This is a genomic window from Pseudomonas sp. MWU12-3088, assembly GCF_023242405.1.
GTDB lineage: Bacteria > Pseudomonadota > Gammaproteobacteria > Pseudomonadales > Pseudomonadaceae > Aquipseudomonas > Aquipseudomonas kribbensis.
In genome coordinates, this window is record NZ_JALJEA010000007.1 from 55,404 (window position 1) to 110,309 (window position 54,906).

60 protein-coding genes and 1 pseudogene (2 of these 61 running past the window's edge) are annotated in these 54,906 nt (G+C 60.5%); 30 read left to right on the plus strand and 31 right to left on the minus strand.

The window, feature by feature from the left end:
• Positions 1–485, plus strand: partial view of a PQQ-binding-like beta-propeller repeat protein gene (locus M5B98_RS17520; protein ID WP_248743421.1) — the 3' portion only. The gene continues 148 nt to the left of window position 1, outside the view; the window shows 485 of its 633 coding nt (coding positions 149–633); its start codon lies beyond the left edge, outside the window; its stop codon occupies positions 483–485.
• Positions 486–489: 4 nt separating this feature from the next.
• Here the strand turns inward: M5B98_RS17520 and M5B98_RS17525 are convergent, their stop codons facing one another.
• On the minus strand, positions 490–1,356 hold the full coding sequence (locus M5B98_RS17525; protein WP_248743422.1) for a CAP domain-containing protein: 867 nt from the start codon (positions 1,354–1,356) through the stop codon (positions 490–492).
• A 140-nt stretch (positions 1,357–1,496) separates the two neighbouring features.
• On the minus strand, positions 1,497–2,267 hold the full coding sequence (locus tag M5B98_RS17530) for an alpha/beta hydrolase (protein ID WP_248743423.1): 771 nt from the start codon (positions 2,265–2,267) through the stop codon (positions 1,497–1,499).
• A 112-nt stretch (positions 2,268–2,379) separates the two neighbouring features.
• On the opposite strand from M5B98_RS17530, the gene M5B98_RS17535 reads away from it, so the two are divergent.
• Both M5B98_RS17535 and M5B98_RS17540 read left to right on the plus strand, forming a co-directional pair.
• Entirely contained in the window at positions 2,380–3,324 is a 945-nt protein-coding gene (locus M5B98_RS17535) for an aldo/keto reductase (RefSeq protein WP_248743424.1), read from the plus strand.
• A gap of 162 nt (positions 3,325–3,486) precedes the next feature.
• Positions 3,487–3,696, plus strand: a complete 210-nt coding sequence (locus M5B98_RS17540) for a hypothetical protein (RefSeq protein ID WP_085708661.1) — start codon at positions 3,487–3,489, stop codon at positions 3,694–3,696.
• 42 nt (positions 3,697–3,738) lie between these two features.
• On the opposite strand, the gene M5B98_RS17545 is transcribed toward M5B98_RS17540, so the two are convergent.
• Positions 3,739–4,011 (minus strand): hypothetical protein, encoded by a 273-nt coding sequence (locus M5B98_RS17545; protein ID WP_114882235.1) that lies wholly within the window; start codon positions 4,009–4,011, stop codon positions 3,739–3,741.
• Between the two features lie 230 nt (positions 4,012–4,241).
• Here M5B98_RS17545 and M5B98_RS17550 point away from each other — a divergent pair, with 230 nt between their 5' ends.
• Positions 4,242–5,306, plus strand: coding sequence for a hypothetical protein (locus M5B98_RS17550; protein WP_248743425.1), 1,065 nt, complete (start codon positions 4,242–4,244; stop codon positions 5,304–5,306).
• An 18-nt stretch (positions 5,307–5,324) separates the two neighbouring features.
• Positions 5,325–5,678: a DUF1428 domain-containing protein gene (locus tag M5B98_RS17555; protein WP_085708658.1), complete on the plus strand. Its 354-nt coding sequence runs from the start codon at positions 5,325–5,327 to the stop codon at positions 5,676–5,678.
• Positions 5,679–5,693: 15 nt separating this feature from the next.
• Here the strand turns inward: M5B98_RS17555 and M5B98_RS17560 are convergent, their stop codons facing one another.
• Positions 5,694–5,888, minus strand: coding sequence for a hypothetical protein (locus M5B98_RS17560; protein WP_248743426.1), 195 nt, complete (start codon positions 5,886–5,888; stop codon positions 5,694–5,696).
• 107 nt (positions 5,889–5,995) lie between these two features.
• Between M5B98_RS17560 and thpR the strand changes: the two genes are divergently transcribed.
• The gene (gene thpR / locus M5B98_RS17565; protein ID WP_248743427.1) at positions 5,996–6,535 is read left to right on the plus strand and encodes an RNA 2',3'-cyclic phosphodiesterase; all 540 of its coding nucleotides are present in this window, start codon (positions 5,996–5,998) and stop codon (positions 6,533–6,535) included.
• A gap of 125 nt (positions 6,536–6,660) precedes the next feature.
• Here thpR and M5B98_RS17570 read toward each other — a convergent pair whose 3' ends face one another.
• From M5B98_RS17570 to M5B98_RS17590, 5 genes are all read right to left on the minus strand, one after another.
• Entirely contained in the window at positions 6,661–7,758 is a 1,098-nt protein-coding gene (locus M5B98_RS17570) for a polyamine ABC transporter substrate-binding protein (RefSeq protein ID WP_085708656.1), read from the minus strand.
• 101 nt (positions 7,759–7,859) lie between these two features.
• A complete protein-coding gene (locus M5B98_RS17575) occupies positions 7,860–8,744 on the minus strand; it encodes an ABC transporter permease subunit (protein WP_085708655.1) in 885 nt (294 codons plus the stop codon).
• The gene (locus tag M5B98_RS17580; RefSeq protein ID WP_248743428.1) at positions 8,741–9,655 is read right to left on the minus strand and encodes an ABC transporter permease subunit; all 915 of its coding nucleotides are present in this window, start codon (positions 9,653–9,655) and stop codon (positions 8,741–8,743) included. Before M5B98_RS17580 ends, M5B98_RS17575 begins: the two co-directional genes overlap by 4 nt.
• Entirely contained in the window at positions 9,652–10,794 is a 1,143-nt protein-coding gene (gene potA, locus M5B98_RS17585) for a polyamine ABC transporter ATP-binding protein (protein ID WP_007957110.1), read from the minus strand. The genes M5B98_RS17580 and potA overlap by 4 nt, the downstream gene beginning before the upstream one ends.
• A gap of 219 nt (positions 10,795–11,013) precedes the next feature.
• Entirely contained in the window at positions 11,014–11,775 is a 762-nt protein-coding gene (locus tag M5B98_RS17590; RefSeq protein WP_085686390.1) for a gamma-glutamyl-gamma-aminobutyrate hydrolase family protein, read from the minus strand.
• Between the two features lie 282 nt (positions 11,776–12,057).
• On the opposite strand from M5B98_RS17590, the gene M5B98_RS17595 reads away from it, so the two are divergent.
• The 5 genes from M5B98_RS17595 to M5B98_RS17615 all read left to right on the plus strand — a co-directional run bounded on the left by M5B98_RS17595 (position 12,058) and on the right by M5B98_RS17615 (position 18,478).
• Positions 12,058–13,434, plus strand: a complete 1,377-nt coding sequence (locus M5B98_RS17595) for a glutamine synthetase family protein (RefSeq protein ID WP_085708652.1) — start codon at positions 12,058–12,060, stop codon at positions 13,432–13,434.
• A gap of 78 nt (positions 13,435–13,512) precedes the next feature.
• Positions 13,513–15,003, plus strand: a complete 1,491-nt coding sequence (locus M5B98_RS17600) for an aldehyde dehydrogenase (protein ID WP_248743429.1) — start codon at positions 13,513–13,515, stop codon at positions 15,001–15,003.
• A gap of 52 nt (positions 15,004–15,055) precedes the next feature.
• Entirely contained in the window at positions 15,056–16,339 is a 1,284-nt protein-coding gene (locus M5B98_RS17605) for an NAD(P)/FAD-dependent oxidoreductase (protein WP_085686396.1), read from the plus strand.
• A gap of 205 nt (positions 16,340–16,544) precedes the next feature.
• Positions 16,545–17,093 (plus strand): cupin domain-containing protein, encoded by a 549-nt coding sequence (locus M5B98_RS17610; protein ID WP_011333561.1) that lies wholly within the window; start codon positions 16,545–16,547, stop codon positions 17,091–17,093.
• 329 nt (positions 17,094–17,422) lie between these two features.
• Complete coding sequence (locus tag M5B98_RS17615; RefSeq protein WP_248743430.1) at positions 17,423–18,478, plus strand: hypothetical protein; 1,056 nt, start codon at positions 17,423–17,425, stop codon at positions 18,476–18,478.
• A gap of 187 nt (positions 18,479–18,665) precedes the next feature.
• Here the strand turns inward: M5B98_RS17615 and M5B98_RS17620 are convergent, their stop codons facing one another.
• The 3 genes from M5B98_RS17620 to M5B98_RS17630 form a co-directional block, all read right to left on the minus strand.
• The gene (locus M5B98_RS17620) at positions 18,666–19,574 is read right to left on the minus strand and encodes a hypothetical protein (protein WP_248743431.1); all 909 of its coding nucleotides are present in this window, start codon (positions 19,572–19,574) and stop codon (positions 18,666–18,668) included.
• Positions 19,568–19,930, minus strand: coding sequence for a hypothetical protein (locus tag M5B98_RS17625; protein WP_248743432.1), 363 nt, complete (start codon positions 19,928–19,930; stop codon positions 19,568–19,570). Before M5B98_RS17625 ends, M5B98_RS17620 begins: the two co-directional genes overlap by 7 nt.
• A gap of 255 nt (positions 19,931–20,185) precedes the next feature.
• Positions 20,186–20,467, minus strand: a complete 282-nt coding sequence (locus M5B98_RS17630) for a fructose-bisphosphate aldolase (RefSeq protein ID WP_248743433.1) — start codon at positions 20,465–20,467, stop codon at positions 20,186–20,188.
• A gap of 590 nt (positions 20,468–21,057) precedes the next feature.
• Here M5B98_RS17630 and M5B98_RS17635 point away from each other — a divergent pair.
• From M5B98_RS17635 to M5B98_RS17655, 5 genes are all read left to right on the plus strand, one after another.
• Positions 21,058–21,483, plus strand: coding sequence for a hypothetical protein (locus M5B98_RS17635; RefSeq protein ID WP_248743434.1), 426 nt, complete (start codon positions 21,058–21,060; stop codon positions 21,481–21,483).
• A gap of 201 nt (positions 21,484–21,684) precedes the next feature.
• Positions 21,685–22,074, plus strand: a complete 390-nt coding sequence (locus M5B98_RS17640) for a hypothetical protein (protein ID WP_248743435.1) — start codon at positions 21,685–21,687, stop codon at positions 22,072–22,074.
• 14 nt (positions 22,075–22,088) lie between these two features.
• A complete protein-coding gene (locus M5B98_RS17645; RefSeq protein WP_064382327.1) occupies positions 22,089–22,511 on the plus strand; it encodes an HD domain-containing protein in 423 nt (140 codons plus the stop codon).
• Positions 22,512–22,539: 28 nt separating this feature from the next.
• Entirely contained in the window at positions 22,540–23,559 is a 1,020-nt protein-coding gene (locus M5B98_RS17650) for an AbrB family transcriptional regulator (protein WP_248743436.1), read from the plus strand.
• 292 nt (positions 23,560–23,851) lie between these two features.
• Positions 23,852–24,637: a DeoR/GlpR family DNA-binding transcription regulator gene (locus M5B98_RS17655; RefSeq protein WP_248743437.1), complete on the plus strand. Its 786-nt coding sequence runs from the start codon at positions 23,852–23,854 to the stop codon at positions 24,635–24,637.
• A gap of 50 nt (positions 24,638–24,687) precedes the next feature.
• Here M5B98_RS17655 and M5B98_RS17660 read toward each other — a convergent pair whose 3' ends face one another.
• The 8 genes from M5B98_RS17660 to M5B98_RS17695 all read right to left on the minus strand — a co-directional run bounded on the left by M5B98_RS17660 (position 24,688) and on the right by M5B98_RS17695 (position 32,256).
• Positions 24,688–25,971, minus strand: a complete 1,284-nt coding sequence (locus M5B98_RS17660; RefSeq protein WP_248743438.1) for an NAD(P)/FAD-dependent oxidoreductase — start codon at positions 25,969–25,971, stop codon at positions 24,688–24,690.
• 33 nt (positions 25,972–26,004) lie between these two features.
• A complete protein-coding gene (locus tag M5B98_RS17665) occupies positions 26,005–27,369 on the minus strand; it encodes a glutamine synthetase family protein (RefSeq protein WP_248743439.1) in 1,365 nt (454 codons plus the stop codon).
• 423 nt (positions 27,370–27,792) lie between these two features.
• A complete protein-coding gene (gene chrA / locus M5B98_RS17670) occupies positions 27,793–29,139 on the minus strand; it encodes a chromate efflux transporter (RefSeq protein WP_248743440.1) in 1,347 nt (448 codons plus the stop codon).
• Positions 29,140–29,210: 71 nt separating this feature from the next.
• Positions 29,211–29,672, minus strand: coding sequence for a molybdopterin synthase catalytic subunit MoaE (gene moaE, locus M5B98_RS17675; RefSeq protein WP_248743441.1), 462 nt, complete (start codon positions 29,670–29,672; stop codon positions 29,211–29,213).
• A gap of 3 nt (positions 29,673–29,675) precedes the next feature.
• A complete protein-coding gene (locus M5B98_RS17680; protein WP_248743442.1) occupies positions 29,676–29,927 on the minus strand; it encodes a MoaD/ThiS family protein in 252 nt (83 codons plus the stop codon).
• Positions 29,924–30,409 carry a cyclic pyranopterin monophosphate synthase MoaC gene (gene moaC, locus M5B98_RS17685; protein ID WP_248743443.1) on the minus strand — a complete coding sequence of 162 codons (486 nt, stop codon included), beginning with the start codon at positions 30,407–30,409 and terminating at the stop codon, positions 29,924–29,926. The genes M5B98_RS17680 and moaC overlap by 4 nt, the downstream gene beginning before the upstream one ends.
• Complete coding sequence (gene fdhD, locus M5B98_RS17690) at positions 30,406–31,248, minus strand: formate dehydrogenase accessory sulfurtransferase FdhD (protein ID WP_248743444.1); 843 nt, start codon at positions 31,246–31,248, stop codon at positions 30,406–30,408. Before fdhD ends, moaC begins: the two co-directional genes overlap by 4 nt.
• Positions 31,249–31,356: 108 nt before the next feature.
• Positions 31,357–32,256, minus strand: a complete 900-nt coding sequence (locus M5B98_RS17695; protein ID WP_085708636.1) for a LysR family transcriptional regulator — start codon at positions 32,254–32,256, stop codon at positions 31,357–31,359.
• Positions 32,257–32,554: 298 nt separating this feature from the next.
• On the opposite strand from M5B98_RS17695, the gene moaB reads away from it, so the two are divergent.
• Together moaB and glp are read left to right on the plus strand one after the other, a co-directional pair.
• On the plus strand, positions 32,555–33,094 hold the full coding sequence (moaB, locus tag M5B98_RS17700; RefSeq protein WP_248743445.1) for a molybdenum cofactor biosynthesis protein B: 540 nt from the start codon (positions 32,555–32,557) through the stop codon (positions 33,092–33,094).
• Positions 33,091–34,296 (plus strand): gephyrin-like molybdotransferase Glp, encoded by a 1,206-nt coding sequence (gene glp / locus M5B98_RS17705; RefSeq protein ID WP_248743446.1) that lies wholly within the window; start codon positions 33,091–33,093, stop codon positions 34,294–34,296. Before moaB ends, glp begins: the two co-directional genes overlap by 4 nt.
• A 6-nt stretch (positions 34,297–34,302) precedes the next feature.
• On the opposite strand, the gene M5B98_RS17710 is transcribed toward glp, so the two are convergent.
• Together M5B98_RS17710 and M5B98_RS17715 are read right to left on the minus strand one after the other, a co-directional pair.
• Entirely contained in the window at positions 34,303–35,100 is a 798-nt protein-coding gene (locus M5B98_RS17710; RefSeq protein WP_248743447.1) for a MipA/OmpV family protein, read from the minus strand.
• 100 nt (positions 35,101–35,200) lie between these two features.
• Positions 35,201–35,689, minus strand: coding sequence for a GFA family protein (locus M5B98_RS17715; protein WP_134827287.1), 489 nt, complete (start codon positions 35,687–35,689; stop codon positions 35,201–35,203).
• 233 nt (positions 35,690–35,922) lie between these two features.
• Between M5B98_RS17715 and M5B98_RS17720 the strand changes: the two genes are divergently transcribed.
• The 3 genes from M5B98_RS17720 to M5B98_RS17730 all read left to right on the plus strand — a co-directional run bounded on the left by M5B98_RS17720 (position 35,923) and on the right by M5B98_RS17730 (position 39,122).
• Entirely contained in the window at positions 35,923–36,807 is an 885-nt protein-coding gene (locus tag M5B98_RS17720; RefSeq protein ID WP_248743448.1) for a LysR substrate-binding domain-containing protein, read from the plus strand.
• A gap of 99 nt (positions 36,808–36,906) precedes the next feature.
• On the plus strand, positions 36,907–38,022 hold the full coding sequence (aguA, locus tag M5B98_RS17725) for an agmatine deiminase (RefSeq protein WP_248743449.1): 1,116 nt from the start codon (positions 36,907–36,909) through the stop codon (positions 38,020–38,022).
• Positions 38,023–38,024: 2 nt separating this feature from the next.
• Positions 38,025–39,122 (plus strand): extracellular solute-binding protein, encoded by a 1,098-nt coding sequence (locus M5B98_RS17730; RefSeq protein WP_248743450.1) that lies wholly within the window; start codon positions 38,025–38,027, stop codon positions 39,120–39,122.
• 13 nt (positions 39,123–39,135) lie between these two features.
• On the opposite strand, the gene M5B98_RS17735 is transcribed toward M5B98_RS17730, so the two are convergent.
• The 3 genes from M5B98_RS17735 to M5B98_RS17745 are packed head-to-tail and all read right to left on the minus strand — an operon-like array spanning position 39,136 to position 41,668.
• Positions 39,136–39,762, minus strand: coding sequence for a DNA-3-methyladenine glycosylase family protein (locus tag M5B98_RS17735; protein ID WP_248743451.1), 627 nt, complete (start codon positions 39,760–39,762; stop codon positions 39,136–39,138).
• Positions 39,763–39,765: 3 nt separating this feature from the next.
• The gene (locus tag M5B98_RS17740; protein ID WP_248743452.1) at positions 39,766–40,563 is read right to left on the minus strand and encodes an isocitrate lyase/PEP mutase family protein; all 798 of its coding nucleotides are present in this window, start codon (positions 40,561–40,563) and stop codon (positions 39,766–39,768) included.
• A gap of 22 nt (positions 40,564–40,585) precedes the next feature.
• On the minus strand, positions 40,586–41,668 hold the full coding sequence (locus tag M5B98_RS17745; protein ID WP_248743453.1) for a bifunctional transcriptional activator/DNA repair enzyme AdaA: 1,083 nt from the start codon (positions 41,666–41,668) through the stop codon (positions 40,586–40,588).
• Positions 41,669–41,777: 109 nt separating this feature from the next.
• Here M5B98_RS17745 and M5B98_RS17750 point away from each other — a divergent pair, with 109 nt between their 5' ends.
• Positions 41,778–42,191 carry a VOC family protein gene (locus M5B98_RS17750; protein ID WP_248743454.1) on the plus strand — a complete coding sequence of 138 codons (414 nt, stop codon included), beginning with the start codon at positions 41,778–41,780 and terminating at the stop codon, positions 42,189–42,191.
• Here the strand turns inward: M5B98_RS17750 and M5B98_RS17755 are convergent.
• The gene (locus M5B98_RS17755) at positions 42,188–42,808 is read right to left on the minus strand and encodes a LysE family translocator (protein ID WP_114882264.1); all 621 of its coding nucleotides are present in this window, start codon (positions 42,806–42,808) and stop codon (positions 42,188–42,190) included. The genes M5B98_RS17750 and M5B98_RS17755 overlap by 4 nt on opposite strands.
• Before the next feature lie 273 nt (positions 42,809–43,081).
• Here M5B98_RS17755 and M5B98_RS17760 point away from each other — a divergent pair, with 273 nt between their 5' ends.
• Both M5B98_RS17760 and M5B98_RS17765 read left to right on the plus strand, forming a co-directional pair.
• Positions 43,082–43,687, plus strand: a complete 606-nt coding sequence (locus tag M5B98_RS17760; RefSeq protein ID WP_248743455.1) for a biliverdin-producing heme oxygenase — start codon at positions 43,082–43,084, stop codon at positions 43,685–43,687.
• On the plus strand, positions 43,684–45,921 hold the full coding sequence (locus M5B98_RS17765) for an ATP-binding protein (protein WP_248743456.1): 2,238 nt from the start codon (positions 43,684–43,686) through the stop codon (positions 45,919–45,921). The genes M5B98_RS17760 and M5B98_RS17765 overlap by 4 nt, the downstream gene beginning before the upstream one ends.
• Here the strand turns inward: M5B98_RS17765 and M5B98_RS17770 are convergent.
• Positions 45,899–46,684 carry a type 1 glutamine amidotransferase domain-containing protein gene (locus tag M5B98_RS17770; RefSeq protein WP_248743457.1) on the minus strand — a complete coding sequence of 262 codons (786 nt, stop codon included), beginning with the start codon at positions 46,682–46,684 and terminating at the stop codon, positions 45,899–45,901. The genes M5B98_RS17765 and M5B98_RS17770 overlap by 23 nt on opposite strands.
• Positions 46,685–46,825: 141 nt before the next feature.
• On the opposite strand from M5B98_RS17770, the gene M5B98_RS17775 reads away from it, so the two are divergent.
• Complete coding sequence (locus M5B98_RS17775; RefSeq protein ID WP_248743458.1) at positions 46,826–47,413, plus strand: LysE family translocator; 588 nt, start codon at positions 46,826–46,828, stop codon at positions 47,411–47,413.
• Positions 47,414–47,770: 357 nt separating this feature from the next.
• Positions 47,771–48,142, plus strand: a complete 372-nt coding sequence (locus M5B98_RS17780) for a DUF6124 family protein (RefSeq protein WP_248743459.1) — start codon at positions 47,771–47,773, stop codon at positions 48,140–48,142.
• A 41-nt stretch (positions 48,143–48,183) separates the two neighbouring features.
• On the opposite strand, the gene M5B98_RS17785 is transcribed toward M5B98_RS17780, so the two are convergent.
• Both M5B98_RS17785 and M5B98_RS17790 read right to left on the minus strand, forming a co-directional pair.
• The gene (locus M5B98_RS17785; RefSeq protein WP_248743460.1) at positions 48,184–49,014 is read right to left on the minus strand and encodes an AraC family transcriptional regulator; all 831 of its coding nucleotides are present in this window, start codon (positions 49,012–49,014) and stop codon (positions 48,184–48,186) included.
• A gap of 35 nt (positions 49,015–49,049) precedes the next feature.
• Positions 49,050–49,553, minus strand: coding sequence for a VOC family protein (locus tag M5B98_RS17790; RefSeq protein WP_248743461.1), 504 nt, complete (start codon positions 49,551–49,553; stop codon positions 49,050–49,052).
• Positions 49,554–49,701: 148 nt separating this feature from the next.
• Here M5B98_RS17790 and M5B98_RS17795 point away from each other — a divergent pair, with 148 nt between their 5' ends.
• From M5B98_RS17795 to M5B98_RS17805, 3 genes are all read left to right on the plus strand, one after another.
• Positions 49,702–51,048, plus strand: a complete 1,347-nt coding sequence (locus M5B98_RS17795) for an FG-GAP repeat protein (protein ID WP_248743462.1) — start codon at positions 49,702–49,704, stop codon at positions 51,046–51,048.
• A gap of 165 nt (positions 51,049–51,213) precedes the next feature.
• Positions 51,214–51,462, plus strand: a complete 249-nt coding sequence (locus M5B98_RS17800; protein ID WP_248743463.1) for a transmembrane sensor/regulator PpyR — start codon at positions 51,214–51,216, stop codon at positions 51,460–51,462.
• Between the two features lies 1 nt (position 51,463).
• The gene (locus M5B98_RS17805; RefSeq protein WP_248743464.1) at positions 51,464–52,618 is read left to right on the plus strand and encodes an NnrS family protein; all 1,155 of its coding nucleotides are present in this window, start codon (positions 51,464–51,466) and stop codon (positions 52,616–52,618) included.
• Between the two features lie 3 nt (positions 52,619–52,621).
• On the opposite strand, the pseudogene M5B98_RS17810 reads toward M5B98_RS17805, so the two are convergent.
• Both M5B98_RS17810 and M5B98_RS17815 read right to left on the minus strand, forming a co-directional pair.
• Positions 52,622–53,337: pseudogene (locus M5B98_RS17810) on the minus strand (class I SAM-dependent methyltransferase).
• 38 nt (positions 53,338–53,375) lie between these two features.
• A complete protein-coding gene (locus tag M5B98_RS17815; protein WP_248743465.1) occupies positions 53,376–54,524 on the minus strand; it encodes a GGDEF domain-containing protein in 1,149 nt (382 codons plus the stop codon).
• A gap of 109 nt (positions 54,525–54,633) precedes the next feature.
• Here M5B98_RS17815 and M5B98_RS17820 point away from each other — a divergent pair, with 109 nt between their 5' ends.
• Positions 54,634–54,906: the 5' portion of a GFA family protein gene (locus M5B98_RS17820; protein ID WP_192553292.1), read on the plus strand. 120 nt of this gene lie beyond the right edge of the window; only the first 273 of its 393 coding nucleotides appear in the window; it begins with the start codon at positions 54,634–54,636; its stop codon lies beyond the right edge, outside the window.

Consider the following 54,906-nt stretch of genomic DNA (forward strand, 5'->3'; position numbering starts at 1 on the left):
TGCGCACGATCAAGACCGGAGCCGATGGCGGCACGGCATTCGACGGCAAGCATCTGTATCAGATTGCCGACCGCCGTATCCACAAGATCGATCCGGCCACCGGCAAAGTGCTCCACACCATCGCGGCTCCTGGCGGTGGTGGCGATTCGGGCATGGCCTGGGCCGAGGGCACGTTGTGGGTCGGACAGTATCGCGAGCGCAAGATCCATCAGATCGACCCGGAAACCGGCAAGATCCTCCGCACGCTGGAGTCAAACCGCTTTGTCACCGGCGTGACCTGGGTTGACGGTGCGCTGTGGCATGGGACGTGGGAGGGCGATGAAAGCGAGATCCGGCGTGTCGATCCGGGCAACGGCGAAGTTCTCGAAAGCCTCGCGTTGCCCAGCGGCATCGGCGTCTCGGGACTGGAGGCCGATGGCGGTGAACGCTTCTACTGTGGCGGCGGGGATACCAGCAGCGTACGGGCGGTGCGCCGGCCGAAGTGAGGCGTCAAGGCGCGCCGAACAGCATCGTCCAGTACACACCGTTGTCACTGCGGGCATCACTGGCAAAACCGGCGCCGACCTGGGTGAACATCGGGTTCATCAGGTTGGCGCAGTGCCCGGGGCTGGCGAGCCAGCCGGCCATCGCGCTGCCGGGAGAACTTTGCCCGGCGGCGATGTTCTCGCCGATCTGCCGGCCACGGTAGCCGGCGGATCGGGCACGGTCGGCCGGCATGTCACCGTCCGGGTCCTGGTGAGCGAAGTAGTTGCCGTAAGCCATGGCCTTGCTGTGGCCCTGGGCGGCGGCGCTGAGGGACGGGTTCCAGCTCAGGGGCCGGGCGGCGGCGAAACGCTGGCGTCCGCACATCCGGGGCCGGGCGCGGGCGGCGTTGACTTGCGCCAGCAGGGCCTTGCCGACGCTGCGGTTGTCGCCCATGCGACTGTCGATCACCGGCCGCGCCAACACTACTTGCCATTCACTGCGAGCGCGGCTGATGCCGATGTCGGCGTACTGCGCGTCGATCAGTGCGCTGCAATGTTCGTCCTGCAATTGATCAAACGCCTCTTCGGCATCCTCGGCCCCGACAATGCGGATGCTGCGCACGGCCACCGCCGCATAACCGGACGATTTCAACTGCTCGCGCAACCCGCCGCCGTAGCCATAGCCGATGGGCAACGCAATGTTCTGCTTGAGCGCCAGCGGCGCCAGGCGTTGTCCCGCACGCCGGTCACAGCGTTGCGGATGGGCGCGCAGGTCATTGATGGCGGCCGCCAGTTGTCGTTCCGCGCCGGCATGGGCGGAGGGGGCGAGCAGAGGAGAGAGGATCAACAGGCACAGCGATACGAAGCGAGACGAACGAACGGCGTGGCGCATGGGACGCAGGACTCTGAAAAAAGACAGCGCTGACAGGGAGTTAACCGCGAATGCGGCGCGAGTAGGACTGGCCTTTCTGCACTTGGTTCACGGGGCGCCCGTGGCTTTGTCCGGACGCCGACGAACTGCGCAGTGGCCGCTCACCGGTTCAACACTTCCTTCATCCATTGCAGGTATTGCGGGCGTTCGGAAATCGAATTGTGCGTCGCCTCCGGCACCACTTTCAGTATCGCCACGCCATTCGGGAAATTGCGCAGCAGGCGTTCGCTGCTGTCCCGTGGCACCACCTCGTCATCGCTCGCCGCCATCAGCAGGGTCGGCGCGCGGATATGCTCGGCGTATTTGCCGGATTCGTAACGCTCCTTGAGCAGCCATTTCACCGGCACCCACGGGTAATGCCGGACGGCGAGTTCCTGGAGGCTGTTGTAGGGTGTGACCAGAATCAGCCGGGTCACCGGCCGCTGACTGGCCAGCCGCACCGCGACGCCGGAGCCGAGGCTGCGCCCGATCAGGGCAATCTGCGGATGCCTGGAAAACACCTGATCGAACAACCCCAGGGCGTCCCGGGCAATCGCCTCTTCGGACGGCGAACCGCCGCTGCCGCCAAAACCGCGATAGTGCAGCAGGTAGATCGCGTAGTCGGGAAAGGCTTCGGCAAACGCCGGCAGATTGCGAGAAACGTCCTCGGCATTGCCACCGAAATAGATCAACGCCCGTGCCCCGGAATGCTCGCGGACACTGACGCGAATGTCCGCATCGGCCATGGTCAGGGTCATCCGCGATTCCGCCGAATCCACTGAGCCCGCCTGCGGAAAATAGATCAGCGAGCGCTGGAACACGAACAGCGCTGCACACAGGATCAGGTACAGGGCCAGCAGCAAAGCGACGAGTGACATCAGGATTCTGGACATTCGACTAACTTTAACGGGGCGTGAGGGCTTGCCCATGCAGTGTAGTTGAGCCTTCCCCGGTGACCGCCGCTGCACACAAGGTGCAACAGATCCACCCGACAGAGAAGCCAGCATGAGCCACACTGAGGGCTATTCCCGCCGCCGTCTGCTCGAACTGGCGGCGGGGGTAACGACCGTTTTCACGTTTGACCGGGCGTTGGCTGCCGCCACGTCGTCGAGTGCCCCAGGAGGCCAGACCATGCAGACCCGCGCCATCCCTTCCAGCTCCGAGCTGCTGCCGCTGGTAGGGCTGGGCACCTATCGCGGCTTCGACGTCGCGCCCGGTGAACCGGCCTATAAACAATTGCCGGCGGTGCTCGATGAGTTGTTCAGGAAGGGCGGCACGCTGATCGACAGCTCACCGATGTATTGCCGCGCCGAAGAAACCACCGGCGAGCTGTTGTCGATTCACGAACCGCGTTCCCCGGCGTTTCTGGCGACCAAGGTGTGGACCCGCGGGCGCGAGGAGGGCATCGCGCAGATGGAAAACTCCTTTCGCCTGCTGCGCACCGACCGCATCGACCTGATGCAGATCCACAACCTGCTGGACTGGCAAACTCATCTGCCGACCCTGCGCGAATGGAAGGAACAAGGGCGCATCCGCTACATCGGCATCACCCATTACACGCCCTCGGCCTACGAGGAAGTGGAAGCGGTGTTGAAGGCCGAATCGCTCGACTTCCTGCAAATCAATTACGCCCTCGATGACCGTGGCGTGGAAAAACGCATCCTGCCGTTGTGTCGTGAACGGGGTGTGGCGGTGATCTGCAATCGGCCGTTTGGCGGTGGCGGGCTGTTGGCCCGACTCAAGGGCAAACCCCTGCCGGGCTGGGTGTCGGACGTGCAGGTCAACAGCTGGCCGCAACTGGCGCTGAAGTTTTTGCTCTCGAACACGGCGGTGACTTGCGTAATCCCCGGCACCGGCAATCCGCGTTACATGGCCGACAACGCCGGCGCCGGGTTCGGGCCGATGCTGACCGATGCGCAGCGGCAGCAGTTGATTGCCTTGGTGAGTTAACCGTCTCCAGGTCATTTGCAGTGGTTCTTACGGGACAGACCGGACGATGAACGGTCGTCGGTGTTCAGTGAATCATCGTTCTTTTCCCCGGTCGTATCAGTGGCTGCGCGCACTGCGCTGACCACTTCCGTCGTCAAGACCTTGGTTTTAGGGAAATTCTGAATGATGCGTGCAACAAGCCTGTTGCTGACAGTTTCTGCCGCCGTACTGCTGGGCGGTTGTGTGGCGGACTTTGATGATGACTACCGCCATGGCCGGCATTACGACCGTGATCATGGCCGTTATTACGACCATGACCGGCGCTGGGATGATCGCGACTATGACCGTCGCGACGGGCGTCGCTATCATCGCGGCGATAACGACGACCAGTAATGAGCAAAAAGGGGCGTTCCCTCACGGGAACGCCCCTTGGCATTAAAAATGAGCGTTCGCCCGGACGCTGGATCGCGCAGGCACGGAGGCCTCGATGTCCAGCAAATGGGTGGCGAGTATGTCGCTCAGAAAACGGAACTGATCGTTGAGGCCCACCACTTCATTGCTGAAGTGATTGCTCGCAGCGGGCATCAGCAGATCTTCGAAATCTTCGTTGAACACCAGCGGCTGTGTCTTCAGCGACACCGGATGCTGGTCGTAATAGTTGTTGCCGAAGACCGGGAAGCTCACGGCGAGGGTGACGGTATGACTCATGATGTGAACTCCTCGTGGTGTGTGTCTCGGATGGGTGAATCCTGCGCCGGACGCGTCTGATGCGGAAGGCAATCGTCGTAATGGTGATCATCGACGTCAGTGATGGTTGGAACAAAAGCTGAAATCCCGCGCCCGGATCGAGGATCGATACAACCGGACAAACGGCTGAAACCCGCACCTATACTCAAGTCGTTACCTCCAGATCTGACCCACCAAAGGACACCGCCACCGTGAACCTGCGTGCGCTGCTCGTCGCCGCACTGATGTTGCTGGCCGGTTGCGCGACTTCGGCGCGGGGCCCGGCGAGCGCGCCGGCGGTGGTGGTTTCGCCGGCCACCTGGCAGCAGATCGACCGGGATATCGTTGTGGCTTCCCGGCAGTCCACCGAACAGGTCAAGGCTTTTGCCCGCGGTTCGATGGAACATTGGCGCATTCGCGTCTATGAGCAAACTGAAGAAAAATTCATCCCGTGGTTCAGCAGTTACTGGACCCAGGAATGGCTGTCGATGAAAGTCAGCTGGTACACCCTCAGCGCCGGGGGCGAGCAGGATGCTTCGTCCAAGCGCCTGGCTGCCTATTTGCTGGAGCAATATCAGGAGCGGGTGCTGGTGCCCGTGGCTCAGGAGATCGATCCGGACGCGATCCTCGCCCAGTCCACTGCGTTCTACGCGCAACTGATGGCGCAGCAGATGCCGGTCATCGCCCAGCGCTACGGCGTGCCCGTTGCCCAGCTCAACGGGCACTTGCAGAAAATCCCCGCCATTGCCCTCGGCCCGCCGCCGGCCCGGGATGCCTCGCTGTATCAGGTCGTCAGCACCGAGCCGTTGAACACCTTACCGGCCTATGCCGCGCTGATCGACAAGATCCACACCGAAGGCGGGGCCAAGGGCATCGCCTCGACCGATGCCGGCATGGCCCCGGTGGCCAAGCGTGCCAGCCAGCGCATGGAGGCGGAGATGGCGCCCCGGGGCGCGGCCAGTGCGGTGGCGGCGGCGGCCGGCAAACTTGTCGGCGGGGTGATCTCGGTCGGCGTGGCGGGCATCCGCGCCATCCTTCAGGCCAATGATCGCCCGGACAGCGAAGCGCTGATCCGCAGCAGCCTGGGCAACACGTTCGACAAGGCCTGGCTGAAACTGGTGCAGAACCCGACGACCGGCGTGATGGCCGGTACCTTGCACATGGCGGCGCAGGTCGAGGGCAATCTGGGCGGGGGAGAGCAACCGTCGGTCGGATTGGGCGCCACACCTGTCGAATGGCATCCGCCCGAGTCGACTACTCAGCAGATCGATCCCTAAACCCGCAGGAGCACGACCATGGCTTACATCGATGTTTTTGTCGCACCCGTTCCGAACGCCAATCGCGAACAGTACAAAAAACACTGCGAAATCGCCGAGAAACTGTTCAAGGAATACGGCGCCCTGGAGGTGGTTCAAGGCTGGGGCGATGACGTGCCGGACGGCAAGGTCACCTCATTCCCGATGGCGGTGAAACTCAAGGAGGGCGAAACCGTATCGGCCGGTTGGCTGGTCTGGCCGGACAAGGCCACCCGCGACGCCGGCATGGGCAAAATGATGGAAGATCCGCGCATGCAGCCGGACGTCAATCCGATGCCATTCGATGGGATGCGGATGATCTTCGGTGGCTTCAAGAACATTCTCGAGTCTTGAGGCAGAACAGCCGGATCACTCCGCCGACGGGGTGATCCGGCAGCCTTTGCGGTTGCGAATCTGCTCGTCCGTCGGCCGCTCGCGCACGAATTCGAAACGCGGTTCTCCCTCGCTGTAGTGCACCAGCCAGCCCCATTCCAGTTCGCTCTCATCCTGTCCGGGATTCGGTGGCCGAGCCCACCAGGGTTCTTTGCTGAGGATTGCGCGCATGACGTCCTCCGGTTGATGGCAATCGTTGAACTATAAACCCCATGCCGGGAGTCGCCAGAAACGGGCGTGTAGAATCCAGGGATCTCGACGAACGAAGGAGGGTGGCCATGACGGACGAAACACGCGGCGATCAACCGTACAAGCGGCTGTTCTTTGCCCTCGACTGCCCGCCGGCGCAGCGCAAGGCGATTGCCCAGTGGCGCAGCGAACTGGGTTTGCGTACCGGCAAACCGGTGCCGGCGGACAATTTTCATCTGACGTTGCTGTTTCTCGGCGCGGTGCCGTTGGCGCAGATTGGTGAGGTCTGTGAGGCGGCAGCGAAAGTGCGCACGCCGGGCGAGGCGCTGAAAATTTCGCTGGATCGTTTGCAGGTCTGGCATCGTGCCGGGGTGTTGTCGCTGGCGCCGGAGCAGGCACCTGCGGGATTGTTGCGACTGGTTTACGGACTGGAGCAGGCGATGCTGCCGTTCGGTTTTGAAGAGGCGACGCGTGAGTATCGTCCGCACCTGACGCTGGCCCGGGACTATCGCGCGCCGGAGCCGGAATCCGCCACGCCACCGGAGTTCTTCCTGCGGGCTGAACGCTTTGCGCTGTTCGAATCCCACAAGGGCCGTTATCGAATTGTTCAGGATTGGCCGCTGACCTGAGCCCACAAAAAAAAGGCGCCCGAGGGCGCCTGAATTCACCTGAACCGAGGGAGGCCAGGTGAGGCCGTTCAGAGCGAGGGTGCAGCGGTGGTAAGGCGCTGCGTGAACGGGAAATCGATGTGTGTTTACTTGCCGAGTTTCACCCGGGTCCAGCCCCGGGTCATGATCCGTTGCGTGGCAATCGGTTGATCCGGCACCGCGTACAGCGTGGCCATCACTTCCTGCGACGGGTACGAGCCCGGGTCGTTGCGGATCGCTTCGTCCACCAGTGGCGTGGCGGCTGCGTTGGCGTTGCTGTAGCCGTTGCTGTTGGTGATCTCGGCGATGATGTCCGGACGCATCAGGAAGTCCATGAACAGGTAAGCGTTCTCGACGTTCGCCGCATCGCGGGGGATGGCGACCATGTCGTAGAAGCTGCCGGCACCTTCTTTGGGAATGCTGTAGTCGATCACCACGTTGTTGCCCGATTCCACCGCGCGGGCCTTGGCCTGCAGCACGTCACCGGAGTAACCGACCGCCACGCAGATGTTGCCGTTGGCCAGGTCCGAGATGTATTTCGACGAGTGGAAGTACGCCACGTTCGGGCGAATCTTCATGAACAGCGCTTCGGCTTCCTTGATGTGCGCGGTGTCCTTGTCGTTCACCGGATAACCCAGATAGTGCAGGGCGGCCGGGATCATTTCGGTCGGCGAGTCGAGGAAGCTGATGCCGCAAGCCTTGAGCTTCTCGGCGTTCTCCGGTTTGAACAGCAGGTCCCAGGAGTTGGTCGGCGCATTTTTGCCGAGCACTTCCTTGACCTTGGCCGGGTTGAAACCGATGCCGATCGAGCCCCACATGTACGGGAACGCGTGAGCGTTGCCCGGATCACTGGCGGAGGCGTTTTTCAGCAGCACCGGGTTGAGATTCTTCCAGTTTGGCAGCTTCGATTTGTCCAGGGTCTGGTAGACCCCGGCCTTGATCTGCTTGGCCAGGAAACTGTTGGACGGCACCACGATGTCGTAGCCGGACTTGCCCGCGAGCAGGCGTGCCTCGAGGGTTTCGTTGCTGTCGAACACATCGTAGGTCACGCGGATGCCGGTCTCGTCTTCGAACTTCTTGACGGTGTCCGGGGCGATGTAGTCCGACCAGTTGTAAACGCGCAGCACCTTGTCGTTGGCCTGGGCGCCCGTGGCGATTGCGCCCAATAAGGACAGTGTCAGCAGAGTCCTGCCAAACATTTTCATCGGTACAACTCCATTCTTTTTATTCAAAAGCTTCATTCAAAACACAAAGCGGAATTTCAGTGAATCGGTGGCGAGGGAGAGCCTCCCTCGCCACCCGGTACTCAGGCTGTCGCTGCCACTCGTTGAGGTTGCGGTTGCTGCCACGATTCGTTGGCGGTCTGATCCATCGCTTCCTGAATCGCCCGCTTGCGGTTGGCTTCTGCCTTGCGGCCGAAGTACCAGACCAGGAAGGTCACCAGCGACACCGCCAGCAGAATCAGGCTGGCCACGGCGTTGATCTCGGGCTTCACACCCAGACGCACGGCGGAGAACACTTCCATCGGCAGGGTGGTGGACCCCGGCCCCGATACGAAGCTCGCCAGCACCAGATCGTCCAGCGACAGGGCGAACGACATCATGCCGCCCGCTGCCAGCGACGGCGCGATCATCGGAATGGTGATCAGGAAAAACACCTTGAACGGTTTCGCGCCCAGATCCATCGCCGCTTCTTCGATCGACAGGTCCAGCTCACGCAAGCGGGCGGAGACTACCACCGCCACATAAGCGGCACAAAACGTGGTGTGGGCGATCCAGATCGTGACGATGCCACGCTCCTGGGGCCAGCCGATCAGTTGCGCCATCGCCACGAACAGCAGCAACAGCGACAGACCGGTAATCACCTCAGGCATCACCAGCGGCGCGGTCACCAGACCACCGAACAATGTACGACCCTTGAAGCGCGTCACGCGGGTCAGCACGAACGCGGCGAGGGTGCCCAGTGCCACTGCCGCGACAGCGGTGTAGCAGGCGATTTCCAGCGAGCGCACCACCGAGCCCATCAACTGAGTGTTGTCGAGCAGGCCGACGTACCACTTCACCGACCAGCCACCCCAGACCGTCACCAGTTTCGAGGCGTTGAACGAGTAGATCACCAGAATCAGCATCGGCAGATAGATGAACATCAGGCCGAAGATCAGCATGAACTTTGAAAATCCGAAGCGTTTCATCCCCGTCCCTCCATCTCTTTGGCCTGGCTGCGGTTGAACAGCAGGATCGGCACAATCAGGATCAACAGCATCACCACCGCCAGGGCGGACGCCACCGGCCAGTCGCGGTTATTGAAGAACTCTTGCCACAGCACGCGACCGATCATCAGGGTCTCCGGGCCACCCAGCAGTTCCGGAATCACGAACTCGCCCACCACCGGAATGAACACCAGCATGCAGCCGGCGATGATGCCGTTCTTGGCCAGTGGCACGGTGATTTTCCAGAAGTTGTTGAAGTTGCTCGAACCCAGATCCTGCGCGGCTTCCAGCAGGCTGCCGTCGTGCTTCACCAGGTTGGCGTAGAGCGGCAGCACCATGAATGGCAGATAGGCGTAAACCACGCCGATATACACGGCCGTGTTGGTGTTGAGAATCTCGATCGGGTGATCGGTGAGCCCGGTCCACACCAGGAACGCGTTGAGCAGACCGTTGTTGCTGAGAATGCCCATCCACGCGTAAACGCGGATCAGGATCGCGGTCCAGGTCGGCATCATGATCAACAGCAGCAGGACGTTTTGCGCTTCTTTGCTGGCCTTGGTGATCGCGTAGGCCATCGGGAAACCGATCACCAGGCACATCATCGTGCTCAGAGCCGCGACCTTCAGCGAACCGAGGTAGGCCGACAGGTACAGCTCGTCTTCGCCGAGCATGGTGTAGTTGCCGATGTTCAGGAACAACTGGAATTTCTGTTCGGCGTAGGTGTAGATCTCCGAGTACGGCGGGATCGACAACGCGGCTTCCGAGAAGCTGATCTTCATCACCAGGAAAAACGGCAGCATGAAGAACAGGAACAGCCAGATGAACGGGATGCCGATGACGAACTTTCGCCCGCTGGGCACCAGGCGCAGGAATTGCTGATTGAAGGTTCTCATGAGCGCAGTACCACGCCGCTGTCGTCTTCCCACCAGACGTAGACCTTGTCGTCCCAGGTCGGACGCGCGCCACGGCGTTCGGCGTTGGCCATGAACGACTGGACGATCTTGCCGCTCGGCAATTCGACGTAGAACACCGAATGGCCGCCGAGGTAGGCGATGTCATGCACCTTGCCTTCGGACCAGTTGTAGCGGGTCTCCGGCTTGATCGTGCTGACCAGCATTTTTTCCGGGCGGATCGCGTAGGTGATCGACTTGTCCTGCACCGAGGTGCTGACGCCATGACCGACGTAGATCTTTTGCTGCAAGTCCGGGCTGTGAATGATCGCGTGACCTTCGAGGTCCTCGACCACGGTGCCGTCGAAGGCGTTCACGTTGCCGATGAATTCGCAGACCATGCGGCTGACCGGTGCTTCATAGATGTCGACCGGGCTGCCGATCTGGGCGATCCAGCCCAGGTGCATGATCGCGATGCGCTCGGCCATGGTCATGGCCTCTTCCTGGTCGTGGGTCACCATCACGCAGGTCACGCCGACGCGCTCGATGATTTCCACCAGCTCCAGCTGCATCTGCGAACGCAGCTTTTTATCCAGTGCGCCCATCGGTTCGTCGAGCAGCAACAGCTTCGGACGCTTGGCCAGGGAGCGGGCGAGGGCGACGCGCTGACGCTGGCCGCCGGACAATTGATGCGGGCGGCGCTTGGCGTATTGGGTCATGTGGACGAGGCGCAGCATCTCTTCGACGCGGGCGTCGATTTCGCTGGCCGGCAAACGGTCCTGCTTGAGGCCGAAGGCGATGTTCTGCGCAACAGTCATGTGCGGGAACAGGGCGTAGGACTGGAACATCATATTGATCGGCCGCTCGTATGGCGGCATGTCGGTGATGTCGACACCGTCGAGCAGAATGCGTCCTTCAGTCGGCCGTTCGAAACCGGCGAGCATGCGCAGCAGGGTCGATTTGCCCGAGCCGGAGCCGCCGAGCAGGGCGAAGATTTCGCCCTGATGGATCTCCAGGGACACATCGTCCACTGCGGTGGTTTCGTCGAACTTCTTGGTGACTCGATCGACTTTCACCAGAACCTTTTTCGGTTGCTGATGACCTTCAAGAGCCTTCCTGTAAGTGCTGGAGGCGTTTGCCATGTGAAACTCCCAACAGGTTTCAGTCGCCGGGCCAACGCGGCCTGGCTTAAGAGTGGATTGCAGACCCGCACCGTGCGGGTTGTTCGGCGCCGCCGTCCTGGCTGCCGGGTGGTGCTTTTTGTTTTCGCGGTGTGTTGCTGATCGCGGATGACGGATGCGCAAGCGCGCAGCCGCCGACCCCGCGGGGGCAGTAAATGGTTTTGCAATCGTTGGGTGGCGTCAGCGCTGGTTGCGTCGCGCCGCACGCTGGCGGCAGGCCTCGCCGAACGCCTGGAAAATCCGCAGGTAGTTCGGGTTGTCCAGCACCTGCCATTCCGGGTGCCATTGCACGCCGAGGGCGAAGGTCGGGCTGTGCTCCACCGAGACCGCCTCGATCAGGCCGTCCGGCGCCACGGCTTCGGCACGCAGGCCGGGAGCGAGGCGGTCGATGCCCTGACTATGAATCGAGTTGACCTGGAATTCACCCGGCAGCTCCAGCGCTTCGAACACGCCACCGGGCAGTACCGACACGGCGTGGGCCGGGGCGTATTGCACGGCGACATCCGGGCTGTCGGCTTCGCGGTGATCGAGCATGCCCGGCAGCTCATGCACCTTCTGGTGCAGGCTGCCGCCGAACGCCACGTTCATTTCCTGGAAACCCCGGCAGATGCCGAGTACCGGAACGCCCGCCGCGATGGCTGCACGCAATAGAGGAAGGGTGGTGGCATCCCGCGCCGGATCGTGATCGGTGCCGGGAGCGCTGTCCGGGCCCTGATAGTGGAAGGGTTCCACGTTGGACGGCGAGCCGGTCAGCAACAGACCGTCGAGCTGACCCAGCAGGTCTTCGATTTCAGTCAGTTTGCCAAGGGAAGGAATGACGACGGGCAACCCCAGCGCCGCAACGCTGACAGCGCGAACGTACTTGTCGCCGCTGATGTGGTAGGGGTGCAGGCCAATCTGTTTGACGCACGCAGTAACGCCGATCAATGGCTTGAATGCCATTTTTATTCACCTCGAAGTTTGACACTTGAACGAGCTTTTCCGGAGCTTAGCCTCGTTGATTTTAATTAACAACTCCCATGTAAAAAATTCTAAACGCCGTTCATCAAATCTTCATCAAGACCGGGGCTCTGGCACCTGCGTTGGCACGAGAGTGTTAAAAAAAGCCCGAAAAATAAACGCTGAACGGCCATGTGTTCGCTATTGACTTCACTTTGCCGTTCGGGTTGACTGGCTCCGCGAAACAGCAGTGAACATAATAATTAACAGCTAAATAGGTGCATCATGTCGGTCCCTCTGCGTGCCGTTCAACTCAACGAAGCAAACGCATTCCTTAAGAAACATCCTGAGGTTTTGTACGTCGACCTTCTGATTGCAGACATGAACGGTGTGGTGCGCGGCAAGCGCATCGAGCGCACCAGTCTTCATAAGGTGTACGAAAAAGGCATCAACCTGCCGGCCTCGCTTTTCGCCCTCGACATCAATGGCTCCACGGTGGAAAGCACCGGCCTGGGCCTGGACATCGGCGACGCCGACCGTATCTGCTACCCGATCCCGGGCACCCTGAGCATCGAGCCCTGGCAGAAGCGTCCGACCGCTCAACTGCTGATGACCATGCACGAACTGGAAGGCGAGCCATTCTTCGCCGACCCGCGTGAAGTGCTGGCCAACGTGGTGCGCAAATTCGACGAACTGGGCCTGACCATCTGCGCCGCGTTCGAACTCGAGTTCTACCTGATCGACCAGGACAACGTGAACGGCCGTCCGCAATCGCCGCGTTCGCCGGTGTCGGGCAAGCGTCCGGTATCGACTCAGGTTTATCTGATCGACGACCTCGACGAATACGTCGACTGCCTGCAAGACATCCTCGAAGGCGCGAAAGAGCAGGGCATTCCTGCTGACGCCATCGTCAAGGAAAGCGCCCCGGCGCAGTTCGAAGTCAACCTGCACCATGTTTCCGATCCTGTTAAAGCGTGCGACTACGCCGTCCTGCTCAAGCGTCTGGTGAAGAACATCGCCTACGACCACGAGATGGACACCACCTTCATGGCCAAGCCGTATCCGGGTCAGGCGGGCAACGGTCTGCACGTGCACATTTCGATTCTGGACAAAGAAGGCAACAACATCTTTGCCAGCGAGGATCCCGAGCAGAACGCCGCGCTGCGCCACGCGATCGGCGGTGTGCTGGAGACCCTGCCTGCGCAAATGGCGTTCCTGTGCCCGAACGTCAACTCGTACCGTCGTTTCGGCGCACAGTTCTACGTGCCGAACTCGCCGAGCTGGGGCATCGACAACCGCACCGTGGCTGTCCGCGTACCGACCGGCTCGGCAGACGCCGTGCGCATCGAGCACCGTGTCGCCGGTGCCGACGCCAACCCGTACCTGCTGATGGCTTCGGTGCTGGCCGGTATTCACCACGGCCTGACCAACCAGATCGAACCGGGCGCCCCGGTCGAAGGCAACAGCTACGAGCAGAACGAACAGAGCCTGCCGAACAACCTGCGCGACGCCCTGCGTGAGCTGGACGACAGCGAAGTCATGGCCCGCTACATCGACCCGATGTACATCGACGTGTTCGTCGCGTGCAAGGAAAGCGAGCTGGCCGAGTTCGAAAACTCGATCTCTGACCTTGAGTACAACTGGTATCTGCATACCGTCTGACGCTCAAGCGTTTACCTCGCAAGCACCGCCGCTCCCATGTGAGCGGCGGTCACCTCTTTCACTGTGTGAGTCACCCCCATGACCATGACCCGCAACGACTGGGAACAACGCTTCCAGTCCCTGACCCTCGAATCCCGCGCCTTCATCAATGGCGAATACCGCCCGGCCATCAGCGGCGACACCTTCGAATGCCTGAGCCCCGTCGACGGCCGTTTCCTGGCCTCCGTCGCCAGCACCGATGAAGCCGACGCCAACCTCGCCGTCGAAGTCGCACGCCAGTCCTTCAACTCCGGCGTGTGGGCGAACAAGGCCCCGGCCGAGCGCAAGCGCATCCTGATCCGCTTCGCCGACCTGATCCTGCAGCACCAGGAAGAACTGGCGCTGCTCGAAACCCTCGACATGGGCAAACCGATCAGCGACTCGATGAGCATCGACATCCCGGCGACCGCCAACGCGATTCGCTGGAGCGCCGAGGCCATCGACAAGATCTACGACGAAGTCGCCGCCACTCCGCACGACCAGCTCGGCCTGGTGACTCGCGAACCAGCAGGTGTCGTCGCGGCCATTGTGCCGTGGAACTTCCCGCTGATCATGGCCAGCTGGAAATTCGCCCCGGCGCTGGCGGCGGGTAACTCGTTCATCCTCAAGCCTTCGGAAAAATCCCCGCTGACCGCGATCCGCATTGCGCAGCTCGCACTGGACGCCGGTATTCCGAAAGGCGTGTTCAACGTCCTGCCAGGCTTCGGCCACACCGTCGGCAAGGCGCTGGCGCTGCACATGGATGTCGACGTGCTGGCCTTTACCGGCTCCACGGCGATTGCCAAGCAACTGATGATTTATGCCGGCCAAAGCAACATGAAACGCGTCTGGCTCGAAGCAGGGGGCAAGAGCCCGAACGTGGTGTTTGCCGACGCACCGGACTTGCGCGCGGCAGCACAAGCGGCGGCCGGCGCCATTGCGTTCAACCAGGGCGAAGTCTGCACCGCCGGCTCGCGCCTGCTGGTGGAGCGTTCGATCCGCGAGCAATTCATCCCGCTGCTGGTGGAAGCGCTGCAAGCGTGGAAACCGGGTCACGCCCTCGATCCGGCGACCACCGTCGGTGCTGTGGTCGATCAGCGTCAACTGGACAACGTGCTGCGTTACATCAGCATCGGCCGGGAGCAGGGCGCCGAACTGATCGCCGGCGGCCGCCGCACTCTCGAAGAAACCGGCGGCACCTACATCGAACCGACGATTTTCGACGGCGTGACCAACGCCATGACCATCGCCAAAGAAGAAATCTTCGGCCCGGTGCTCTCGCTGATCACCTTCGACACCGCTGAAGAAGCGCTGCAGATCGCCAACGACAGCATCTTTGGCCTCGCCGCCGGGGTCTGGACCAGCAACTTGAGCAAGGCCCACACCTTCGCCCGTGGCCTGCGCGCCGGCAGCGTGTGGGTCAACCAGTACGACGGCGGCGACATGACCGCGCCGTTCGGTGGTTTCAAACAGTCGGGCAACGGTCGCGACAAATCGCTGCACGCGTTCGACAAGTACACCGAGCTGAAAGCGACCTGGATCAAGCTCTGACTCTTTTACAGCGGTGGTTGCCTGCAACCGGCGACCCTCGGAGAATAAAAAAATGAAACAACAACACGTGAACAGCTACTACGCCGCCACCCGCAACGAAGTGATCGATTTCCCGGTCCTCGAAGAATCGGTGGAGTGCGATGTCTGCATCATCGGCGCCGGCTACACCGGCCTGTCCTCGGCACTGTTCCTGAGCGAAGCCGGCTACAAGGTGACGGTGCTGGAAGCGGCGAAAGTCGGCTACGGCGCCAGCGGTCGCAACGGCGGTCAACTGGTCAACTCCTACAGCCGCGACGTCGACGTGATCGAAGAGCGCTACGGCGACAAGACCGCGGAAATCCTCGGCAGCATGATCTTCGAAGGCGCCGACATCATCCGTTCGCGCATCAAGGAGTACGACATCAAGTGCGACTACCGCCCGGGCGGCATTTTCGCAGCGATGAACAACAAGCAGCTCAAGGGGCTCGCCGAACAAAAACGTAGCTGGGAACGTTACGGCAATAAAAACCTGAAGATGCTCGATGCTGCGGACATCCGTCGCGAAGTCGGCTCCGACGCCTACGTCGGCGGCCTGCTGGACATGCAGGGCGGTCACATCCACCCGCTGAACCTGGCCCTCGGTGAAGCTGCTGCCATCGTGCGCCTGGGTGGCAAGATCTACGAGCAATCCGCCGCCGTTGAAATCAAATACGGCGAGCCCAACGTCGTGCGCACCGCCAAAGGCCAGGTCCGCGCCAAGTACCTGCTGATCGCCGGCAACGCCTACCTGCCGCAAGGCCTCGACAACCGCGTGACCGCCAAGAGCATGCCGTGCGGCTCGCAGATCTGCGTCACCGAACCGCTGACCGAAAAGCAGGCCCGCAGCCTGATCACCAACAACTATTGCGTCGAAGACTGCAACTACTTGCTCGACTACTACCGCCTGACCGCCGACAACCGTCTGCTCTACGGCGGCGGCGTGGTCTACGGCGCCCGTGAACCGGACGACATCGAAACCCTGATCCGCCCGAAGATCCTCAAGACCTTCCCGCAGCTCAAGGACGTGAAAATCGACTACCGCTGGACCGGCAACTTCCTGCTGACCATGTCGCGCATGCCGCAATTCGGCCGCATCGAGAAAAACGCCTACTACATGCAGGGCTACAGCGGCCACGGCGTCACCTGCTCGCACCTGGCCGGCAAACTGATCTCGGAAATGATCCGTGGCGACGCCGAACGCTTCGACGCCTTCGCTTCGCTGCCACACATGCCGATGATCGGCGGCCGTACCTTCTCGGCCCCGCTGACCGCCCTCGGCGCGGTGTATTACTCGCTGCGCGACCGTTTCGGCATCTGATTTACCTCGCCGGCGGCGCCCCCGAAAAGGGCGCTGCCGGCTTTTTCATGTGCCGTCCATCGAACCTGCTGAGCAACACCGACAAACGTGATTTAATAGCCGCCTTTCACGGTTCCGGGACACGGGAGCAACGTGATCCGCGCGCCTTGCGCGGCACCCGCCACCCACCCCCATTACCCTTAAGTCGTTCTCACATAAGGCTGTCATGGATACGGGTTCTCGACTCAAACTAGTACGCGAAAGCTACAAACTCTCCCAGCGCGAGCTGGCCCGGCGTAGCGGCGTGACCAATGCCACCATCTCCCTGATCGAACAGAATCGTGTCAGTCCTTCCGTCAGCTCACTGAAAAAGCTGCTCGAAGGCATCCCGATGTCCCTGGCCGACTTCTTCACCTTCGACCAGCCGCCCCGCGAACACCAATACGTCTTCCGCGCCAACGAACAACCCGACCTCGGCCGCCACGGCCTGCGCCTGCTTCTCATCGGCGCCTCGGTCCCCAGCCGCCAGATGCGCCTGCTGCGCGAGCAATACGCGCCGGGCGCGAGTTCGGGGGAAGAGCCGATTGTGCACGCGGAAGGTGAAGAGTGTGGATTGGTGACGCGCGGCACCGTGGAGTTGACGGTGGACGGGCAGGTGAGCGTGTTGAGTGCGGGGGACGGGTATTACTTCCCGACGACGCTGCCGCACAAGTTCCGGAATATCGGGGCGGATGAGGCGGAGATTATCAGTGCGAATACGCCGGCGAATTTTTGAGTCTGATTTTTCGTAGCGCTTTCGAGTGAACTATAAAAAACCGCAGAAGTGCGGTTTTTTTGTGCCTGATTTTCAGTACCCCGTTTCGGTTCATGTGATAAATTTGGCGATGTCCATATGCCATCATTTAGGGCGAGAGCGAAGATAATCGCTAAGGCTCGCGATAAAGGCGCGTGATTTATTGCCCTCGTTGCTGCGGCTTCCACGTGTAAGGTCTTGAGAAAGTGGACGTGGTGATCGATTGGAATGAAAGCGACGAAAAGCTTCTTCACGGGTTTTCGGATTGTTGAGTCAGTGGGTTTTGATTGAATTTGTAATTGGGGTGAGTCTTGCTTGGGAAAATTGCTGGTTTGTTAGGGATCGTGAGTAAAGACAGATCAACTCCAGCTGTCATACTTAATACAAGGCGACTCAATCGTTTCTCGAAAGGTTTGTTGTGTTTTTCTTTTTTTCTGACGTTGATGGCCTATTTACTCTGGATTTATCCAGTATTTGAAGAAGTCGATATCACAAACTCGGCAGTGGTGGGTGTTGTGACTTCGAAGGAGTATCAATCGATCACCAATGGGCAGTTTGAAAAGCTCGCTTCTTATAATGAAGGGTCTTTAAGTGAAAATGATTTTGTAAGATATGACCTTCATGGGGTTCAGAGTTTTAAAGGTGTGGTTGTAAAGTTTGACCTTAATCTTGTTCCTGTGTCGGAAGAAAGGTCTGGAGGAGGGCATAAATACAAGTATGAGAGTGTTTACAGGTTGAGTTTGAACTTCGTTCACCTCGTTGTGTTTTTGATCATTGAAGCCTGTATTTTGTTGTTTGGCTGGTATTTTCTTCTTTGGAAGCCGCCTGCGGCGCAGATTGAGTTTGAAGAAGATGTGTTAAGGAACTTCTTTGCTTTTGAAACGGGTGAAAACGCCTCCAGCAACTTGAGCGTGGAAGATCGTGTAGAGTTGCTTCTTCGGAAATTTCATCGTTTCGCGAAAGACTTGAGTGTACGCAAGCAAAAACGTCCGGCACTTTTGGTGGAGGATGAGTATGATGTTCAGTATTTAGTTTTTGCGTTGTTGAGAATGTATTTTTCAAATGTTAAATCAGAGGAGGTAGCTCCTAGTGTCTTGGGAGGTGGGTCAAGGATGGACTTCTTGGTACCAGAAGAGGAGTTGGTAGTAGAGGCCAAAATGGCACGGGCGGGTATGAGTGATCGAACCCTTGGTGATGAGTTGATTCGTGATGTTGCAAGGTATCATTCGCACCCGGCTTGCAAAACGATTATCTTCTTTGTGTATGACCCAAATGGTCGCATAAGAAATCCGACTGCCTTGAAAGAGGAGTTTCGGGCGGCTTCGGATAAGTTGAAGGTTATCGTTGTGTTTGCTCCTGAATACTAAATATATTTTGTAAGGGTGACTGTTTTGTCACCTTTACACGCTATTTATTTCGGATATTCATCATCAGATTTATTTGTGTGATGCTTTTTACGGGATTTACCGAAAGTGAAAGGATCTCATGGGGTACTCTGGTAGCAGGCAATTCAGAAATTACTTTGTTCAGCGCTGTTTTGAAGGTTTTTAGTTGTCAAGTTGTTAGTTTTGCATACATTACGCAGGATAACGCAAAGACTGCGCCGCAAATTTGCAAAATTAGATTGAGCGTGCTGGCTGTCGCGGTTACAGAGTCTTTCGCTATCGCACGGAGTGCAATTTCTTCTGGTTGCTCTGGGATTACGCCTAGTCTTACTAGATTTTTTGCTAATAAAAGTGTTTCTTTTATGATGAGGTCTCCAAGCGCTGATTGAAGTTTGTTGAAGCCTTCCAAGCCAATGTAAGATATAAATGAAGCAACTATGATGAACAATAAGATTGCCGCGTTGTAGGAGACCCCGTAAGTCGATAGTTCTGATTTGAAATGTGCGCTGTTGATGGAGGTGTCAAGTGTGTATGTTACTAGTATGGTTAAAATTGAAACTCCCGGCATGATGTAAGGGTTTAGTTTTTGCTTTATCGTCTCGTCATGCTCAAATGTATTGCCTATTAGGGCGACTAGGAAAGAGGCAAATAGTAATGGTGGTATTAGGAAATTAAATGATTCTGGTATTATGTTTAAAGTAATGAGTAGTAAGAAAAATATAATGCTAGTCCAAAATGACACTGTTTTTTTTACTGTGTGGCTTTCTAGTCTCTTTATTTTCGGCCAGTTTTTTTTGAAGTATGTGTGAATTTTTAATCTGAATTTATACTCGGAGAGGAAATCTTCGGTTAGGTTTACTGAGTCTTGTTTGTCAAGTAGCGTGCTTAATGATTTTGTTTGGTTAATGAACCATGTCAGTGCTGCAAAGAATATACAGGATGTGGCAGAAATAATTGCTATAAGCATGAGTCGTCTATATGGGAAAAATAAAAGTTGGAAAAAGAGAAAAGGTGACAGATTTATTTGTGTGGTGTTTTGTAGATCTGTCACCTTTAAGTTTCGTACTTTAACTACCATGTAAGGTTTTTGTTCTTGGCTTCAAAATTTTTCTTATACATCATCCATATGGTGCTGTAATTACACATGTCAATTTTCTCGCAGTAGTCATGAATTACTGCGTTCATTATTTTTCGATCAGTGGCTTTAGTCGCTTCTTTGAAGGAGTCAAGATTCTTCTTTTCCATCATGCGAAGAGTGCTTTCCTGACACATGTCGATTTTTTCGCAGTAGTCCTTCCTCACCGTTGCGGTGATGGAATCAATGACCTGTTGTTTCTGTGCTTCTGAACCGTCGAAATCCATCGGATTGAGAATTGTCGCGGCGGTGCAAGAAAATGAGCTGAAGAGTGTGAGAATGAAGAGCGATTTTTTCATGGAGATGTCCTTTCCTCGTCTACTGTTGCCGTGATTGTCGCTGATCAGGATCGAAGATCCTCAGTACACCGATCAATTGCCGGATGTCAGAGTGCCACTAAGTTTTTGTCAGTGGAAGACGTTGAGACCAAAGTCGCTAGCCGGCGGAGCCTCAGCCGATTTTGCGACTGAGTTTTTACTCCGACCCATCCAAGGGACTAAAAAACCGCGATATCGCGGTTTTTTATGGTTTCAAAGGAAAACAGAGCAGGTGGGTCAGGATTCTATTGCTCGTTGCCCAATTACCCGAAATACATCCCTCACGTCCTGCACCAGGATTCTCGCGATCGTGGTGATGGTGCTGATGTCGTGTTCGGAATGGTCGGGGAGGCTGGTGCACGCCATGAGATCTAAATACTTGAGGACTGCCTCGAGGCGTTCGGATGCGCAGGCATGTAGGTCACTCAAGGGGGCTTCGGCATTAATCAGCAGGACAGGGTGATCCGAAGCCGGATAGGACATGTCAACGCAGTGGTAGAGCAATTTTTTGTTCGTCATGGTGCTAATCCTTTTAATGAGAAGAATTGCCACCGTCCTGCTGCGAAACAAAATGGGTGGCAGCTATGCGCGGGTTCGCAGACCGGAGGATTAACACCAAGACCCGGCAGACCCGAAGGTCTCCCACGCACAACCGCCATAAAATTTGCGCAGCCGGGAGTCGGCCGTGCCAGACGGAACAGGGTGTCAATCTTAAGGGCTGCGAAACCCTATCGCCAATTTCGTTCGGCGACAGGCTCACTCTAGGCATCGATCCCCACCGTCGCAATCAGCCTGTAGGACGCGAAATAGCCGCGACTGGCCAGCGATTTTGCTCTAGTTCGGCTGCTCAGCAGGCGTAAATCAAGGGCTACAGAGTGTCAGAGGAAAATGACTTTCCGGGTTTAGGCCTGCTTCGCAGCCCAGCGGGAGCAAGCTCCCTCGCCACGGGTGGTGATTTCCTACGGGGTTTTCAGATTTCGATTTTCAAGCGCTCTTTTTCGTCTTGGAACTTTCCCCAAAACCGATGTCAATTTGATGGCGTGTCGCGACGCTCATTCATCGGCTAAAGCAGTGCCAGGCTGGTTCCTGGTCAACCATGGAAGTGTGTGATGAGACTATTTCTCGCAATGTTGTTGATGTTCAGCGGCTACAGCTTTGCCAGTTGCGGCAACATTGATGACCATGATCAACGTGCCTATTGCAATGCAAGAGAGAGCGGCAGCAGTTGCGGCAACATCGATAATCACGATTTGCGGGCGGCCTGTAACGCGGAGATGGGCGGCAGTTCCTGCGGCAACATTGACGACCATGACCAGCGCGCCTATTGCAACGCCAAAAAGAGCGGCAGCAGTTGCGGCAACATCGATGATCATGACCTGCGTGCGCGGTGCAATGCGGAGCAGGGTGGCAGTTCCTGCGGCAATATCGATGACCACGACCAGCGTGCCTACTGCAATGCCACGACGGGCGGCAGCAGCTGCGGGAATATCGACAACCACGATTTGCGCGCGCGGTGTGAGGCGATGAAACGCTGATTCACCGACCTGATTCCAAACGCAAAAAGGGACACCCAACGGTGTCCCTTTTTCGTAGGCGCCTGAAACGGAATCCCCGGACCACTCAGTCAATCTTTTCACTTGCCACAACCCGGCTCATCGCCAAAGGTTTCCCCCATCCGCACCACGTCGTAGACTGCGAAACAAGTTGTAACGCCTCTCCCACGGACGGAACCGCGCATGATTCAGATCGGCCATCGCAACAACGCCCCCACGCCGCAGCACAAGACCCAGGACATCTACATCTTCAGCATCGACCTGTCCCGACCGGCGACGCCGTTCTGTTTCGAGCAATCGATTGGCGGCGGGCATGTCGAGCAGGGTGGTGCGCGGTGGCTGGCGCTGGATGAGCTGGATGGCTGGCCCGGGGAGTGGCGCGAGCATTTGAAGAAGGCCAATTGCGCCTGGGTGGCGGAGTTGCTGGATGCGCATCCAGGCAAGAGGCAGGAGGAACTGGTCTCGCTGATCCTCCAGCGCTACGCCGAGCCCGCGCAGCCGACCGGGCGTTTGCAGGCGATCGGGCGCTGGTTCAAGCGTCATTTCTATATTGGCGGCCGGTACGGCGTCTGACCCGAGGAAACGCCATGACTCAGACTCTGGAACGCGCCATCGCCATTGCCGCCACGGCCCACGCAGGGCAGGTAGACAAGGGCGGGGCGCCGTACATTTTGCATCCGCTGAAAGTCATGCTACGCATGAGCAGCCTGGAAGAACGCATCGTCGCGGTGCTGCACGATGTGGTCGAGGATTGCGGCATCAGCCTCGAAGATTTGCGCAAGGAAGGCTTCAGCGAAGCCGTTTTGTCGGCTATCGAATCTGTGACCAAAGTGCCGGGCGAATCCTACGAGGACTTCGTCGAGCGCGCGGCGCAGAACCCGATCGGGCGGGTGGTGAAACTGGCGGATCTGGAAGAGAACAGCGACCTGTCACGGATTGCCTCGCCGAGTTGGGAGGATCTGGAGCGGATCGAAAAGTATCGGCGGGCGATTGGACGGTTGCGCGCTTAACGTCATTTGAATAGCCAGGAAGGCGACCATGAAATCCATTCTGTGTCTGTTGATCGCTGCCGGATTCGGCGCGCTGTTGCAGTTCGAGGGCGTGCCCCACGGGTTGCTGTTGGGCTCGATCCTGGTTACGGCACTCGCTGCCACTAAGTTCGGTTTTGCACCCAAAACCCCCTATGGCCTGGGTTACATCCAGGTCACCCTGGGCATCGCCACCGGGCTGATGTTCGAGGCCTGGGACAGTGCGACCGTCTCGACAATGTTGCCAAGCCTCGGCCTGTTGCTGCTGTGCCTGACAGTGCAAGTGGCGCTGTCCGCCTGGTGGCTGGCGCGCGGGGCAGGGTGGAATCGCACAGACGCCTTGCTGGCGGTGTATCCGGGGGCGTTGGCGGCGGTGTTTGATTTGCTGGAATCGCATCAGGCGTCGAGCAAAGTCATCATCGTGCACCTGATGCGTTTGCTGCTGATCACGGTGCTGGTGAGTTTGCTGATTCCCGGTCAGGCAGCGGTCGCGGTGGCCGAAGTCGATCCGTTGTCCACGGGCATGGCGTTGACCGTGTTCTCGCTGATCATTTCGAGCGTGGTGGTCGGGCGATTGCTGCTGGCGATTGGTGTACCGGCGCCGTTCATGTTGACGGCGATTATCCTGACCGCCGTGTTCCTGAAATCGGGATGGCTGCACGGTTTTCACATGCCGGACTGGAGCCTGAATCTGGCGGCGTTGATTCTCGGTGTGCGGATCGGCTCACGCGTCCAGGGCCTTGGGCTCGCGGAACTGGGACGTCATGGGCGCACGGCACTGGTCTCGGTGGGTTTGATGATCCTGATCGCGGCGGGGTTTGCCGAAGTGGCGGCGCGGTTGCTGGGCAGTGATGCGTTGTCGCTGTGGCTGGCCTACATGCCGGGAGCAATCGAGACCATTGCCATCGTGGCGTTTGGTGGCGGGTTGAACGTGGTGTTTATCCTGACTCACCATCTGGTGCGGATGGTGCTGCTGCACTTTGCGCCGGCGTTGCTGGTGCAGGTGCGTAGAGCGCGGGAAGAGGTTTGATCCGTTTGTGCTCCCGAACCTGCTGTGCGGGAGCGTGCCACTGAATCACGCGTGTCCGAGGGCAATCGCAAACGACACGACGATCATGCACGCAAACGCAAAATTGAGATTCATGAGCTGTTCATCCTGAGCCTTATTAAAGTGGGGCCATTGTGAACAGGCCGGATGCAAAGAAAAAATTCGGCTTCATGATTTCAAAGATCGAAACAATTGATATCAGCCGGTTTGTGTTTGGCAGATGCATTGGTTAGGCTCGCCAAACCTGCAATTACAAGCACAAACAGGCAAAACCATGCACGATCATTCCGCTTCCGAGCTTCCCTCCCTGCGTCGGCAGAAAATCCTGCTGATCCTCGAACGTGACGGCAAGGTCATGGCGTCCGAGTTAAGCCAGCACTTTGCGGTGTCCGAAGACACCATCCGCCGCGATCTCGCCGAGCTGGACAACGCCGGGCTGGTGCAGCGGGTGCATGGTGGGGCGCTGCCACGGCCGAAGGACACCGGCAAGGATTACTTCACGCGGATCAGTGAAACCGACGAGGTAAAGACCAGCCTTGCGCAGCTCGCGGCGGGGCGAGTGAAGGACGGGCAGATCGTGCTGTTCGATTCCGGAACCACCACGTTGCAGATCGCCCGTTCGTTACCCTCGGATATTTCGATCACTGCCGTGACCACCTCACCGATGACGGCGATCACCCTGGCCGAATACAAGGGAGTCAAAGTGATTCTGGCGGGCGGGCAGTTGAATCTGGCGACGATGTCGGTCAGTGGCCACGAGACAGTGCGACTGCTGCAAAGTATCAAGGCTGACTTGTTGTTTACCGGGGTTTGCGCGATTCATCCGGAGGTGGGGTTGAGTTCGCTGTATTTCGATGAAGTGCCGGTGAAGCAGGCGTTGTTCGACAGTGCGGCGCAGGTGATTGCCGTGACCACGGCGGACAAGCTCGGGGCGGTGGAGCCGTTTGTGGTGGCGCCTTGCAGTCGGGTGCATACGTTGATTACCGAGCGGCATCTGGCGTCGGGGAATGCCGAGGATTATCGACGGTTGGGGATTGAGGTCGAACAGTTGCAGGACTGACCTTTTGCAGCGAAAAAAAGACCCCATCGCCAGCGATGGGGCCCGTTCAATCAGCGCAATTTTTCCAGCATCTGGTAGTACCACATGCCGGCCACGAGCATCGGATTCCCCAGCAGATCCCCCATCGGCACACGAATGTGCGAGCACGCGGCGAACGTGTCGAACTGCTGCATCTGCCCGGTGATCGCCCGGCTCATGATTTCGCCCATGATGTGGGTCGTGGCGATGCCATGGCCGGAGTAGCCCTGGCAATACCAGACGTTGTCCGAGAGCTTGCCCAGTTGCGGGATGCGGTTGATGACGATGCCCATCGCGCAGCTCCACTGGTAATCGATCTTCACCCCTTTGAGCGCCGGGAAGGTCTGTTCGATGCACGGCCGCAGTTCTCCGGCGATGTCCCGTGAGTCCTTGCCGCTGTAATTGGCGCCGCCGCCGAACAGCAGGCGGCCGTCGGCGGTGAGGCGGTAGTAGTCGAGGACGAAGCGGCAGTCGTATACCGCGAGGTCTTCAGGATTGATCTGTTTGGCCAGGTCCCCCAGGGGCTCGGTGGTGACGATGCCGCCCATGGCCGGGAAGATCTTGCCCTTGAGCTGGCCCGGTTCGAGTTTGTGATAGACATCGCCGGCCAGCAGCACCTGATTGGCGTCGATCCGGCCGTGAGCGGTGCGAACACCCGGGTTGTCGCCGTGAATGATCTCCAGCACTTCGCTGTTTTCGAAGATCAGCGCGCCGAGGCTTTCCGCCGCCCGCGCCTCGCCGATGCACAGATTGAGCGGGTGCAGATGCATGTTGCGGGTGTTCTTGATTGCGCCGTGATAGAGGTCGCTTTGCAGCAGATCGCGCACTTGGCTACGGTCGAGCAGGCTGACGTCATCGCCCATGCCGCGACGTACGGCTTCGTCGTAGTCGCTGCGCAAACCGGCCATGTGGCTTGGCTTGTACGCCGCATGCAAATGGCCGTGTTTGAGGTCGCAATCGATTCCGTATTTCTCGACACGTTGTTTGATGATTTCGTGGCCGCGCCAGCGCAGGTGCCAGATGAAGTCGTCGACGTCATCGCCCAATGTGTTGCGCATCTGTTTGCGCATCGCGCCGTCTCCGGACAGGCTGCCGGTGACTTGGCCGCCATTGCGCCCGGTGGCGCCCCAGCCGATCTTGTGGCTTTCGACGATGGCGACTTTCAAGCCTTTTTCGGCCAGTTCGACAGCGGTGGCGACGCCGGTGAAACCGCCGCCGATGATCACCACATCGACCTTGTGCCGGCCTTGCAGGGGCGGGTAGTCGGTGTCGCGGTTGAGGGTCGCGGTGTAGTAGGAATTGCTGCGTTCAGTCATGTCGGTATCCAAGGCAAAAAGAGGAAAAAAGGATCAGGCTTCGGTCAGGTACCAGCGCCAGTCCTGCTCACCCACTTCGGCCATGAACTGCCGGTATTCCGCACGCTTCACTGCCAGATACACCCCGAGAAATTCCTGCCCCAGCGCATCCCTTGCCCACGCTGATTTTTCCAGTGCCGTGAGCGAAGTCAGCCAGTCGGTCGGCAGCAATTCCTTCGCCTGCGCATAGCCATTGCCTTGCACCGGTTCGCCCGGATCGATGTCTTCTTTTATGCCGCGATGAATGCCCGCGAGGATTGCCGCCGCCGCCAGATACGGGTTGGCATCGGCGCCGCAGATGCGGTGTTCGATGTGCCGGGTGTTGGCCGGGCCGCCGGGCACGCGCAGGCTGACGGTGCGGTTGTCGACGCCCCAGGTCGGCGCCAGTGGCGCGTAGCTGTTGGCCTGGAAGCGACGGTAGGAGTTGGCGTTGGGGCAAAACAGCAGCAGCGAATCGAGCAACGAGGCGAGCATCCCGCCAATCGCGGTGCGCAGCAGCGGGGTGCCGGCCGGATCCTCGGAGGCAAACAGATTGCGCCCCTCGGCATCGGCGAGGCTGACGTGCATATGCATGCCGGTGCCCGCCAGATCATCGAAGGGTTTGGCCATGAACGTTGCCTGCATGCCGTGCTTGTGCGCCACGGCTTTGACCAACCGTTTGTAGCGCACGGCCTGGTCCATCGCCTCCAGCGCATCGCCGTGTTCGAGGGTGATTTCCACCTGGCCCGGCGCGTATTCCGAGATCGCCGTGCGCGCCGGAATGCCGTGCAGTTTGCAGGCGCTGTAGAGGTCGGCGAGGAACGGCTCGATCTGCTCCAGCTCACGCAAACCGTAGACCTGGGTGTGCCTCGGTCGACCGCCGTCGGCATCCAGCGCCGGTTGCGGGCGGCCATTGTGATCGCGTTTCGCGTCGAGCAGATAGAACTCCAGCTCGCAGGCCATCACCGGGTGGTAACCCTCGGCCTTGAGGGCGTCGATGACCTTGATCAGCAGGTGACGCGGATCGGCAATGCTCGCCGGCATGCCTTGTTCCGGGTGCATGCTGACCTGCACCGCAGCGGTGGGAATCTGCCGCCATGGCAGGCGTACCAGACTGCCTTCCAGCGGGTAGGCGCGGCAGTCGATGTCGCCGACGTCCCACACCAGACCGGAGTTTTCCACGTCCTCGCCGTGCACGGTCAGGCCGAGGATGGTGCTCGGCAGTGGGCGACCGCTTTCGTACACGGCGAGCAGTTCTTCACGGTGCAACAGCTTGCCGCGCGGCACGCCGTTGGCGTCGAGGATGAACAGCTCGATCATGCCGATGTCGGGGTTCTGATCCAGAAAATTGCGTGCGTCTTCAATGGCTGCGAATTTCATAATCAATCACTCACGATGGCGCCGCACAGGCGCGCATATTCGGGCCGGACGCAGCTCGGCAAAAGGCGCGGGCGTCCTGGCAGGGATATCGAAAAAAGAGGGGGAGCTGTCGCGATTTTTAACGGCGCGATCAGACGGACAGGCAGATATCCGGCGGGCGTGCGGAGTGACGCAGCTTGGAACGGCTCAGGGCCATGGGGAGATTGACGATGCGATTCATGCGCGGCCCCTGTGAAGGAGGGCGCACAGTGCAGAGACGTTCAACGATTCTGATTGTTGTAGTGACGTGCTCATGACGCGTGTTTCCGTTGGCGGAAAACGTCGGCGGCGGGAGTGTCCCGCCATGCCGGTGTGGCTGGATAGTAAGGGGGAAGTCCGGGATAAGTAAACGCCTGATTCCGATGCGCGCGGCAAGCCAGCGGCTCAGCGCAACAGATGAAACCCCAGCCCGACGAGGGCGCAAACGATCAACACCTCGATCACCCCGCGCTTGAAAATAAACAGCCCGAGGGTGGCGGCGAGGGCGAGCAACAGCGCAAAAAAATCAGGCTGTGCGGCAAAACCCTTGGGCCAGAACACGTGGTAAGCAAAGAAACACGCCAGATTGAGGATCACCCCGACCACGGCTGCGGTGATCGCCGTCAGCGGTGCGGTGAACTTCAATTCGTTGTGGGTCGACTCCACCAGCGGCCCGCCGGCAAGGATGAACAGGAACGAAGGCAGGAAGGTGAACCAGGTCACCAGCGTCGCGGCCAGCGCACCGGCGGCGAACGCATGTTCCGGGCCGAACGTCGGTTGCACATAAGCCCCGACGAACCCGACGAACGCCACCACCATGATCAGCGGCCCCGGCGTGGTTTCGCCCAAGGCCAGTCCGTCGATCATCTGCGTCGGCGTCAGCCAGCCGTAATGCCCGACCGCTCCCTGATACACGTAGGGCAGCACCGCATAAGCGCCGCCGAACGTCAGCAATGCCGCTTTGGTGAAGAACCAGCCCATCTGGGTGAAGGTGCCTTCCCAGCCGAACAATGCTGTCAGCAGCGCCATCGGCAGACACCACAGCAACGCGCCGATCAACACCAGACGCAACAGCCTCGGGAGACTGAATCGCGCATGTTCGGGTGGTGGGGTGTCGTCATCGATCAGCGCCGGGCCGAAGGACTTTTCGCTGCTTCGATGACCGCCATTGTTGAACCGCTGCGGCGCCCAGCGTCCGCCGAAATACCCGATCAATGCTGCACCGAGCACGATCAGCGGGAATGGCACGTTGAAGGCGAAGATCGCCACGAACGCCGCTCCGGCAATTGCCCACAACCAGCCATTTTTCAAGGCCCGCGAGCCGATGCGATGAGCCGCGTGCAACACAATCGCGGTCACCGCCGGTTTGATTCCGTAAAACACCCCGGCCACCACCGGCACGTCGCCGAACGCGATGTACACCCAGGACAGGGCAATCAGGATCAGCAGCGAAGGCAGCACAAACAATGCGCCTGCCAACACACCGCCACGGGTTCGGTGCAGCAGCCAGCCGATATAGGTCGCCAGTTGCTGGGCCTCCGGGCCGGGCAGCAACATGCAGTAGTTGAGCGCATGCAGAAAGCGCCGTTCAGAAATCCAGCGCCGGCGCTCCACCAGTTCCTGGTGCATGATCGCGATCTGCCCGGCGGGACCGCCGAAGCCGATGCAGCCGAGTTTGAGCCAGAAGGGCCAGGCCTGACGCAGGCTGACAGGCTGGGGGCGAGGCAAGTCCTCGGGGGGCGTCGTGCTCAAGTGCGGCTCCACGGTCCAATCGGTGCGAGCCGCTATCTAATCAGGCTTTTGTTGCAGCCGACAGTGCTCTGTCAGGCATGCGCCAGACTCCAGCGAACCGCCGCATTCTGATCACTCTCGCGCGCCTCGACCCAATGCGCCCCCTCAGGCGTGGTCTCCCGCTTCCAGAACGGCGCTCGTGTCTTCAGCACATCCATGATGAACGCACAGGCCTCGAACGCCGCATGCCGATGCTTGCTGCTGACGCCAACAAACACGATCGGCTCGGTCACCGACAGCGCGCCGACCCGATGCACGATCTCTACCGCCAGCAGCGGCCAACGCTCGCGGGCCTGTTCGGCGATCTGCTCCAGAGCCTTCTCGGTCATGCCCGGATAGTGTTCCAGAAACAGCTCCGTCACCGACTGCCCGACGTTCAGATCCCGAACGTAACCAATGAAATTCACCACCGCGCCGACCCGTGGATTGCGCGCATGCAGATCCGCAATCAACTGACCGGCATCGAAGCCTTTACGCTGGACTCGAACGCCCATGGTTCAACCTCCCGTGACCGGCGGGAAAAACGCGATCTCGTCGAAATCCTCGATGGCCTGATCCGGCTGGCAAAGCTCCTGATTCACCGCGCACATCAGGTTGCTGGCGCCGAGCACTTCGCGCCACAAGTCGCCACGCTGCATCAACATTTGCCGCACGTCCTCGACACACGCGAGGGTGCTGCTGGCCGGAATTTTTTCACCGCCCAGATTGAGCCGGTCACGGTAGCTGGCGAAGTAGTTGATCAGAATCATTGCGGGTTCTCCCATTGAAAGTGCCCTGAGCGGCCGCCCTGTTTGCTGAGCAAGCGGATCTCGCCGATGACCATCGCCCGGTCCACCGCTTTGCACATGTCGTAGATCGTCAGCGCGGCGACGCTGGCGGCGGTCAGGGCTTCGAGTTCGACGCCGGTCTGGCCGGTGAGGCGGCAGGTGCTGGTGATCTGCACGCGGTCCGGTTCGCAGGCCTTGAGTTCGACGTGGATCGAACTGAGCAGCAGCGCATGACACAGGGGAATCAACTCATGGGTGCGCTTGGCCGCCTGAATCCCGGCGATCCGCGCCACGGCGAACACGTCGCCCTTGGGGTGGCCGTTGGACTGGATCATTTGCAGGGTTTCAGGACGCATCTGCACCCAGGCTTGCGCGGTGGCTTCACGGCGGGTCGCAGCTTTGTCACTGACGTCGACCATGTTGGCGCGGCCCTGATCGTCGAGGTGGGTGAGGGTTTCGCTCATTCGGTTGGTTCCTGGATCGGGCTGTAGATTCGGGGGGCGTTGCGGTGCGGGATGTGGATCAGGTTCAAGCGGTGCTTGAGGGCCCAGCGCACGGTCAACGCGGTGGGCGCGGACAGGCTGACGAGGGTGCCGAGGCGGGCACGCACGGCTTTGTGGATCAGTTCAAGACTGCAGCGGCTGGTGACCACGACGAAGCCCTGACGTGCATCGAGGCCTTCGAATTGCAGGGCGCCGATCAGCTTGTCGAGGGCGTTGTGGCGGCCGATGTCTTCGCGGCACAGCAGCGCTTCGCCGTCGGCGTCGAAGTACAACGCCGCGTGCAGGGCGCCGCTGCTGCGGGCCAGTTGCTGGGCCTGTTCGATGCGCTGGCGGATGCCGTCGAAATGCGCGGCCGGTGGCAGCGGCGTCGGCGTCAGGATTTCCAGTTGCGGCAGCGCCTGCTCAAGGGCCTCCACGCCGCAGAGCCCGCAACCGCTGGTGCCGGCCATCTGCCGGCGATGTTCTTTCAGGGCCCAGAACGCGCGGCTGGAAATCTGCACATCGGCCTGGCAGGCCTGGTCGAAATGGGTCAGGCGGATGTCGTGGATATCGTCGAGGCTGTCGACGATGGCGTTGCTCAGGCTGAAGCCGCGCATGAAGTCTTCGATGTTGCCGGGCGAGACCATCATCACGGCCTGGTTCAGGCCGTTGTAGCTGATCGCTAATGCAATTTCCGCCGCCAATGCCGCGTGGGACACCGGCGCGTCGTCGAGGTACTCGCGGTACGGCACTTGCGCCGGTTGTGGCGCGGGGGCGTTGGCGTCGCCCGGTTCGATGGTTGATTCAACCTGACACAGCATCCTGAAAATCCCCGAAGCGCTGAAGTGGGTTCAGGCTACGGGGCAGGGAAAAGTGCGTCCAATCGCTTGTTCCGATGCAGTGATTGGATTGGTCGATCACTGAAGGCGTTAAACGGCAGGCGCCTCAATCCCGAACATCTTCCGCGCCTCGGCAAAACACTTCTCGGCAATCGCCGAACGCGGTTCAGTCTTGCGCATCACCAGCCCCAACGGCGCGAGCACACTGGCATCCGGCAAGTTGATGAAAGCCAGATGTTCGATCGGTTCTTCCAGACCGCTGTCCAGCGGCATGATCGAGCAGCAGAAACCCTGGTGAATCGCCTGCAGCAATTGATAGGTCGAATCGCTTTCCATGATCGGCTGCGGATTCAGCCCGCGACTGCGGAAACTCAGGTCGATGGATTTTCGGTAATGCATGCCGGTGGTGATCATCCCCAGCGGCAGTTCGGCGGCGTCTTCCCAGCTCATCTCCGGGCCTTCGAAATGGAAGTGGCGGGTGTCGTAAAGCAGGCCGACGCGGGTCTCGCCGATCTCGAAAAACTCGAAATAATTCGGGTTGACGTGGTCCAGATAGCACACGCCCAGGTCCAGCTGATTGTTGCCCAGGCCTTCGATGATCTCGTCCGAGCTCAGGGACGACAGGCTGTATTTCAGCTCGGGAAATATCCCGGACAACCCCTGAATGTAATTGACCGGATTGAAGTTGCTCAGCGGCACCAGCCCCAGACGCAGGCTGCCGACCAGTTGCCCGCGGCAGGCAGCAGCTTCGGCGAACAACCCGTCGTGGGCGGCCAGCAGGGTGCGGGCCCAGGCCAGTACGCGCTCGCCGGCCTGGGTGAAACCCTCGAAGCGCTGGCCGCGATTGACCAGCACCAGATCCAGCTCGTCTTCCAGATTGCGCAGGCGCATCGACAGGGTCGGCTGGGTGATGTGGCAGCGCGCGGCGGCCTGGCCGAAGTGGCGGGTTTCGTCCAGCGCGATCAGGAACTTGAGTTGTTTGATGTCCACGATGGCACCTGCTCGAAGGGAAATTTGGATTGAGTATTGACGCAGATGCGTACGGCGCACGAAAAGCGCAGGTGGCGACGATCCCACTGATCGCGTTTTACGTCCAATCGGAAGCGTTGAAGAGGCTATCGAGGGATTCAATCATGGCCGGTTTCATTGGCTGGATCAGTGAGCGCCGCCCGATAAAAAACAGCCGATAGAGCGGCTCGATAATGTGGTTGGTTAGAGTGATTAGACAGTCTTGATAAGTGGCACTTAGGCTCTGGCCCAATTGAATTGGCGAAGGCCGGAGAGTGCCATGAGTGTTAAAGCGGATGCCCTGTTTGTTCCCTTGAATATTGCCGTGCTGACGGTCAGCGATACCCGCGATTACGCCAGCGATACCTCCGGCCAGTTGCTGGTCAGCCGCTTGCTCGAAGCCGGCCACACCTTGAGTGAACGCAACCTGCTCAAGGACGATCTGTACAAGATCCGCGCTCAGGTCGCGCAGTGGATCGCCGACGACAACATCCAAGTGGTACTGATCACCGGCGGCACCGGTTTCACTGGCCGCGACAGCACCCCTGAAGCCGTGGCTTGCCTGCTGGACAAGCAGATCGACGGCTTTGGCGAGCTGTTCCGCGCCATCTCGATTCTCGACATCGGCACCTCCACCGTCCAAAGCCGCGCGCTGGCAGGCCTGTCCAACGGCACGCTGGTGTGCTGCCTGCCGGGTTCCACCGGCGCGTGCCGCACGGCGTGGGAAGGCATCCTCGCCGAGCAACTGGATAACCGTCATCGCCCGTGCAACTTCGTCCCGCACCTCAAACCGGTGCAAGCCTGCGGGCCACGGGGATGAGCAAGCCCGGATTGATGCCGGTCGAGGACGCACTCGACCAGTTGCTGGCAATGGCCAACGAACAACGTCTGCCGGACAGCGAACCGGTGCCGCTCAATGAGGCGCGCGGTCGAGTATTGGCCAGCGATCTGGTCGCCACCCTCGACCTGCCGCCATGGCCGAACAGCGCCATGGACGGCTACGCATTGAACCTCGCCGATCTGCACCGCCAGCCATTGAGCGTCTCGCAACGGGTCTACGCCGGATTGGCGCCGGATGCCTTGCTGCCCGGCACCTGTGCACGGATCTTCACTGGTGCGCCATTGCCCAATGGCGCCAATTGCGTGGAAATGCAGGAAAACACCGAGGTGCTGGAGGACGGTCGCATACGTTTCCTGCAACCGCTGAAAGTCGGCCAGAACATCCGCGCCCAGGGCCAGGAGAACCGCGTCGGCGACACTCTGCTGCGCGCCGGCAAGCGCCTCGGCCCGTTCGAACTGGCGGTGGCGGCGGGGCAGGGCATGACCCATCTGCCGGTGGTGCGCCGCCCGCGAGTGGCATTGCTCTCTACCGGTGACGAACTGGTCGAACCGGGCCAGCCATTGCGCCCCGGCAGCATCTACAACAGCAATCGCACCTTGCTCGATCACTGGTTGCGCGAACTCGGTTGCGAGGTGATCGACGCCGGGATTCTTCCTGATCGCCCGGCGCAGACCCGGCTCAAGCTTGAGCAACTACAAGTGGCGGCCGACCTGATTCTGACCACGGGCGGCGTGTCTGCCGGCGATGCCGATTGCCTCGGCCAGGTGCTGCGCGACAACGGCAAACCGCTGCTGTGGAAGCTCGCGATCAAACCCGGCAAACCGCTGACGGTCGGGCATTTCGGCACGGTGCCGGTGATCGGCCTGCCGGGTAATCCAACCTCGGCGCTGGTGACCTTCGGCCTGCTGGCGCGCCCGTATCTGCTGCGCATTCAGGGCGTGGAAGAGGTGATGCCGTTGAGCTTCACCGTCAACGCCGGGTTCGACTGGCCGAAACCCGGCAGCCGTCGCGAGTACCTGCGGGTGCGTCTGGAGGGCGGGCAGGCGGCGCTGTATCCGAATCAGAGTTCCGGCGTTCTCCTCGGCGCGACCTGGGCGGACGGGCTGGTGGAAATCCCGGAGAACAGTACGTTGCGAATGGGCGATCCACTGCGCTTCATTCCGTTCAGCGAGCTGTTTTAAGCCTGTTCAAAAGGTGTAGATCATTTGTCCGGCGAGGGACGTTTGCAGCCGACGCTCGACAATCGGGCTGTCGGCCGCTTCGTGATTCAGGTACTGCACCGCCAGAACGGTCGAGACACTCCACTGTTTGTCCAGCGGCAATGACCACGTCAGATCCGCGCCACGGCTGATCAACCCGGCCCGGGCCTTGTACGCGCGGAACTGGCTGCGCGAAGCCTGGGCATCGCTGACGCCGTACCAGGTGCGCATGTAGTTGCTGTCGCCGAACTGGCTGTTGAGTCCGCCGGAAACCTTGCCGAACCGTCCTTCATAGAGCGGCGCGCTGATGCTCAGCTTGAGGCGGTTCCAGGCCGAGCCGGTGTCGTGGTCATCGTCGTCCTTTTCCAGGGCATGCTCGAAACTCGCGCCGAGAATGAGCGGGCCCAGGTGATACGTCCCGTCGAGCCCGATCACCGGGCGTGACTTGATCGAGCCCATGCCGTTGAGTTCGTCCGAGCCCTTGTAACCGGTCTTGCGATCCTTGCGCACGTCGCTGGCGCCGATGTAGACGCTGAGGCCGAAATCCTCTTCATCGAAACCCCAGCCCAGACCTCGACTGCTGTCGAGGAACACGCCGTAGGGACTGATAATTTCAACACCCACCAACGGCGCAACCGTCCGCTCGCCGCTGCCGCTGTAACGCGGCGCACTGACGGCGCCGGCGCGCAGCGTGGTGTGCCAGTCTTCGGCGCGCAGTGAGTCGCCGGGCAGCAGCAGGCAAAGGGAGGTCAGGGACAGCGAGAGCGTACGCAACGAAACCGGCATGGGGCACCCGATGGGGAATGTGGATGCGCCATGCTAGGCGGGTGCCCACCGGCAATCTTTGGCAGCTTTGTCGGGAAACTGTCAAAGACTGTGAAGGCGGCTACCGGGTCAATCCCAGCCGTTCGTGCCATTGGGCGATGGATTCTTCGGGGTAGACCTCGAATTGCCGGTCCTTCGCGCTCGCCTGCACTTCGACCCACGGCGCTTTCGAGCCGAGCATCAGGTGGGTGTGCTCCGGCGGCACCGGCAACGGTGTGTCGATGGCCGAGGCGAACGGGTGGATCAGTTCCGGCCATTCCGGGCTGAACAGCCACAGTCCGCTGCCGCACAACGAGCAGAAATGCCGCTCGGCGGTGCTGCGATGGGCGCGTTTGTCGCCATCGTCTTTCATCTTCGCGTGGTAGATCGTGATGTTTTTGCGACCGCGCACCTTGAGGCTGGCCGCGTCGCCGCCGAGGTTGATCGCATAGCCGCCACCGCCCTGGGTCTTGCGGCAGATCGAGCAATAGCAGCGTTGATAAGGGTAGGGGTGGGCACTGTCGAGGGTGAATGAAACCGCGCCGCAGTGGCAGGAGCCTTCGAGGTGCATGGTGGCCTCCGGTTTGGCGTTGTCGATGCGGTTCAGCCTAGAAGAGATGTCGCGCCTGTGCCGCCGCTATCGCGAGCAAGCTCGCTCCCACAGGATTTGCGGTGTGCCCTCTATCTTTCAAACTCTGAATATCCCTGTGGGAGCGAGCTTGCTCGCGATGAACGATAACGCGGTAAAACTGGACGCCCACGAATCCGAAGGTCAGCATGTCCGCAAAAAAAGGGACTCAACCCATGCGCCGACTACCTTCCCTGGCCGCCCTGCGAACCTTCGAGTGCGCCGCCCGCCACGCGCATTTCGGCCGGGCCGCCGCCGAGCTGTGCGTCACCGACAGCGCCGTCAGCCACCAGATCCGCCAGCTCGAAGAGCAACTGGGCGTGCCGCTGTTCATCCGCGAGGGCCGGCAGATTCGCCCGACCATCGCCGCCGGGCGCCTGATGCAGAGCTTGCAACAGGCCTTCGAACTGATCGGCGACGCTTGCGATGAATTACGCGATCCATCCTCGCTCGCCGTGTTGCGGCTGGCGGTCACGGCGGAACTGGCGCAGAAGTGGCTGATGAACCGCCTCACCGATTTCTATGCGCGCTATCCGCACATCACCTTGCACCTCTACGAACAGCCGATCGACGCCACCGCGCCCGGCGAAGACATCGATCTGGCGATCACCTACGGCACAGGCCCGGTGGACAGCAGCGCGTATTTCGTCCGCCCGTTGCCGGCGTTGCAGTTCTTCCCGGTGTGCAGCCCGGGCCTGTTCAACCAGGGCAACCTGAAAACCCCGAAGGACCTGGCCCGCCATTGCCTGCTGCACGACGATCAGGACGGCAAGACCTGGACCGCGTGGCTGACCAGCCATGCCGGCGACTTGCGCCCGGAACGCCAGTTGTATTTCGCCCACGCCGGGCTGGCGCTGGAAGCTGCGGCGCAAGGGCAGGGCGTGGCGATGGGCGACAACCTCACGGCGCAGGAAGACTTGCAGAACGGGCGTCTGGTGCGACCGTTCACTTCCAGCATGACCGCGCTGGGTCAATACGCGCTGGTCTGCGAGCGGGTGCGCCTGGAGCGTCCGGCGGTGGCGCAGATGCTCGAATGGTTCAACGATCAACTGGCGGATTGATGAGTTGAATTCAACTGTTCCGAAATAATCATCGTTGGCGGGCCGACCGCCCGCGACCGTAGCCTGAGGTCATTCCCATCCCGATGACGAGGTTTGACCATGGCACGTTTGCTCGACTCCACCCCGAAACAGGACGGCTTCCGTCTGCCCGGCGAATTCGAAGCCAAGTCCGGTTGCTGGCTCGGCTGGCCGGAGCGCACCGACGTCTGGCGCAACGGTGCCAAGCCTGCGCAGAAAGTCTGGGTGCAGATCGTCACCGCGATCTCCCACAGCGAACCGGTGACGGTCTGCGCTTCGGCGGCCCAGTTCGCCACCGCCCGCCGCCAGTTGCCGCCGCAAGTGCGGGTGGTGGAGATGACCTGCAACGACACCTGGTTCCGCGACAGCGGCCCGTGCTTCGTGGTCAACGACCAGAGCGGTGAAGTGCGTGGCGTCGACTTCGAATTCAACGCCTACGGCGGCCTCGATGGCGGGCTCTACTACCCGTGGGACAAGGACGACCAGATCGCCAGCAAGATCCTCGAAATCGAACGCTTCGACCGTTATCGCGCGCCATTGATTGCAGAACTCGGCGGCATCCAGAGCGACGGCCAGGGCAGCATCCTCACCACCGAGCAGTGCCTGCTCAACCGCAATCGCAACCAGCACCTGGGCAAGGACGAAGTGACCCGCCGGCTCACCGACTATCTCGGCGCCGAGCAAGTGATCTGGCTGCCGCGCGGTTGCAAGTTCGACGAAACCGACGGTCATGTCGATGACCTCGCGTGTTTCGTACGCCCAGGCGAAGTGGTGCTGCAATGGACCGACAACCGTGACGATCCGCAGTGGGAAATCTATCAGGAGGCCTACGACATCCTGCGCAGCACCCGCGACAGCCGTGGCCGCGAACTGATCGTGCACAAATTGCCGCAACCGGACGTACTGGAGTGGACCGCCGAAGAAGCCGAAGGCCTCGATCAGCAGGACAGCACCCACACCCGTCAGGCCGGCACCAAAATCTGCGCGTCGTACATCAACTACTACGCCGGCAACAGCTCGATCGTGGTGCCGCTGTTCGGTGATCGCAACGACCAGGTGGCGCTGGCGACCCTCGCCGAACTGTTCCCGCAGCACAAGATCGTCGGCATCGAAAACTCCCGGGAAATCCTGCTCGGTGGCGGCAACGTCGCGTGCATCACCATGCCGCAATACGCCGGCCAGAAAAAAGGAGCCTGAGCATGGGCCTGCACAAACTGAGTAAAGCGTTATTGCTGGTGCTTGCACCCCTGTGTGTGCAGGCCGCCGAGCCGGCGAAACCGGTGGTCAATCTGTATATCTGGGGCGAGTACCTGGCCCCGGACACCCTGAAGAATTTCGAGGCGAAAACCGGGATTCAGGTGGTCGCCGATCACTTTGATTCGCTGGAAACCGTCGAGACCAAACTGCTCACCGGCCGCAGCGGCTACGACCTGGTGCTGACGGCCGGCCAGCACCTGTCGCGGGCCATCGAGAGCGGCGCGATCCAGACCCTGAACAAGCAGCAACTCCCGCACTTTGCCGGAGTTGGCGAGGAGTTCCGTCAGCACATGGCGGTGTTCGATCCGGGCAACCGCTACGCCGGGATCTACGCCTGGGGCACCACCGGCGTCGGCTATCAGGAGGAAGCCGTGAAACAGCGGCTGCCTGAGGCGCCACGGGACAGCTGGGCGATGCTGTTCGATCCGGCCGTGGTGTCGAAATTCGCCGATTGCGGGGTGAGCCTGCTCAACGATCCGAACGAAGTGTTCGCGGCGGTCATGAAGTACATGGGCCTGGACATCAACCGCCAGAGCCTCGATGACCTGAAACTCGCCGAGCAGCAACTGGCGAAGATCCGCCCCTACATCCGCTACTTCGACAACGACCTGAACATCAGCGACCTGGCCAACGGCAACACCTGCGTGGCGATGTCGTGGAACGGCAACGTTGCCATTGCGGCGGGCCAGGCAGAGGCGGCGAAAAAGCCGTTCAAGTTGAATTACCGGATTCCAAAGGAGGGCACGCTGATCTGGTTCGATGCGATGGTCATTCCCAAGGATGCACCGCATCCCGAGGCCGGCCTGGCATTGATGGATTATTTGATGACGCCAGAGGTGATCGCGCCGATCACCGATACGATTCACTACGCCAATGCGATCACGGCGGCGGACGGGTTGATTGATCCGGCGATTCGTAATGATCCGGGGACGTATCCGCCGGAGGCGGTGAGGGCTTCGTTGTACAGCAAGAACGACAACGGCAAGGCGTTCAACCGGGCGTTGGTGAGGGCGTTCAGTCGGTTGAAGTCGGGCCTTTGAAAGCCGCCCTCACTTACGGTGAGGGCGCTTTTGGCACCCGCCACAAATACCACGCCGCCACCGTCCGAAACGGCTTCCAATCCAACCCGATCTCGATCATCTGCTTGCGCGTCGGCTGCACCTCCAGCCCCTTCAATCGCCGATACCCCTCGCGCACACCAAAGTCATCCGCCGGCAGAATATCCGGCCGTTCCAGGCTATAAATCAGCAACATCTCCACCGTCCAGCGCCCAACCCCGCGCAGGCTGACCAACCGCTCGATCAGCGCTTCATCCTCCATCGCCAGCGCAGTCGAGTAATCCGGCACCATGCCGTCCAGCGTCGCCCGGGCAATCCCCTGAATCGTCGCAATCTTGCCCGCCGAAAACCCGCAACTGCGCAGTCGATCAAAATCCGTGGCAAGAATCTGCTCCGGACGCGGAAACGTCTGCCCGGGAAACAACCCCACCAACCGCCCGACAATCGCGTCGCCAGCCCTTGCATGCAGTTGCTGATAGGCAATCGCCCGCACCAGCGATTCATAAGGATCGCGCGCCGGGTGCGGCTGGTGCAGGCAAGGGCCGACCGCAGCGATGTGGCGCTGCCAGTCGGCGTCGAGGCTGGCCAGAAATTCGCTGGCCGGTTGATAAGGATCGGGCATGGCTTACTTCAGCAGACCGTTGACTTCGCCATAGGTGAAAGCCTTGAGGTCGTGGGTGTCGAGCTTGCCGCTGGCGAGGAAGCTTTTCACCAGAGAACCCATGGCGCCGTACATGAACTCGGCGATGCCGGAGCCGGCGCTCAAGCGGCGTACACCGAGGGTTTTCAGTTCGTCGGGGGAGGGCAGGTCGGCGAAGCCAAGAACGTTGACCGGCAACGTCGTGCCTTTGCAGATGGCTTCGATTTCGTAGGCAGACGTCACGCCAGCGGCGAACAAACCATCGGCCCCGGCTGCCTGGTATAGCGCGGCACGACGCAAGGTTTCGGCAACGCGATCTTCGGCCGGCACCAGACTTTTCAGATAAACGTCCGTACGGGCGTTGATGAACAGCTTCACATCGCGCTTGTCGGCGACTTGCCGCGCGACTTCAATCTTGCGCGCCAGCAGTTCCGGCGTGCCGCTGCCGTCTTCGATGTTGATCCCGACAGCGCCGGCTGCGACCACCGCATCGATCACTTCGGCGACCCGGTCGAGATCATCGGAATAACCGGCCTCGATGTCCACGCTCAACGGCACCTTGATGACCCGGGCAATCGACTCCACGGTGCTGATCAAGCGCTCTAGCGGCAGGGTATTGCCGTCCGGGTAACCGTGGGCCCAGGCCACGGCGGCACTGCTGGTGGCGACGGCTTTGCCACCAAGCTGCTCGACCAGTCGCGCGCCGGTGGCGTCGGCGACGTTGGTCAGGATCAGCAGGCCATCGTGGTGCAACTGGTGAAACTGTGTGTCGAGCGCGTTCATCGAAATCCCTTCTTGTCGTCGTTCAGAAAGCCAGCGGTTGCGTCAGTTGCACGGCAGCGTTTTCCAGCCTGAGCAGAAACGCCTTGCGCGGTTGCCCACCACCATAGCCGGTCAGCGAGCCGTCCGCACCGATCACCCGATGGCATGGCACCACGATCGACAAGCGATTGTGCCCGTTGGCCAGGCCCACCGCGCGACTGGCGCCGGGTTTGCCCAGTCGTGCGGCGATGGTGCCGTAAGTGCTGGTCTGGCCGTAGGGGATTTGTCGCAGTTCGGCCCAGACCTGACGGGCAAACTCGCTGCCGGGCAGATGCAATGGCACGCTGAATTCGCTCAGTTTGCCGGCAAAGTACAGCGCCAGTTCGTTTTCGATCTGCTGCAAATGCGCGTTGTGCCCCGGTGCGACCACGTAGCCGTAGCGGTTTTGCAGTTCTTCGACTTCGCGGGTCAGCGCCGGGCGGTCGAGAAACTCCAGCAACACCAGTCCGCGTCGCTCGGCCATGGCGATCATCGGCCCCAGCGGTGTGGTCAGACGGGTGAACAGCAGCGGTTCGCTGGCCGCTGCGCGTCCCGGCGTGATGTGGAATGACTTTTGAAACGCATCGCGAAAACCGCTGAGGGATTCATAGCCGGAGTCGAACGCCGCATGGTCGATGGACGTGCCTTGCTTGATCCCGCCCAGTGCCACACCGAGCCGACGGGTGCGCAACCACGCGTGAAACGTCATGCCGAAATGCTGCTTGAACCAGCGCCGCAGCTTCAGCGGTTCGATGCCCTCGGCAAGCAATTGCGCGTCGCTCCAGCGCAGCTCCGGATCGGCGTCGACGGCTTTCAATAGCCGTTGCACCCAGTCCGGGGCGATGGCGGCAGCGTCCAGCGGTTTGCAGCGCAAACAGGCGCGATAGCCGGCGGACAGGCACTCGTCAGCGTGGGCGAAGAACTCGACGTTTTCCGGTTTCGGCTTGCGCGCCGTGCAGGTCGGGCGGCAAAAGATCCCGGTGGTTTTCACCGCCGTGAAGAACACGCCTTCATAGGCAGTGTCGCTTGCGAGCATGGCGCGAACCATTTCGGCGTGAGGGGGCAGGACAGCGGTCTGTATGTTCATGGGCCGAGGATAAAACCAGTTATTCGATGGCTCCACCGAAAAATCGACAGTGAATTTTCGGGCCGCTGCACTACAGTGATCGAGTCGCTACAACTCGGGAAATGAAGGTATGCCACCGTTCACGATTCACCACATCGATCACATCGTGCTGCGCGTTGCGGATCTGCAACGCAGCATTGATTTCTACGACCGGGTCTTCGGCGCCGAAGTGGTCAAGCGCAACGAAAAGTTCGGTCTGGTGCACCTGCGCGCCGGCACGTCGATGATCGATCTGGTCGATCTCGAAGGGGAAATCGGCCGCAAGGGTGGCGCCGCTGCCGGCAGCGAGCGGCGCAATGTCGATCACTTCTGCCTGCGCATCGAGCCGTTCGATGAAGCGGCGCTGGTCAGCCATTTGCAATCCTGCGGCCTGACCGTCGACAAGGCCGCCACCCGTTTCGGCGCAGAGGGCAACGGCCTGTCGCTGTACTGCTTTGATCCGGACGGCAATCAGGTCGAACTCAAAGGCCCGTCCGAAGCTTAGGCGCGTTTGGCCATCAGCAACACCGAAGCCGCTGCCGACAACAGCCCTGCGCAGCAACGATTGAAAATCCGCTTGCCGCGCGGCTCGGCGAACCAGCGGCGCATGTGCAGGCCCATGTAGGCGTAGGCGCTGATGGCGATCCATTCCAGCAGCAGGAACAGCACGCCCAGCAGCATGAACTGCGGGGTGATGGCGCGGTTCGGGTCGACGAATTGCGGCAGGAATGCGGTGAATATGAGAATTGCTTTTGGATTTCCTGCGGCCACCAGGAATTCCTGACGTGCCAGCGCCAGCAGTCCACTTGCCGGCGCGGTAATGGCGTCTTCAGCGGCAGGATTCGCCCGCCACAGCTGCCACGCCAGATACAGCAGATACCCCGCACCGACAATCTTGATCCCGTAGAACAGCAGCTCGGAGGTCTGCAGCACCACCGCCAGCCCCGCCGCCGCGAGGGCGATCATCCCGGCGAACGCCAACAACCGACCGACCCCGGCCACACAGGCGCGACGATAGCCGTAGCGGGTGGCGTTGCTGACCGACAGCAGGTTGTTCGGGCCGGGCGCCATGTTCAAGGCGAAACAGGCGGGCAGAAACAGGGAAAGGGTGGCGAGATCCATGGCGCGGGCTCCGGTGGCGGGACGGCTATTTTTATCATGCTGACGGCAGGCCGGAACCGTACAGTCAGACTGCGGAGTCGCGGTACAGCGATTGTCGGGGGTGAATCCGTTCGAACTTTCTGCCGCCCCGTCAACTCTGAAACCGTCACAGGGTGATGAATCCGCCAGAAAAAATTATCTGCCGGGTCAGAAAGGACAATTGCCGTGTAAGCTTTCGCGCCATGCGTTTCCATTCCCTAATGGCCCCAGGCGGCCCACTGTACGAGCGACTACATGCAAGCAAAGGCCCGCGAGGTTCATGTGCCACCGGTGTTGCAGGACTTGCGCGCCGGCACCGCCGAACTGCACATCGCCCTGGAAAAACGCCTTCCTTTTTTCTCCGACACCCTTGATCTGCACGCTTTCGAGCGATTGATGCGCGCCTATTACGGCTTCTATCAGCCACTGGAAGCCGCGTTGCAGGACAGCGGCGCGATCCCCGCCGATTTCGATCTGGCTTCACGCCTCAAGGCGCCGACCCTGCAACGCGACCTGCACGCGTTGGGCGCAAACGGCGAGGACTTTTCGCTCTGCGGCCAGTTGCCCGTCATCGACTCTGCCGCCGCATGCCTGGGCGTGCTGTACGTGCTGGAAGGCGCGACCCTCGGCGGGCAGATCCTGCGCCGGGAAATCGCCTCGCGGCTGAGCCTGGACGCAGACAACGGCGCGGCATTTCTGGACGTCTACGGCGCCGCCACCGGCCGGCGCTGGCGCGACTTCATCGAATACCTCGGCAGCCGCCCGATGGACGCCGGCGAGCGTGAAGCCGTCGTGGCGGCCGCTCACACCACATTCAGCTGTTTCGAGCGCTGGCTCGAAAGCCAGGAGGTTCTGGTATGACCCCGCAAGACAAAGAAGCCTTTGAAGAGTTGCTGGCCAACTGCGCCGACGAGCCGATCCGCTTTCCCGGCGCGATCCAGCCCCACGGTCTGCTGCTGACCCTGAGCGAGCCCGAGCTTTCGATCATCCAGATCAGCGCCAACGTCGAGACCTTGCTCGCGCGCCCGGCCCCGGAACTGATCGGCCAGCCGCTGCACAGCCTGATCGGCGATGCCCATGCCGCGCAGGTTCGCGAGGCCTTGCAGCAACCGACCCTGTCCGACGCGCCGCCGCTGCACTTTCGCCTCAACGGCACGGCGTTCGAAGGCTTGCTGCATCGGCATCAGGATGTGCTGATCCTGGAGCTGGAAATCCACGTCGAAAACTTCCAGCCGCGCAACGTCGCCGGCACTGAAACCCACTTGGGGCGGATGCTCGCGCGCCTGCAAAAGGCCCAGAGCCTGCAGGCGCTGTACGACATCAGCGTCAAGGAAATCCAGGCCATGACCGGATACGACCGGGTGCTGATCTATCGCTTCGAAGAGGAGGGCCACGGTCAGGTCATCGCCGAAGCGTCCGATCCGTCGATGGAGGTCTTCAACGGCTTGTTCTTCCCGGCCTCCGATATCCCCGAGCAGGCCCGCGAGCTGTACCGCACCAACTGGCTGCGGATTATCCCCAATGCCGACTATCAACCGGTGCCACTGGTACCCAAGTTGCGCCCGGACACCCAGACTCCGCTGGACCTGAGCTTCGCCACGCTGCGCAGCGTGTCGCCGATTCACTGCCAGTACATGAAGAACATGGGCGTGCTGTCGTCGATGAGTATTTCCCTGCTCAAGGGCGACAAGCTCTGGGGCCTGATCAGTTGCGGCAACCGCCAGCCGCTGCACGTGCCGCACGAATTGCGCACCGCATGCCAGACCATCGGCCAGGTGCTGTCGTTGCAGATCAGCGCGATGGAAGCGCTGGAAGTCAGCCGTCAGCGTGAAGAAAAGGTCGAGGCGCTGGCGCTGCTCAATCAGGCGATGATCGACTCGCCACAGAATGTTTTCGATGGACTGGCCAACCAGCCGCAGGTCCTGATGGCGCTGGCCAATGCCGGCGGTATCGCGATCATTGAAGACAAGCAATTGCACCGTTACGGCAATTGCCCGGAGCCGGAAGAAATTCGCGCCCTGCACAAATGGTTGCAGGAGCGTGGCGAGCCGGTGTTTGCCAGTCATCACCTGGCCAGCGTCTACCCGCCGGCCGCGCAGTATCAGCAGGTCGCCAGCGGCGTGCTCGCCATGAGCCTGCCCAAACCGGTGGACAACGGCGTGCTGTGGTTCCGCCCCGAAGTCAAAGAGAACATCAACTGGAGCGGCGACCCGCGCAAGCCGCTGGACCTGGAAAACTCCGACGCCGGCCTGCGCCTGCGGCCGCGCACCTCGTTCGAAATCTGGAAGGTCGAGATGGCCGGGATCTCCACCAAGTGGAGCCATGGCGATCTGTTTGCCGCCAACGACCTACGTCGCTCGGCACTGGAAAACGATCTGGCCCGCCAGGTGCGCCGCGAGCAGGAAGCGGTGCGCGCCCGTGATGAACTGGTGGCGGTGGTTTCCCACGATCTGCGCAACCCGATGACCGTCATTTCGATGCTGTGCGGCATGATGCAAAAGGCTTTCAGCTCGGACGGCCCGCACACCTCACGACGCATCTCCACCGCCATCGACACCATGCAGCAAGCCGCCGGGCGCATGAACACGTTGCTGGAAGACTTGCTCGATACCTCGAAAATCGACGCCGGGCGTTACACCATCGCGCCGCAGAAACTCGATGTCGCGCAGATGTTCGAAGAGGCGCAGTCACTGCTCGCGCCGTTGGCGCTGGACAAGGACATCAGCATCTCGTTCGAGGCCGATCCCGATCTGAGCATCCATGCCGACCCGGAGCGGCTGTTCCAGGTGCTGTCGAATCTGGTGGGCAACGCGATCAAATTCACCCCGCGTCTGGGCACGGTCGATGTGTTTGCCAAATCGGTTGGTGACGACATCGTCTTCACGGTGCGCGACAGCGGCGAAGGCATCCCCAAGGATCACTTGCCGCATGTGTTCGACCGTTACTGGACGGTGAAGGAGGGCAATCCGAACGGCACCGGGCTGGGCCTGTACATCACGCAAGGCATCGTCGAGGCCCATGGCGGGCGGATCGTGGCCGAGAGCGAGCCAGGGCAGGGCAGCGAATTCCGCTTCACCGTGCCACGTCTGGACTGAGCAGCGGCTCGCGACGGGTGGCCTGCAACAGGGCCACCCATTCGGCGGCGAATCGATGGCAGTCGCCGGGCCAGCGCGCCGTCAGCAGGTTGCCGTCGCGCACCACAAAACCGATTTGCGGGTTCTCTGCGTGGTCGCGTTTGGCGATGAGCGGGCCGCGTATAAAATCAGCCTTGCTCGCCAGTGCGGTTTTCACTTCTGCTTCGACGGTCTGCTTGTAGGTGCGGTAGTAGCGCCCCAGCCACGCGGCGGTCATCAGCCACGCTGGCAATTCCATGGTTGCCGCCAGCAGTGCCGTAACCTTGCGCCCGAACAACACCGAACTCCCGGTGTCGGGATCAAGCGTCCGGGCCAGCAACAACACGCCATGACACACCGCCGCCACGGGTTTTTCGGCCTTGAAAAATTGCAGGGCGATCTGCTGGGCCTGTTTGGATTCCAGCAATGTGCGCATCCCTTTGGCATGGCCGCCGGGAATCAGCAAACCGTCAAACCGCGCCGTATCGATATCGGCATACGCCAGCGGCTGCTTGAACGCTTCGGACTCGATCATCTGCGTGTAATTGTGAAGGTCGGCCTTTCGCGTCATCAGCATCGCACTCAGCAGGCCAAAACCGATGTCCACCAGTCGCGGATCGGCATGGGCGGGCAAGCCTTGCGGGGTGGCAAAACGTACTTCGATGCCCGCTTCGCATAATGCCTGCCACGGCACGCTGCTTTCGGTGGGATCGTAATCGGAGGCTGGCAACAGAATCAGAATCATGGAGGGCGACTTCCTGGTCGAGAGTGGTCACTGAGGTAGAGCGTAGTGGGTCTGCAGGCGTGGGGGTAATTTCCTTCAATACCGCCCGGTGTGTGCTGACTACTGTGGGCGCCTTGTTCCTCGATTTGAAGCAGGTGTGCGATGAGTCTGATTGTGTCGATGGCGGCGTTTGCCCTGGCCGCATCCATTACCCCGGGGCCGGTGAATATCGTGGCGTTGAGTTCGGGGGCGCAGTTCGGCTTTCGCGCCAGTCAGCGGCATGTGGCGGGGGCGACGCTGGGGTTTGTGTTGTTGCTGGTGTTGATGGGGCTGGGATTGCATGAAGTGCTTACGCTGTGGCCGTCGCTGACCCGCGTGGTGCAACTGGCCGGGGTGGCGTTTCTGTTGTTCATGGCCTGGAAACTGGCCACCGATGACGGTCAGCTGAATACGGGAGAATCGGGCAGGGCCCCGTCGATGCTCTATGGCGCAGTGATGCAGTGGCTCAACCCCAAGGCCTGGCTGGCCTGCGTGGCGGGGATGGGCGCGTTCGTGGCTGATGGCGAGGCGCGGCTGGTATGGCAGTTTGCGGCGGTGTATCTGGTGATCTGTTATCTGTCGGTCGGGTGTTGGGTGTATGCCGGGACGTTCTTGCGTGGCTATCTCGGCAACCCGGCGGGGATGCGCTTGTTCAATCGGGTGATGGCGTTGCTGTTGGCGGTGAGTGCGGGGTATCTGTTGCTGCCGTAAGCGTGGCGGCTCTTGGGTTTAAAGGTGTTTAAGGATGCTTCCGGCAAGCTACGACACCTTGCGCCATTGCCTACGCATCCGCCAGAATCCGCCGGCTTGTGGGCCTTGGGGCCGGGTTCTATCGTGTGTCGGTCGCTGACGAATCAGCGATCGGGTTTCGCAGCCCGGATCAATCAAGGCGCCCAGAGCGTCGTTTCCGTTCAGCATTCTATGCTGGTCGCGTAATGGCGGTTGTGCGCGGGATACCTTCGGGTATGCCGGGTTCCTTGATTCCCGGTCTGCGAACCCGCGTACAGCTGTCACCTCCCTTCGTTTCGCAGCGAACCGTGGCAGCTCCACCAATCAGGGAGTTTTACCATGATCAAACCAACGCCAAACCCGCCCGAAACCGACCCGACCTCGCCCTACGAAACCCTCGATTCCAAGAAATTCCACGAAGCCGCCGACCGCGCCCTCGATCACTACCTCAATCCGTTCCACCCCAGAAAACCGCTACTCAAACCCAACACCCGCTACCTCATCGCCCCCGGCATCCCCAACGAAGAACTGCTGGCCGACGCCTGCGAAACCCTGACCTCGGCCAAAACCATGGCCAGCGATTTCGCCGGGATGATCGAGGCGCCGCAGCGGCATGTGCTGTTGGGCATCGGACAACTGATCATGCTGGCGGAACTGGCGGTGAATCGGGTGCTGGATAATCTGGATGTGGCGGCGGAGCCCCGTGTCTGAGTGCTGAAACTGAAACGGCCCATTGCGGGCCGTTTTTGTTGCTATCCCCGATACTGCCCCGGTGTCGCCGCCAGATGCTGCTTGAACGCCCGCTGAAAATGCGCCTGGTCAGCAAACCCCGCCTCCAGCGCCACATCCGCAATCAACTGCCCGCGACGCAGACACTCGCGAGCAAACTGAATACGCTGGTTGACCAGAAACGCATGGGGCGTCATGCCGAATTGCTGTTTGAAGGCGCGGATCAGATAGGACGGTGACAGCTCGGCAGCGGCGCAGATGTCGTCAAGGCTGAGCAGGTCGGTGCAGTGCCGGCGAATGAATTCGGCGGCGCGTTCGAGTTTGAAGTTTGGCTCGCGCAGCGGTGGTTCGACGGGGTTCAGGCGCAGTTGCAGCTCGCTGAAAAACTCCACCGCTGCGCTCTGTTTGCGCAGCACGTCTTGCTGATCGTCGACCAATATCGCGTAGAACGCATTCAAGTCGTCAAACAGGCGAACGTCATTCAAATGGGTATCGGAAAACCGCCGAAACTCAAGCTCCGCACTAAAGCCCAACTGATGCTGCAGATCCGTCAGCCACGGCGTTTCCACGTACAACATCAAGTACGACCACGGCTGATCGTCGATCGGGTTGCACGCGTGCACGTCCCCCGGATTCATCAGCACCACCGTGCCGGCCGCCACTTCGAACGAGGATTGCTCATGCACATAGGTGCTGCTCCCGGCGGTGATGGCGCCGATGGAAAAGTGCGCATGGGAATGCCGTGAATAACAGACCTCACGGCCATCGGCGATGGCCCGGGCCTCGATGAAGGGCAGGGCGTCGTTGCGCCAGAAGCGCGGGGCTTGTTCGGGGTTCTTGGCGGCGGCTTTCATTTTTGGGGTTCTCGGCAGGCCAGTGCCCGAGTGTATTAGCTCTGGCCGGCGAAGGCTCGCTCCAGTTCGGCGATGTCGAGTTTTTTCATCCCGAGCATGGCCTGCATCGCCCGTTGGGCTTTGCTCTGGTCGGCGTCGGTCACCATGTGCATGAACGCCACCGGCACGATCTGCCAGGACACGCCGAACTTGTCCTTGAGCCAGCCGCATTGCTGCGCCTCCACCGGGCCGCCGGCAGACAGGTTGCCCCAGAAATGGTCGACCTCTTCCTGGTTCTGGCAGTTGACCTGAAACGAAATCGCCTCATTGAACTTGAACACCGGCCCGCCATTGAGCCCGGTAAATGTCTGGCCGTCGAGTTCAAAACTGACGGTCATCACCGAACCTTCGGGGCGGCCATGGAATTCCTGGCCGGCCTTGCCGTAGTGGGTGAGGGCGGTGATTTTCGAGTGGTCGAAGATCGAGCAGTAAAACTTCGCCGCTGCTTCGGCCTGATCGTCGAACCACAGGCAGGGCGTCAGTTTTTGAAAGCGTTGCATGGCAGTCTTCCTCGGCAGGTTGGACACGCTGGATTAATAGCGTAGTCAGTCCGGGGCAGGGCGTAGGCACCATAGATCGACAAGTGCGCCTAAAAACGATTGTCGTTAGACTTGCCGCCCCGATTTTGCCGCAAGGATGCTCTGCAACATGTCTGTCCCTCGTTCGTTGTTTTTTCTCTTCCTGTTTGGCGCCGCTTCGGCCAGTGCCGACCCGCTGAGGTGCCAGCTCACCGATCCGGCAAACAGCTACAGCATCGATGTGAAAGTCGACCACCTGCCGACGCAGAACTTCGAACCGGTGACGGCGCAAGTTACCCTGCGCGACAAGTCCAGTGGCGAAGTGTTGCAACGCATCGATGCTGTCGAGGCTACGGATCTGATTCCGATTGACGATTCGGCCCGGATATTGCGATGTGACGAACAACGGCTGTTGGTGTTTGGCGACTTCAATTTCGATGGGCATCAGGATCTGGCAATCCGTAACGGCAATGACGGCGGCTACGCGGCAGCTTCCTATGACGTCTATCTGTTCGATCCGTCGAGCCCGGTGCTGGTACTGAACAAGGCGTTGTCGGCGCTGACTCGCGAACCGTATCTGGGGTTGTTCGAAGTCGATTCCACTGCTCGACTGCTCGTCACTCATTCGAAAAGCGGTTGCTGCTGGCGTCAGACTATTACCTGGCAGGTGCAGGACAATTCGCCGGTCAAGGTGGCCGAAAAAGTCGAGGTCGCGCAGCGGCCGTCCGAAGGCAGTCCGCTGATGCCGGCGGGTTATAACGATGTCACCCAGCGGGAATTGAAGGACGGCAAATGGCTGGAGCAGCGTCGCCTTGAAGGACCGGTGGGTGAAGCGCCGGTGATGCTGCGGGGCAAGCTCGACGGCAGGATCGCATTCGAGCTGTGGTGGCAGATGTTGGGTGGCGTCTACATTGGCGAGGTTCGTTATACGAAAACGGGCAATGGCCAACCGATCCGGCTGGTGGGCGAAACCTACGATGATGGAGCCGTGCTGCTGCATGAGCTGGATGCTCAGGGCCGTGTCACTGGCGACTGGTACGTGGCAGGTGAGCCTGATGAGCACGGCTTTCAGGGCGGAACATGGCACAACGGCGACAAGTCCCTGATCTTCGAAGCACGACCGACGGCTTTTCGGGTTGCAACGCAAAAATTTCAAGCGCCCGCCGACAATCAGCGTGAAGGACGTTACGTGATGATGGCGTCGGACGGGCGATCGGCCTGGCTGACGATCAAGATTACGCCGGCCACCGAGAAGGGCGCGGGTGAGCAGGCGTCCATCCAGATGGCTGTGACGCAGGCGGGAAAACCACCCCGCCAGGAAACCCGGCAGTGGCCGTTGCAGGCTGGCAATCTGGTGATCGGTCAGGATCAGATTGCCGAGCCGCTCTACCGTTTGCGCCTGCTCGACGGAGCGGTGCAAGTGGAGGGTGCCGGTGAGTTCTCTGATTTCAGAGGGGCTTACGCAAAACAACCCTGAAGACGATTGTTGTCTTTATGACAAACATGGAAGTCAATATGACTCTATCTGGGTGGAGTCATAATGACTTCTTTTGGATTATGCAGCTGATTTATAACGATAAAAAAACTGGCACAAGAGTTGATACATCAATCGTACAAACTGATCCGCTCAGGAGTACGAAACATGTTCACTTTCTTCGAGAGTCCGCTGAACGTTCTGCACCTGTCGAGCAAAGTGCTCGTTGCCGGTCTGGTCATGTTGCTGGCCGGAATCTACGGCGCTTATCTGTATCAGGGCCCTATGCCGATTGCGCTGCTGGTGGCGATGCACGCCATGACCATCGTCGGCCCGACGCTGATCAAGATCGGTTACGTCATGCGGTTGCTGTCGCAGTATCGACTGGCCCGATTCCCTGTCATGGCGGTGGCCTGAGATGCGCAGACTCGCCGTAGCGCCTGTGTTCAGCCTGGGTTTCCGTCCGCTGTTTCTGGCCGGTGCCGGATTCGCAGCTCTGGCGATTTTGATCTGGGGCCTTTGGCTTTACGGCCACTGGTTCGACCTGCAACCGGCGGGCGGCATGCTCGCCTGGCATCGGCATGAGATGCCGTTCGGTTTCGCGGCGGCGATCGTTGCCGGGTTTTTGCTGACGGCGGTGCCCAACTGGACCGGGATTCCCGGTGTGCGCGGCGGGGCGTTGATTGCGTTGGTTTCGGTCTGGCTGCTCGGGCGTGTGGTCTGGTGGTTACCGTTGCCTGTTGGATTGATCCTCGCGCTGCAATGGGTTTTTCTGCCGCTGCTGGCGGTGATGCTGGCGCGGGATCTGATCGCTGCGGGCAAGCGCGATAACTACCCGATTGTGCTGGTGCTCGCGCTGATGGCGGGCTGTCAGTTGCTGACTTTAATTGGCCTGTTCAACGACGACTCCGGTCTGCAACGACAGGGTGTACTGGGTGCGTTGTGGCTGATTGCGGCGTTGATGACCGTGATTGGCGGGCGGGTGATTCCGTTTTTCATCCAGCGCGGCTTGAACCGTCCACCGGCGCCGGCCGCCCATCCGTTGCCCACGCGATTGCTGTTGATCGGCAGTCTGCTGACGGCGATCACGTTTGCGGCGGGTCTCAATAATTCACCCCGGCTGTGGCTGGCAGCGCTGTTTGCGCTCACCGGCAGTTTGCAGATACTGCGGCTCATCCGCTGGCATGATCGCGGGATGTGGAGGGTGCCGTTGCTCTGGTCGTTGTACCTGGCTTACGGCTGGATGGCGCTGGCGATCTGGGCCATGGCGGCGTGGCATCTGGAACTGCTTGGCCAGCAAAGTCTGGCGACCCATGCGCTGGCCGTTGGCGGTGTCGGCGGCTTGATTCTGGCGATGATTGCGCGGGTCAGCCTTGGGCATACCGGCCGGTTGTTACAGCCTTCGAAAGGCATGGTGCTGGGATTTGCGCTGGTGTTGATCGCGGCAGGTTGCCGGGTGTTGCTAGTGCCGTTTTCCAGTCTGGGGCTGGGGTTGTCCGTGGTGCTCTGGTGCACGGCTTTTGCTTTGTTTTTACGGCATTACACCGGGATCCTGCTCAAACCGAGGCTGTAGCGTTTATCTGCGACGCTCGGCAATCATCAGCAACGACTGCGGCACGGAGCTTTGCGGATGCTGCGGCTCCCGCAGACTGGTCAACTGAAACCCGGCCATGTCCAGCGCATTCAGCCAACTGGACAAGGTGCGGAAATACCACGGCATCGGCTGCCACTGGCCCTTGAAGCCGTCGAAGGTTTCCTCCCGCCAGCCATCCTGATAATCACCCGCGGCCACCGACCACGGATGCAGCGTCTGGATCACCAGCGCGCCGCCCGGCACGACCACGGATGCAGCGTCTGGATCACCAGCGCGCCGCCCGGCACGAGCAGGGCATTCATGGCGGCGAGCAGCGGGATGATGTCCTGATGCAGCAGGGAAAAGTTGGCGCAGATCAGGTCGTAGCCATGGCCGATGTCGACTTTTGCTTCCACCAGATCTTCATAGCTGGCGACGTGCACCGATGATGATCCTGCGGCTTGCGCTGCCTCTACCAGCGTCGCATCACCGTCCACACCGACTACGTCGAACCCTCGCTCAGCCAGCGCCCGCAACAGCCAGCCTTCGCCGCATCCCAGATCGAGCACGCGCTCCGGCTGGCGCCCCATCACCGCCAACAGAATCGCCTGATCGGTGACTTGTTGACGGCTTTCGATGGCGCCGCTGCGGATGGCTTCCGTCCAGGCTTGAGCGTTGTGGCTCCAGCTCTGGAGGAGGGTGGATTCAGGCGTCGACATGTCAGGCTCCGGCGTATCGGGATGCAGGCAAGGATAGGTCAGGTGCAGTCCGCCAGACGAATCCGGTTGCGTCCGCCGCGCTTGGATTCGTAGAGCGCGCTGTCACCCTGTTCGATCAATGCCGCGAGGCTGGCCGGCGGCTGGTCGAAGACCTTGGCGCCGATGCTCAGCGTTACCGCTTCCGGGGTGACGTAGGACTGAGAAGTCATCTGCTGAAACTGCTCACGCAGCTCACTGCCCAGCACCATGATCTGTTCGTGGGAAGCATCGCCCAGCAACATGACGAATTCGTCACCGCCCAGCCTCGCCGCCAGTGCGCCCTGAGGCAACTGCGAGCGGATCATCTCGCTGAGCGAGATCAGCAGGCGGTCGCCGGCGGTGTGGCCATACAGATCGTTGACCAGTTTGAAGTTGTCGATGTCGATCAGCAGCAGGGCGCCGGGGCGGGCGTTGGAGACTTGATCGAGCAGGCGCGGCGCGCGGACTTCGAGGGCGCGGCGGTTGTACAGCGCGGTCAGCGGATCCCGGGCGGCCAGTTCGGCGATCTGTTTTTCCCGGCGGTAGCGCTCGGTGCCGGTCATCGACAGTGCGATCAGCATGATTGCCATCGCGCCTTCGACCAGGGAAATCTGGATGATCTCGCCGCGCAGCGACGCCAGATCAATCAGCGTGCCGGGAATCACCGCGATGATCGCCTTGCTGAAATAAAACAGGCCGTGAATCAACAAGACGTAACGCAGTTGCACCGCACCGATGCTCAGCGACTTGCCGTGCGGGCGCAACAACAGGCTGGCTCGCACCATCAACAAGGCCACCAACAGCGAGTTGGCCATCAGCATGATCTTCGACCACGACGGATCTTCCGGTAACAGCAGCAACGCCAGCCACACGAGGAACATCAAGTACCAGGCTCGCGACAACGACCGCTGGGTAAACCGCGCGACGCCCAGCAGGAACAGCCAGTGCGCAACCACCAGCAAACCGTTGGCGAACCAGATGCCGATCAGCGGATAACCGTTGGCGCGCAACAGGGCAAGGCTCGAGCCGACGGTGATGGTGGCGAAACCGGTGCTCCAGAACAGCAACGAGGATTCGCGGATGCTGCGCCATTCGACCGCCAGGTAAAGGGCGGCCGCCGCTGCCAGGGCGGTGGAAATGGTCAACATCGTAAGGGGGTCGAGCGCCATGAAGGGAGTGGTCTGTCTGAATGGTGGTAATGGGCCACGATTGTAAGCGTTCCCCACAGTGCGCTGCTATTTTCACTCACCGGATATTCCATTTTGCGGGAGGTGTGCCATGGATCGACTGACCGGCGGTTGCCTGTGCGGCGCGGTGAGGATCGAAACGACGGGCCGACCCTGGCGGGTTGGGGTTTGCCATTGTCTGGATTGCCGCAAACATCACGGCGCGCTGTTTGCGTCGGCGGCGATCTTTCCGGCGGAGGCGGTGACCATAACCGGCGAAACCCGGGACTACGACGGGCGGTTTTTCTGTCCGCGCTGCGGGTCGTCGGTGTTCGGTCGCAGTGGCGATGAAATCGAGGTCAGTCTGGGTGCGCTGGATGCGCCC

Coding starts and splice junctions, on each gene's coding strand:
- M5B98_RS17650 (WP_248743436.1), top strand. CDS start 22,540: ATGAAATCCATTCTGTGTCTGTTGATCGCTGCCGGATTCGGCGCGCTG.
- M5B98_RS17630 (WP_248743433.1), bottom strand. CDS start 20,467: ATGACGAACAAAAAATTGCTCTACCACTGCGTTGACATGTCCTATCCG.
- M5B98_RS17765 (WP_248743456.1), top strand. CDS start 43,684: ATGACCCCGCAAGACAAAGAAGCCTTTGAAGAGTTGCTGGCCAACTGC.
- aguA (WP_248743449.1), top strand. CDS start 36,907: ATGGCACGTTTGCTCGACTCCACCCCGAAACAGGACGGCTTCCGTCTG.
- M5B98_RS17745 (WP_248743453.1), bottom strand. CDS start 41,668: ATGAACATACAGACCGCTGTCCTGCCCCCTCACGCCGAAATGGTTCGC.
- M5B98_RS17805 (WP_248743464.1), top strand. CDS start 51,464: ATGCGCAGACTCGCCGTAGCGCCTGTGTTCAGCCTGGGTTTCCGTCCG.
- moaC (WP_248743443.1), bottom strand. CDS start 30,409: ATGAGCGAAACCCTCACCCACCTCGACGATCAGGGCCGCGCCAACATG.
- M5B98_RS17560 (WP_248743426.1), bottom strand. CDS start 5,888: ATGCGCGCAATCCTCAGCAAAGAACCCTGGTGGGCTCGGCCACCGAAT.
- potA (WP_007957110.1), bottom strand. CDS start 10,794: ATGGCAAACGCCTCCAGCACTTACAGGAAGGCTCTTGAAGGTCATCAG.
- M5B98_RS17740 (WP_248743452.1), bottom strand. CDS start 40,563: ATGAACGCGCTCGACACACAGTTTCACCAGTTGCACCACGATGGCCTG.
- M5B98_RS17750 (WP_248743454.1), top strand. CDS start 41,778: ATGCCACCGTTCACGATTCACCACATCGATCACATCGTGCTGCGCGTT.
- M5B98_RS17770 (WP_248743457.1), bottom strand. CDS start 46,684: ATGATTCTGATTCTGTTGCCAGCCTCCGATTACGATCCCACCGAAAGC.
- M5B98_RS17775 (WP_248743458.1), top strand. CDS start 46,826: ATGAGTCTGATTGTGTCGATGGCGGCGTTTGCCCTGGCCGCATCCATT.
- M5B98_RS17645 (WP_064382327.1), top strand. CDS start 22,089: ATGACTCAGACTCTGGAACGCGCCATCGCCATTGCCGCCACGGCCCAC.
- M5B98_RS17620 (WP_248743431.1), bottom strand. CDS start 19,574: ATGGTAGTTAAAGTACGAAACTTAAAGGTGACAGATCTACAAAACACC.
- fdhD (WP_248743444.1), bottom strand. CDS start 31,248: ATGCTGTGTCAGGTTGAATCAACCATCGAACCGGGCGACGCCAACGCC.
- M5B98_RS17760 (WP_248743455.1), top strand. CDS start 43,082: ATGCAAGCAAAGGCCCGCGAGGTTCATGTGCCACCGGTGTTGCAGGAC.
- M5B98_RS17580 (WP_248743428.1), bottom strand. CDS start 9,655: ATGAGAACCTTCAATCAGCAATTCCTGCGCCTGGTGCCCAGCGGGCGA.
- M5B98_RS17730 (WP_248743450.1), top strand. CDS start 38,025: ATGGGCCTGCACAAACTGAGTAAAGCGTTATTGCTGGTGCTTGCACCC.
- M5B98_RS17575 (WP_085708655.1), bottom strand. CDS start 8,744: ATGAAACGCTTCGGATTTTCAAAGTTCATGCTGATCTTCGGCCTGATG.
- M5B98_RS17790 (WP_248743461.1), bottom strand. CDS start 49,553: ATGCAACGCTTTCAAAAACTGACGCCCTGCCTGTGGTTCGACGATCAG.
- M5B98_RS17720 (WP_248743448.1), top strand. CDS start 35,923: ATGCGCCGACTACCTTCCCTGGCCGCCCTGCGAACCTTCGAGTGCGCC.
- M5B98_RS17640 (WP_248743435.1), top strand. CDS start 21,685: ATGATTCAGATCGGCCATCGCAACAACGCCCCCACGCCGCAGCACAAG.
- glp (WP_248743446.1), top strand. CDS start 33,091: ATGAGCAAGCCCGGATTGATGCCGGTCGAGGACGCACTCGACCAGTTG.
- M5B98_RS17795 (WP_248743462.1), top strand. CDS start 49,702: ATGTCTGTCCCTCGTTCGTTGTTTTTTCTCTTCCTGTTTGGCGCCGCT.
- M5B98_RS17535 (WP_248743424.1), top strand. CDS start 2,380: ATGAGCCACACTGAGGGCTATTCCCGCCGCCGTCTGCTCGAACTGGCG.
- M5B98_RS17525 (WP_248743422.1), bottom strand. CDS start 1,356: ATGCGCCACGCCGTTCGTTCGTCTCGCTTCGTATCGCTGTGCCTGTTG.
- M5B98_RS17665 (WP_248743439.1), bottom strand. CDS start 27,369: ATGAAATTCGCAGCCATTGAAGACGCACGCAATTTTCTGGATCAGAAC.
- M5B98_RS17530 (WP_248743423.1), bottom strand. CDS start 2,267: ATGTCCAGAATCCTGATGTCACTCGTCGCTTTGCTGCTGGCCCTGTAC.
- M5B98_RS17590 (WP_085686390.1), bottom strand. CDS start 11,775: ATGGCATTCAAGCCATTGATCGGCGTTACTGCGTGCGTCAAACAGATT.
- M5B98_RS17680 (WP_248743442.1), bottom strand. CDS start 29,927: ATGATTCTGATCAACTACTTCGCCAGCTACCGTGACCGGCTCAATCTG.
- M5B98_RS17755 (WP_114882264.1), bottom strand. CDS start 42,808: ATGGATCTCGCCACCCTTTCCCTGTTTCTGCCCGCCTGTTTCGCCTTG.
- moaB (WP_248743445.1), top strand. CDS start 32,555: ATGAGTGTTAAAGCGGATGCCCTGTTTGTTCCCTTGAATATTGCCGTG.
- M5B98_RS17600 (WP_248743429.1), top strand. CDS start 13,513: ATGACCATGACCCGCAACGACTGGGAACAACGCTTCCAGTCCCTGACC.
- moaE (WP_248743441.1), bottom strand. CDS start 29,672: ATGGGCGTTCGAGTCCAGCGTAAAGGCTTCGATGCCGGTCAGTTGATT.
- M5B98_RS17625 (WP_248743432.1), bottom strand. CDS start 19,930: ATGAAAAAATCGCTCTTCATTCTCACACTCTTCAGCTCATTTTCTTGC.
- thpR (WP_248743427.1), top strand. CDS start 5,996: ATGACGGACGAAACACGCGGCGATCAACCGTACAAGCGGCTGTTCTTT.
- M5B98_RS17715 (WP_134827287.1), bottom strand. CDS start 35,689: ATGCACCTCGAAGGCTCCTGCCACTGCGGCGCGGTTTCATTCACCCTC.
- M5B98_RS17660 (WP_248743438.1), bottom strand. CDS start 25,971: ATGACTGAACGCAGCAATTCCTACTACACCGCGACCCTCAACCGCGAC.
- M5B98_RS17570 (WP_085708656.1), bottom strand. CDS start 7,758: ATGAAAATGTTTGGCAGGACTCTGCTGACACTGTCCTTATTGGGCGCA.
- M5B98_RS17735 (WP_248743451.1), bottom strand. CDS start 39,762: ATGCCCGATCCTTATCAACCGGCCAGCGAATTTCTGGCCAGCCTCGAC.
- M5B98_RS17815 (WP_248743465.1), bottom strand. CDS start 54,524: ATGGCGCTCGACCCCCTTACGATGTTGACCATTTCCACCGCCCTGGCA.
- M5B98_RS17595 (WP_085708652.1), top strand. CDS start 12,058: ATGTCGGTCCCTCTGCGTGCCGTTCAACTCAACGAAGCAAACGCATTC.
- M5B98_RS17605 (WP_085686396.1), top strand. CDS start 15,056: ATGAAACAACAACACGTGAACAGCTACTACGCCGCCACCCGCAACGAA.
- M5B98_RS17710 (WP_248743447.1), bottom strand. CDS start 35,100: ATGCCGGTTTCGTTGCGTACGCTCTCGCTGTCCCTGACCTCCCTTTGC.
- M5B98_RS17780 (WP_248743459.1), top strand. CDS start 47,771: ATGATCAAACCAACGCCAAACCCGCCCGAAACCGACCCGACCTCGCCC.
- M5B98_RS17545 (WP_114882235.1), bottom strand. CDS start 4,011: ATGAGTCATACCGTCACCCTCGCCGTGAGCTTCCCGGTCTTCGGCAAC.
- M5B98_RS17635 (WP_248743434.1), top strand. CDS start 21,058: ATGAGACTATTTCTCGCAATGTTGTTGATGTTCAGCGGCTACAGCTTT.
- M5B98_RS17610 (WP_011333561.1), top strand. CDS start 16,545: ATGGATACGGGTTCTCGACTCAAACTAGTACGCGAAAGCTACAAACTC.
- M5B98_RS17555 (WP_085708658.1), top strand. CDS start 5,325: ATGGCTTACATCGATGTTTTTGTCGCACCCGTTCCGAACGCCAATCGC.
- M5B98_RS17655 (WP_248743437.1), top strand. CDS start 23,852: ATGCACGATCATTCCGCTTCCGAGCTTCCCTCCCTGCGTCGGCAGAAA.
- M5B98_RS17785 (WP_248743460.1), bottom strand. CDS start 49,014: ATGAAAGCCGCCGCCAAGAACCCCGAACAAGCCCCGCGCTTCTGGCGC.
- M5B98_RS17800 (WP_248743463.1), top strand. CDS start 51,214: ATGTTCACTTTCTTCGAGAGTCCGCTGAACGTTCTGCACCTGTCGAGC.
- M5B98_RS17540 (WP_085708661.1), top strand. CDS start 3,487: ATGATGCGTGCAACAAGCCTGTTGCTGACAGTTTCTGCCGCCGTACTG.